The 57,671-nt window shown below is 54.6% G+C and carries 51 protein-coding genes, 2 tRNA genes and 1 riboswitch (1 of these 54 running past the window's edge); of the genes, 35 read left to right on the top strand and 18 right to left on the bottom strand.

Going from position 1 to position 57,671, the window contains the following annotated elements; all coding sequences use genetic code 11:
• From NI21_RS0112635 to NI21_RS0112620, 4 genes are all read left to right on the top strand, one after another.
• Positions 1-29, top strand: the 3' end of a protein-coding gene (locus tag NI21_RS0112635) for a (2Fe-2S)-binding protein (protein ID WP_033126559.1). Its footprint begins 448 nt before the window's first position; 29 of the gene's 477 nt are visible here — the last part of the coding sequence; its start codon lies off the left edge, out of view; its stop codon occupies positions 27-29.
• A complete protein-coding gene (locus NI21_RS0112630; protein ID WP_033126558.1) occupies positions 29-2,344 on the top strand; it encodes a xanthine dehydrogenase family protein molybdopterin-binding subunit in 2,316 nt (771 codons plus the stop codon). The genes NI21_RS0112635 and NI21_RS0112630 overlap by 1 nt, the downstream gene beginning before the upstream one ends.
• 534 nt (positions 2,345-2,878) lie before the next feature.
• Entirely contained in the window at positions 2,879-4,219 is a 1,341-nt protein-coding gene (locus NI21_RS0112625) for a MurT ligase domain-containing protein (RefSeq protein ID WP_033126557.1), read from the top strand.
• Between the two features lie 15 nt (positions 4,220-4,234).
• Positions 4,235-4,978, top strand: coding sequence for a type 1 glutamine amidotransferase (locus NI21_RS0112620; RefSeq protein WP_033126556.1), 744 nt, complete (start codon positions 4,235-4,237; stop codon positions 4,976-4,978).
• Between the two features lie 23 nt (positions 4,979-5,001).
• Here the strand turns inward: NI21_RS0112620 and NI21_RS0112615 are convergent, their stop codons facing one another.
• Positions 5,002-5,358: a helix-turn-helix domain-containing protein gene (locus tag NI21_RS0112615; RefSeq protein WP_033126555.1), complete on the bottom strand. Its 357-nt coding sequence runs from the start codon at positions 5,356-5,358 to the stop codon at positions 5,002-5,004.
• Between the two features lie 205 nt (positions 5,359-5,563).
• Between NI21_RS0112615 and NI21_RS0112610 the strand changes: the two genes are divergently transcribed.
• The 3 genes from NI21_RS0112610 to NI21_RS0112600 all read left to right on the top strand — a co-directional run bounded on the left by NI21_RS0112610 (position 5,564) and on the right by NI21_RS0112600 (position 11,888).
• Complete coding sequence (locus NI21_RS0112610; protein ID WP_033126554.1) at positions 5,564-6,025, top strand: hypothetical protein; 462 nt, start codon at positions 5,564-5,566, stop codon at positions 6,023-6,025.
• 174 nt (positions 6,026-6,199) lie between these two features.
• Complete coding sequence (ispG, locus tag NI21_RS0112605) at positions 6,200-7,255, top strand: flavodoxin-dependent (E)-4-hydroxy-3-methylbut-2-enyl-diphosphate synthase (protein WP_033126553.1); 1,056 nt, start codon at positions 6,200-6,202, stop codon at positions 7,253-7,255.
• Positions 7,248-11,888 (top strand): PolC-type DNA polymerase III, encoded by a 4,641-nt coding sequence (locus tag NI21_RS0112600; RefSeq protein ID WP_033126552.1) that lies wholly within the window; start codon positions 7,248-7,250, stop codon positions 11,886-11,888. Before ispG ends, NI21_RS0112600 begins: the two co-directional genes overlap by 8 nt.
• Before the next feature lie 91 nt (positions 11,889-11,979).
• On the opposite strand, the gene NI21_RS0112595 is transcribed toward NI21_RS0112600, so the two are convergent.
• Positions 11,980-12,297 carry a hypothetical protein gene (locus tag NI21_RS0112595; protein WP_147581196.1) on the bottom strand — a complete coding sequence of 106 codons (318 nt, stop codon included), beginning with the start codon at positions 12,295-12,297 and terminating at the stop codon, positions 11,980-11,982.
• A 133-nt stretch (positions 12,298-12,430) separates the two neighbouring features.
• Between NI21_RS0112595 and NI21_RS0112590 the strand changes: the two genes are divergently transcribed.
• Complete coding sequence (locus NI21_RS0112590) at positions 12,431-13,102, top strand: MBL fold metallo-hydrolase (RefSeq protein WP_033126550.1); 672 nt, start codon at positions 12,431-12,433, stop codon at positions 13,100-13,102.
• 26 nt (positions 13,103-13,128) lie between these two features.
• Positions 13,129-13,761: a Type 1 glutamine amidotransferase-like domain-containing protein gene (locus tag NI21_RS0112585; protein ID WP_033126549.1), complete on the top strand. Its 633-nt coding sequence runs from the start codon at positions 13,129-13,131 to the stop codon at positions 13,759-13,761.
• Between the two features lie 209 nt (positions 13,762-13,970).
• Here the strand turns inward: NI21_RS0112585 and NI21_RS0112580 are convergent, their stop codons facing one another.
• Positions 13,971-15,701, bottom strand: coding sequence for an ABC transporter ATP-binding protein (locus NI21_RS0112580; protein WP_033126548.1), 1,731 nt, complete (start codon positions 15,699-15,701; stop codon positions 13,971-13,973).
• Positions 15,702-15,790: 89 nt separating this feature from the next.
• Positions 15,791-16,441 (bottom strand): TetR/AcrR family transcriptional regulator, encoded by a 651-nt coding sequence (locus NI21_RS0112575; RefSeq protein ID WP_033126547.1) that lies wholly within the window; start codon positions 16,439-16,441, stop codon positions 15,791-15,793.
• Between the two features lie 112 nt (positions 16,442-16,553).
• Between NI21_RS0112575 and NI21_RS17185 the strand changes: the two genes are divergently transcribed.
• From NI21_RS17185 to thiC, 11 genes are all read left to right on the top strand, one after another.
• Positions 16,554-16,685, top strand: a complete 132-nt coding sequence (locus tag NI21_RS17185; RefSeq protein ID WP_255349850.1) for a hypothetical protein — start codon at positions 16,554-16,556, stop codon at positions 16,683-16,685.
• Positions 16,686-16,875: 190 nt separating this feature from the next.
• The gene (gene licT, locus NI21_RS0112565) at positions 16,876-17,715 is read left to right on the top strand and encodes a BglG family transcription antiterminator LicT (RefSeq protein ID WP_033126545.1); all 840 of its coding nucleotides are present in this window, start codon (positions 16,876-16,878) and stop codon (positions 17,713-17,715) included.
• A gap of 141 nt (positions 17,716-17,856) precedes the next feature.
• Entirely contained in the window at positions 17,857-19,758 is a 1,902-nt protein-coding gene (locus NI21_RS0112560) for a beta-glucoside-specific PTS transporter subunit IIABC (RefSeq protein WP_033126544.1), read from the top strand.
• A 24-nt stretch (positions 19,759-19,782) separates the two neighbouring features.
• Positions 19,783-21,243 carry a glycoside hydrolase family 1 protein gene (locus NI21_RS0112555; protein ID WP_033126543.1) on the top strand — a complete coding sequence of 487 codons (1,461 nt, stop codon included), beginning with the start codon at positions 19,783-19,785 and terminating at the stop codon, positions 21,241-21,243.
• A gap of 165 nt (positions 21,244-21,408) precedes the next feature.
• On the top strand, positions 21,409-21,975 hold the full coding sequence (locus NI21_RS0112550; RefSeq protein WP_033126542.1) for a CDP-alcohol phosphatidyltransferase family protein: 567 nt from the start codon (positions 21,409-21,411) through the stop codon (positions 21,973-21,975).
• Positions 21,976-22,167: 192 nt separating this feature from the next.
• Positions 22,168-22,920 carry a TetR/AcrR family transcriptional regulator gene (locus NI21_RS0112545; protein WP_242842864.1) on the top strand — a complete coding sequence of 251 codons (753 nt, stop codon included), beginning with the start codon at positions 22,168-22,170 and terminating at the stop codon, positions 22,918-22,920.
• A 98-nt stretch (positions 22,921-23,018) separates the two neighbouring features.
• Entirely contained in the window at positions 23,019-24,803 is a 1,785-nt protein-coding gene (locus tag NI21_RS0112540; protein ID WP_033126541.1) for an ATP-binding cassette domain-containing protein, read from the top strand.
• Complete coding sequence (locus NI21_RS0112535) at positions 24,796-26,529, top strand: ABC transporter ATP-binding protein (RefSeq protein WP_033126540.1); 1,734 nt, start codon at positions 24,796-24,798, stop codon at positions 26,527-26,529. The genes NI21_RS0112540 and NI21_RS0112535 overlap by 8 nt, the downstream gene beginning before the upstream one ends.
• A 161-nt stretch (positions 26,530-26,690) precedes the next feature.
• A complete protein-coding gene (locus NI21_RS0112530; protein WP_033126572.1) occupies positions 26,691-27,356 on the top strand; it encodes a trimeric intracellular cation channel family protein in 666 nt (221 codons plus the stop codon).
• Positions 27,357-27,424: 68 nt separating this feature from the next.
• Positions 27,425-27,534: riboswitch (TPP riboswitch) on the top strand.
• Between the two features lie 209 nt (positions 27,535-27,743).
• Positions 27,744-28,253, top strand: a complete 510-nt coding sequence (thiW, locus tag NI21_RS0112525; protein ID WP_033126539.1) for an energy coupling factor transporter S component ThiW — start codon at positions 27,744-27,746, stop codon at positions 28,251-28,253.
• 243 nt (positions 28,254-28,496) lie between these two features.
• On the top strand, positions 28,497-29,807 hold the full coding sequence (gene thiC, locus NI21_RS0112520) for a phosphomethylpyrimidine synthase ThiC (RefSeq protein WP_033126538.1): 1,311 nt from the start codon (positions 28,497-28,499) through the stop codon (positions 29,805-29,807).
• Between the two features lie 25 nt (positions 29,808-29,832).
• Here the strand turns inward: thiC and NI21_RS0112515 are convergent, their stop codons facing one another.
• The 6 genes from NI21_RS0112515 to NI21_RS0112490 form a co-directional block, all read right to left on the bottom strand.
• The gene (locus tag NI21_RS0112515) at positions 29,833-30,663 is read right to left on the bottom strand and encodes a polysaccharide deacetylase family protein (protein ID WP_033126537.1); all 831 of its coding nucleotides are present in this window, start codon (positions 30,661-30,663) and stop codon (positions 29,833-29,835) included.
• Between the two features lie 152 nt (positions 30,664-30,815).
• Positions 30,816-32,006, bottom strand: coding sequence for a sugar MFS transporter (locus NI21_RS0112510; protein WP_033126536.1), 1,191 nt, complete (start codon positions 32,004-32,006; stop codon positions 30,816-30,818).
• A 1-nt stretch (position 32,007) separates the two neighbouring features.
• On the bottom strand, positions 32,008-32,394 hold the full coding sequence (locus NI21_RS0112505) for a DUF1349 domain-containing protein (RefSeq protein ID WP_242842863.1): 387 nt from the start codon (positions 32,392-32,394) through the stop codon (positions 32,008-32,010).
• A 102-nt stretch (positions 32,395-32,496) separates the two neighbouring features.
• Complete coding sequence (locus NI21_RS0112500) at positions 32,497-33,399, bottom strand: helix-turn-helix domain-containing protein (protein WP_242842862.1); 903 nt, start codon at positions 33,397-33,399, stop codon at positions 32,497-32,499.
• Between the two features lie 118 nt (positions 33,400-33,517).
• Positions 33,518-33,588 (bottom strand) — tRNA-Trp (locus NI21_RS0112495).
• 120 nt (positions 33,589-33,708) lie between these two features.
• Entirely contained in the window at positions 33,709-34,920 is a 1,212-nt protein-coding gene (locus NI21_RS0112490) for an ion transporter (protein ID WP_033126534.1), read from the bottom strand.
• Positions 34,921-35,116: 196 nt separating this feature from the next.
• Here NI21_RS0112490 and NI21_RS0112485 point away from each other — a divergent pair, with 196 nt between their 5' ends.
• From NI21_RS0112485 to NI21_RS0112445, 9 genes are all read left to right on the top strand, one after another.
• Entirely contained in the window at positions 35,117-35,809 is a 693-nt protein-coding gene (locus NI21_RS0112485) for a response regulator transcription factor (RefSeq protein ID WP_033126533.1), read from the top strand.
• On the top strand, positions 35,810-36,832 hold the full coding sequence (locus NI21_RS0112480) for a HAMP domain-containing sensor histidine kinase (RefSeq protein WP_033126532.1): 1,023 nt from the start codon (positions 35,810-35,812) through the stop codon (positions 36,830-36,832).
• A 33-nt stretch (positions 36,833-36,865) separates the two neighbouring features.
• Complete coding sequence (locus NI21_RS0112475; protein ID WP_369792819.1) at positions 36,866-37,594, top strand: ABC transporter ATP-binding protein; 729 nt, start codon at positions 36,866-36,868, stop codon at positions 37,592-37,594.
• A complete protein-coding gene (locus NI21_RS0112470; RefSeq protein WP_197052626.1) occupies positions 37,554-40,136 on the top strand; it encodes an ABC transporter permease in 2,583 nt (860 codons plus the stop codon). The genes NI21_RS0112475 and NI21_RS0112470 overlap by 41 nt, the downstream gene beginning before the upstream one ends.
• 128 nt (positions 40,137-40,264) lie before the next feature.
• The gene (locus NI21_RS0112465) at positions 40,265-40,936 is read left to right on the top strand and encodes an ABC transporter ATP-binding protein (protein WP_033126530.1); all 672 of its coding nucleotides are present in this window, start codon (positions 40,265-40,267) and stop codon (positions 40,934-40,936) included.
• A gap of 15 nt (positions 40,937-40,951) precedes the next feature.
• Positions 40,952-43,516: an ABC transporter permease gene (locus NI21_RS0112460; RefSeq protein ID WP_033126529.1), complete on the top strand. Its 2,565-nt coding sequence runs from the start codon at positions 40,952-40,954 to the stop codon at positions 43,514-43,516.
• A gap of 208 nt (positions 43,517-43,724) precedes the next feature.
• Positions 43,725-45,140 (top strand): DNA repair protein, encoded by a 1,416-nt coding sequence (locus NI21_RS0112455; protein ID WP_052084098.1) that lies wholly within the window; start codon positions 43,725-43,727, stop codon positions 45,138-45,140.
• A complete protein-coding gene (locus NI21_RS0112450) occupies positions 45,055-45,399 on the top strand; it encodes a YolD-like family protein (protein ID WP_033126528.1) in 345 nt (114 codons plus the stop codon). The genes NI21_RS0112455 and NI21_RS0112450 overlap by 86 nt, the downstream gene beginning before the upstream one ends.
• A 117-nt stretch (positions 45,400-45,516) precedes the next feature.
• Positions 45,517-46,260 (top strand): DUF6198 family protein, encoded by a 744-nt coding sequence (locus NI21_RS0112445; protein WP_369792818.1) that lies wholly within the window; start codon positions 45,517-45,519, stop codon positions 46,258-46,260.
• Positions 46,261-46,375: 115 nt separating this feature from the next.
• Here NI21_RS0112445 and NI21_RS0112440 read toward each other — a convergent pair whose 3' ends face one another.
• Both NI21_RS0112440 and NI21_RS0112435 read right to left on the bottom strand, forming a co-directional pair.
• Complete coding sequence (locus NI21_RS0112440; protein ID WP_052084097.1) at positions 46,376-46,708, bottom strand: DUF6465 family protein; 333 nt, start codon at positions 46,706-46,708, stop codon at positions 46,376-46,378.
• A 124-nt stretch (positions 46,709-46,832) separates the two neighbouring features.
• The gene (locus NI21_RS0112435; RefSeq protein WP_081958076.1) at positions 46,833-48,239 is read right to left on the bottom strand and encodes an MATE family efflux transporter; all 1,407 of its coding nucleotides are present in this window, start codon (positions 48,237-48,239) and stop codon (positions 46,833-46,835) included.
• A gap of 82 nt (positions 48,240-48,321) precedes the next feature.
• On the opposite strand from NI21_RS0112435, the gene NI21_RS0112430 reads away from it, so the two are divergent.
• On the top strand, positions 48,322-49,164 hold the full coding sequence (locus tag NI21_RS0112430) for a MerR family transcriptional regulator (RefSeq protein ID WP_033126527.1): 843 nt from the start codon (positions 48,322-48,324) through the stop codon (positions 49,162-49,164).
• A gap of 74 nt (positions 49,165-49,238) precedes the next feature.
• Here the strand turns inward: NI21_RS0112430 and NI21_RS0112425 are convergent, their stop codons facing one another.
• From NI21_RS0112425 to NI21_RS0112405, 5 genes are all read right to left on the bottom strand, one after another.
• Positions 49,239-50,003, bottom strand: coding sequence for a pseudouridine-5'-phosphate glycosidase (locus NI21_RS0112425; RefSeq protein ID WP_033126526.1), 765 nt, complete (start codon positions 50,001-50,003; stop codon positions 49,239-49,241).
• Positions 50,004-50,006: 3 nt separating this feature from the next.
• Positions 50,007-51,089, bottom strand: a complete 1,083-nt coding sequence (locus NI21_RS0112420) for a substrate-binding domain-containing protein (protein ID WP_033126525.1) — start codon at positions 51,087-51,089, stop codon at positions 50,007-50,009.
• A gap of 3 nt (positions 51,090-51,092) precedes the next feature.
• Positions 51,093-52,058, bottom strand: coding sequence for an ABC transporter permease (locus NI21_RS0112415; protein WP_033126524.1), 966 nt, complete (start codon positions 52,056-52,058; stop codon positions 51,093-51,095).
• Positions 52,055-52,810 carry an ATP-binding cassette domain-containing protein gene (locus tag NI21_RS0112410; RefSeq protein WP_033126523.1) on the bottom strand — a complete coding sequence of 252 codons (756 nt, stop codon included), beginning with the start codon at positions 52,808-52,810 and terminating at the stop codon, positions 52,055-52,057. The genes NI21_RS0112415 and NI21_RS0112410 overlap by 4 nt, the downstream gene beginning before the upstream one ends.
• 95 nt (positions 52,811-52,905) lie before the next feature.
• Positions 52,906-53,559, bottom strand: a complete 654-nt coding sequence (locus NI21_RS0112405; protein ID WP_052084096.1) for a YwaF family protein — start codon at positions 53,557-53,559, stop codon at positions 52,906-52,908.
• Between the two features lie 169 nt (positions 53,560-53,728).
• Between NI21_RS0112405 and NI21_RS0112400 the strand changes: the two genes are divergently transcribed.
• The 3 genes from NI21_RS0112400 (at position 53,729) to dtd (ending at position 55,827) form a co-directional block, all read left to right on the top strand.
• Positions 53,729-54,628: a DMT family transporter gene (locus tag NI21_RS0112400; RefSeq protein WP_033126522.1), complete on the top strand. Its 900-nt coding sequence runs from the start codon at positions 53,729-53,731 to the stop codon at positions 54,626-54,628.
• A gap of 181 nt (positions 54,629-54,809) precedes the next feature.
• Entirely contained in the window at positions 54,810-55,316 is a 507-nt protein-coding gene (locus tag NI21_RS0112395) for a CarD family transcriptional regulator (protein ID WP_033126521.1), read from the top strand.
• A gap of 64 nt (positions 55,317-55,380) precedes the next feature.
• Positions 55,381-55,827 (top strand): D-aminoacyl-tRNA deacylase, encoded by a 447-nt coding sequence (dtd, locus tag NI21_RS0112390; RefSeq protein WP_033126520.1) that lies wholly within the window; start codon positions 55,381-55,383, stop codon positions 55,825-55,827.
• A gap of 83 nt (positions 55,828-55,910) precedes the next feature.
• Here the strand turns inward: dtd and dapB are convergent, their stop codons facing one another.
• On the bottom strand, positions 55,911-56,711 hold the full coding sequence (gene dapB / locus NI21_RS0112385; RefSeq protein WP_033126519.1) for a 4-hydroxy-tetrahydrodipicolinate reductase: 801 nt from the start codon (positions 56,709-56,711) through the stop codon (positions 55,911-55,913).
• A gap of 197 nt (positions 56,712-56,908) precedes the next feature.
• Here dapB and NI21_RS0112380 point away from each other — a divergent pair.
• Both NI21_RS0112380 and NI21_RS0112370 read left to right on the top strand, forming a co-directional pair.
• Positions 56,909-56,983: transfer RNA gene (locus tag NI21_RS0112380), tRNA-Pro, on the top strand.
• A gap of 323 nt (positions 56,984-57,306) precedes the next feature.
• On the top strand, positions 57,307-57,671 hold a 365-nt coding region (locus tag NI21_RS0112370), incomplete at its 3' end, for a hypothetical protein (protein WP_033126517.1).

Here is a 57,671-nt window from a genome sequence, read left to right as displayed (position 1 = left end):
AAAGCCAGTCGAAGGGAGGGGAAGCCTAATGCCGGATCAGATACCAGGAAGCAGCTACAGATATGTGAATCGTTCCGTGAGAAAGAAGGACGCCATGGCCCTTGTGACAGGGAAGCCGGTGTACATGGATGACATTACGCCCTCAGACTGTCTTGTGGTGAAGGTGCTCCACAGCCCTCACGCCCACGCCCTCGTGCAGGAGATCAACACGGATATTGCCATGAAGGTGCCCGGCATTGAGGCCATTTACACCTACAGGGATGTGCCTGACAAGCGCTTTACCATGGCTGGCCAGACCTACCCCGAGGCCAGCCCCTACGACAGGCTGATCCTGGACCAGAGACTCCGCTTTGTGGGGGACGCTGTGGCTATCGTGGCTGGGGAAAATGAGAAGGCCGTGGACAAGGCATTGAAGCTCATCAAGGTCAAGTACGAAGTGCTGGAGCCGGTGCTGGATATCCACACGGCCAAGGACAACAAGATCCTTGTTCATCCGGAGGAAAACTGGAGGGCTCTCTGCCCTGTGGGAGCGGACAACAAGAGGAACCTGTGCGCCTCCGCAAAGGACAGCAAGGGAGATGTGGACGCGGTCATGGAGGACTGCGACATTGTGCTGGAGCACACCTACCACACAAAGCCGGACAGCCAGGCTATGATGGAGACATTCCGGACCTACACCTGCATGGATCCTTACGGGAGGCTGCACATTATCAGCTCCACCCAGATCATCTTCCACGTCCGCAGGATCGTGGCCAATGCCCTGGATATCCCCAAGTCAAAGGTGCGGGTGACAAAGCCCCGTATCGGCGGCGGATTTGGGGCGAAGCAGACCTGCGTGACAGAAGTCTTTCCGGCCTTTGTCACATGGAAGACAGGAAAGGCGGCCAAGCTGATCTACACCAGGCAGGAGAGCCAGACTGCCGGTTCGCCCCGCCATGAGATGGAGGTCAGGGTGAAGGTGGGAGCCATGAAGGACGGCACCATCCGGGCCCTGGATGTGTACACCCTGTCTAACACAGGGGCCTACGGGGAGCACGGCCCTACAACAGTGGGACTGAGCGGACACAAGTCCATTCCCCTCTATAACGGCAATATGGAAGCCTACCGGTTCAACTATGACGTGGTGTATACCAATGTGCAGGCAGCCGGAGCCTACAGGGGCTACGGGGCCACACAGGGTATTTTTGCGGTGGAGAGCATTGTCAGCGAGCTGGCGGACAGGCTCCACATGGATCCGGTGGCGATCCGGGAGAAAAATATGGTACGCCAGGGACAGACAGCCATGGCTTACTACAATGAAAAGATGAACGCCTGCGCTCTGGACCGCTGTATGGCGAGGGCAAAGGAGATGTTCCGCTGGGACGAGAAGCCTCTGGCAAAGGACATGGGCAATGGAAAGATCCGGGCCAAGGGAGTGGCCATGGCCATGCAGGGCTCCGGCATTTCCGGTGTGGACGTGGGATCGGCCACACTGAAGCTGAATGACGAGGGCTTCTACATCCTTTCCATTGGAGCAGCGGACATGGGAACTGGGTGCGACACCACCCTGGCCCAGGTGGCGGCAGAGTGTCTGGAGTGCGACCTGGACAATATCATCGTCTACGGGGCGGACACGGACTCCTCGCCCTACGACTCCGGCTCCTACGCATCCAGCACCATGTACGTGACAGGAAAGGCGGTGGAGAAGGCGGCCGTGGAGCTGAAGGACCACATCTGCGCCATTGCCGCCGGCATGCTGGAGTGCGGGAAGGACGAGGTGGAGTTTGCCGCTGACCGGGTGCGCAGAGCCGACGGGACAAAGGAGGTGCTCCTTAAAGATATCGCCACCAAATCCATGTGCGGAAACCGGGAGCCCGTCCAGGTCACAGTGACCCACTCCTCACCCACATCTCCGCCGCCTCTCATGGTGGGCATGGCAGAGCTGGAGGTGGACAAGGAGACAGGGGCTGTGGAGCTTCTGGATTACGTGGCCGTGGTGGACTGCGGCACGCCCATGAATCCCAATCTGACAAGGATCCAGACCGAGGGCGGCCTGGCCCAGGGGATCGGCATGGCCCTCTACGAGGACATCACCTACAGCAAAAAGGGAAGGATCCTGGAGAATTCCTTTATGCAGTACAAAATTCCCAGCCGTCTGGATATCGGAAGGCTGCGGGTGGAATTTGAGAGCAGCTATGAGGAGACCGGCCCATTTGGCGCCAAGTCCATCGGAGAGGTCGTCATCAACACTCCCTCCCCGGCTATCGCCCACGCTATCTTCAACGCCACAGGCGTATGGCACAGGGAGCTGCCCATCACGCCGGAGAAGATCCTCATGGGAATGATGGAAAAGGACAGATCATGAGATCATAGGAAAACCATAGAAAATAGACAGAGCATATATAGAGCACAGAAAAACAGCCCCTGGCGCTTGGAAGCCCGGAGCTGTTTTTCCGTTTTAAAGGATTCTATTGTATGAAAAAAAGGTTTATTTGCTCTCCGGTTGTTCCTGGCAGTTCAACCAGAAAGCGTGCGTACCTGGGACGCCTATCGTTAAAAAAATATCTATCTGTTTATGTCTGTATCATAACACGGGAGGGCAGAATAGTAAATATAAATTAGACACAAAGTTTTGGGAAAAAACAGAAGAAATTTGTGAAAAACATAACAAATAAATGTGGGCTGGACATGGCAGGATCCGACATGGCGGTTGACTTGTGGCAGGCCAGAAGGTAAAATAGTACAAAGATGCCAGGGGCAAAAGGTCTAAGCCCACATGAGCTTGCTCATAGTGGGTAGGATTGTGAGAGTGCACAGCATGGAACAATCCGTAGGCATCGTAGTTGAGGTTTTTGCCTCAATATCATACAAAGAATAAATCAGAAAAAAGGATAAACATATGAAGCTACGAAGAATGGCAGCAGTCTGGGCGGCAAAGGCGGCGCAGGCGGCGAGCGTACACATTTTCCACAGGCAGGGCGTGACCTGGGCCGGAAAGATCGCCCTTCGCGTCTGCCCGGATATACTGAGAGAGCTGGCCTCCCAGGTGAGAGGGGATATCTTTATCGTCTGCGGCACCAATGGGAAGACGACTACCAACAACATGCTCTGCGCGGCTCTGGAGGCAGAGGGAAAGAAGGTGGTCTGCAATCACACCGGCTCAAACATGCTGAACGGCGTGGCAGCGGCTTTCGTGCTGGCGGCCGGATGGTCCGGCAGGCTGGATGCGGACTGCGCCTGCATTGAGATAGACGAGGCGTCCACAAGGAGAGTCTTTCCTTACTTTAAGCCTGACTACATGGTTCTGACCAATCTGTTCCGGGACCAGCTGGACCGGTACGGGGAGATCGACATCACCATGAACATTCTAAAGGAAGTGATGCAGAGCGCCCCGGAGATGAAGGTCATCGTGAACGGGGATGACGCTCTGAGCGCCTTCCTCGCCATGGACGCGGGAAATCCATATATCACTTACGGGATCAACGAGAAGGTGACGGATGACAGCGGTACCCACGAGATCAGGGAGGGACGCTTCTGCAAGAAGTGCGGCGCTCCTCTCCATTATGAGTTTTATCACTACAGCCAGCTTGGGGTCTACCAGTGTACACAGTGTGATTTCAGGCGGCCGGATATCCAGTACAACGCTTCTGATATTGAGGTGGGAGATCACCTCGCCTTCACTGTGGAGGGAAGAAGGATCACGGCCAATTACCGGGGATTCTACAATGTCTACAACATTCTGGCAGCCTACACGGCGGCCCGGGCGTCGGGACTGGAGCTTCCCCATTTCAATGACATGCTGGCGGCCTTTAATCCGGAGAACGGCAGGATGGAGCGGTTCCGGGTGAAGGGGACGGACATTACTCTGAACCTGGCAAAGAACCCGGCGGGCTTTAACCAGAATATTTCCGCGGTCATGCAGGATGAGACCCTAAAGGATGTCATTATTGTCATCAACGACAACGCCCAGGACGGCATCGATGTGTCCTGGCTGTGGGATGTGGATTTCGACAGGTTTAAGGAGGCGAATGTGAACTCCATCACAGTCAGCGGCATCCGGTGTCAGGATATGCGGCTGCGGCTCAAGTATGTGGACATCCCCTCCATGCTGGAGGCGGACGTGGAGAAGGCCATCTGCGAGCGTGTCGAGAAGGGCTGCGGCAACCTGTATGTGCTTGTGAACTACACCGCTCTTTTCAGCACCAGAAATGTGCTGAAAAGGCTTGAGGAACAGAAGTAAGGAGGGACGGGCAGTATGGAGAACAGGGAGACAAAAGAGACAAGAAAGATAACCATCGGCCACCTCTACCCGGATCTTCTCAATCTGTACGGAGACAGGGGAAACATTGCCTGCCTGATGCAGCGCTGTATCTGGAGAGGGATCGAGGCGGAGACGATCGAGTTCGAACTGAACGATGAGATTGATTTCTCAAAGCTGGATATCGTGCTCCTTGGCGGAGGCTCCGACAGGGAGCAGATGATCGTCTGCCGGAAGCTGAAGGACATCCAGCAGGATTTCAAGAGCTATGTGGAGGACAACGGAGTGGTCATCGCCGTGTGCGGCGGCTACCAGCTTCTTGGAAAATACTACCGCACCGAGGAGGGCATGATCGAGGGACTGGATCTGGTGGACCTGTACACGGAACAGGGAGAGGGGCGGCTTATCGGCAATATCGTCCTCAAAAGCGACCTCTTTGAGACACCGGTGGTGGGATTTGAAAATCACGGCGGCCGGACGTTTATCGGAGAGAACACCCCCTTCGGGAAGGTGCTCCACGGATATGGAAATGAGGAGAACAGCGGATGCGAGGGCGTGGTCTACAAAAACGTCATCGGCACCTATCTGCACGGCCCTCTTCTTCCGAAAAATCCCCAGGTCTGCGACTGGCTCATCGCCAGGGCCCTGGAGAGAAAATACGGTTCCGGAGAGCTTGTGCCCCTGGACGACAGCCAGGAGCTGGAGGCAAACAGGTATATTTATGAGCGTTTTGTGAAATAAATACAGGCGTCAGGAACTTTCCCCTATGGGCGTTCCTGCGCCTGCTTTTCATCTCTGAGCTTTAGAAGCTCGAGGTAGTCAAGAGCGCTTTCTTTTGATTTTACAGTGAGCTGGGAGTAGAGGCGGAAAAACTTCTCGTCTATGATGCGCTCATGCTGGGACAGGGAGACAGGAGTCAGTGTCTCGTCCCCGTCGATGAGATAGTCCACAGAGACGCCGAAGATGTCGGCTATGTCAGCCAGCTTCTCATGGGAGGGCTGACGGCTTTTGGTCTCATAGCCTGCGATGGTGGTGCGGGCAAGGTTCATGCGCCGGCCAAGCTCCTTCTGGGTCATATTGTGCTCTGCACGCAGTGTTTTCAGTCTCTGTGCAAATGACATGACTCTCTCCTCCTTTGTATTGATACCATATTTTACCAGTTTGCCGGCGCTGACGGTCGTGAAGTGCCGATACTCAACAAAATGTTGCGAAAAATGACGCGGTGTGACGCGGGGGATATGTCGTTGACACTGTCCCCAAAACCACCTATAATTTATTAAGAAGGAAAAAGTCTCCCTCTGGGAGACATATGAGAGGACGATATCTATGCTGATCGCAAAAAATAATGAAGCTGAAAGAAGTAAACTCTGGAGGATCGTGATCACGGTCAGTTCCATTCTGATCGTGGTCATCGCGGTATTCTTCCTTGTCCGCATGTTCACGTCCAATCCCCTGGAGGGCAACTGGGTGAGCGAGGGCAGTGAGCTTGCGCTGGATATAGAGAACAATGAGAGGATGACGGTCACGCTGCCGGATGTGGTGGAAGAACAGACAGTTGAGGTGGAGCTCCAGTACAGCCTTGACAGGGACGAAAAGACCATCACCTTTAAAGAAATCCCGGGCGCACTGGCCAGCCAGGCTGAGAGCTCCGGGGGGCAGTACACGGAAGAGAACCTGCGCACGGCCCTCACGAATCTCACCACCACCTTTTCCTACAGCGTGGATCAGGGTCAGCTGACCCTCACGGAGAGAGAGTACGGAGAGCAGATGGTATTTGTGCGGCAGTAGGCAGCACAGGCGCAGACAGACACAGGGTTCCTCTTTGACGGTCCGGGGCTGAGCCGGGGGCGAAGGAGAGGGCCCCTTTTTATTCTGCGGGTAAGCGGAGGCGGGAAGCCCCGCCCTGTTCTGATGAGAAGAGCTACATTTGAAAAGCAGTATTTGTAAAGAAGGAGAACGGTTATGACACGAAATGAGACAAAACAGATCAGAATAGGCGATGTGTGGATCGGCGGCGGCCACCCCATTGCCATCCAGTCCATGACCAACACGAAGACAGAGGATGTGGAGGCTACAGTGGCCCAGATCCTCCGCCTGGAGAAGGCGGGGTGCGAGATCATCCGCTGCGCCGTGCCCACTCAGGAGGCGGCCCTGGCGCTTGGGGAGATCAAGAAGCATATTCACATTCCCCTTGTGGCGGACATTCACTTTGACTACAGGCTGGCCATCGCAGCCATTGAAAATGGGGCAGATAAGATCCGCATCAACCCCGGCAATATCGGCTCAGAGGATCGGGTCCGGATGGTGGTGGAGAAGGCGAAGGAGAGAGAGATCCCCATCCGGGTGGGTGTCAACAGCGGCTCCCTGGAGAAGGAGCTGGTGGAAAAATACGGCGGCGTCACGGCTGAGGGCATTGTGGAGAGCGCCCTGGACAAGGTACATATGATCGAGGGGATGGGCTACGACAACCTGGTGGTCAGCATCAAGTCCTCGGATGTGCTGATGTGCGTGAAGGCCCATGAGCTGATCGCCAGGGAGTGTCCTTATCCGCTCCACGTGGGCATTACGGAGTCGGGCACTCTTATGTCCGGAAACATCAAGTCCTCCATCGGCCTTGCGCTCATCCTGAGTCAGGGTATCGGGGACACTATCCGGGTCTCCCTGACAGGGGATCCTGTGGAGGAGATTAAGAGCGCCAGGCTCATCCTCCGGACGCTTGGCCTCAGAAAGGGAGGCATTGAGGTTGTCTCCTGCCCCACCTGCGGAAGGACGAAGATCGACCTCATCGGCCTTGCCAATAAGGTGGAGCAGATGGTGGCTGACATTCCCCTCGACATCAAGGTGGCGGTCATGGGCTGCGTGGTCAACGGCCCAGGCGAGGCGAAGGAGGCCGATATCGGCATTGCCGGCGGCATCGGAGAAGGCCTGCTCATCAAAAAGGGTGAGATTGTCAAAAAGGTAAAGGAAGAAGAACTGCTGGACACACTGAGATGGGAGCTTGAACACTGGAATGAGTAAACTGTTTTTTGAAGTGTTTCCGACTTTAAAGGTAAATGAAGAAATGAAAATGCTCCTTGGGGAGGTGGAGGTGACAAAGGTGGCCTCCAACTCCGCAAGGGATTTTATACGCGTGCACATTTTCAGCCGGCATCTGATCAAGAAGAGGCGGATCTACGAGCTGGAGAGGATGATCAAGGAGCAGCTTTTCGGCAGAGTGCCCGTCCGCATCGAGGTGTGGGAGGACTATCAGCTCTCCGCCCAGTACACGCCGGAAAATCTGATGCGGGAGTACTACGACAGCCTTCTCCTGGAGGCGGAGCAAAAAAGCGTGGTGGAGCGGAACATGCTTCAGACATCCCGCTATTCATTTGAGGACGGCAACATTATGTGCCTGACTCTCCAGGATACGGTGGTAGCGCAGGGGAAAAAAGACTCTGTAGTGGAGCTTCTGACCTCTGTGTTCAACGACCGGTTCCACGTGCCTGTGGAGGTGCGGGTGGTCTACGAGAAGCCCAAAGAGAGCAGCCTGAAGTACAATGACCTGAAGCTGCGGCAGGAAGTGGACGCCATTGTGGAGAGAAACCAGGCCCTCAGGAAGGAGCGGCTTCTGCGGGAAAAATCCGCGGAGGAGGACGCCGCCTTTGGAGAGGAGACGGCGGGCGCTCCTGACTCCCTGAAAAAGACAGGAGAGGGATCCGGAGAGAGGGTTGCCTCCAAAGCCGGCTCAAAGGGCAGCGCAAAAGGCGGCTCAAACGGCGGTCTTAAGAGAGATGCAAAGGGCGGCTTCACGGGAGGTGGCTCCCGGGGCGGTTTCTCCAAGGGAAACGGCGGCTTCCGGAAACGGGAATTTTCTTCCTACCGCAAATCCGACGATCCCAATGTCATTTACGGCCGGGATTTTGACGATGCGGCTATTGAGCTGAAGGAAGTGGTCAGCGAGATGGGAGAGATCACCATCCGGGGCAAGGTCATCAGCTTTGACACGAGAGAGATCCGCAATGAGAAGACCATCATCATGTACGCGGTGACGGATTTCACGGACACCATCATGGTGAAGATGTTTGTCCGCAATGACCAGCTGGCGGACATACTCCAGGACATCAAGATGGGGGCGTTCCTGAAGATCAAGGGAGTCACCACCATCGATAAATTTGACGGTGAGCTGACCATCGGCTCTGTCACAGGCATCCGGAAAATCCCGGACTTTACGGTCACAAGGAAGGACACAGCCCCGGAGAAGCGGGTGGAGCTCCACTGCCACACAAAGATGAGCGACATGGACGGGGTCTCCGAGGTAAAGGATATTGTGAAGAGGGCCCACGACTGGGGACACAAGGCCATCGCCATCACGGATCACGGGGGGGTGCAGGCGTTTACAGACGCCAACCACTACATAGAGACGCTGGATAAGGACGACCCCTTCAAGGTCATCTACGGAGTGGAGGCCTATCTGGTGGACGACCTGTCCGACGTGGCGGTCAACGAGAAGGGACAGGATCTGCAGGGGACCTTTATCGTCTTTGACCTGGAGACGACGGGCTTCAGCCCCATCAAGGACAAGATTATTGAGATCGGGGCCGTGAAGGTGGAGAAGGGGAAAATAACGGAGAGGTTCAGCACCTTTGTAAATCCCCAGATCCCCATTCCCTTTAAGATCACCCAGCTCACCAGCATCACGGACGCCATGGTTTTAGACGCCCCTCCCATTGAGGAGGTGCTGCCCAGATTCCTGGAATTTGTGGGGGACGGCGTGCTGGTGGCCCACAACGCCTCCTTTGATGTCAGCTTTATCGAGCAGAACTGCCGCTATGAGGACATCCAGCCGGATTTTACCTCTGTGGACACAGTGGCCATGGCCAGAGTGCTCCTGCCTACCCTGTCCAGATTCAAGCTGAATATTGTGGCAAAGGCCCTGAACATTTCACTGGAAAATCATCACCGGGCGGTGGACGATGCGGGAGCTACGGCGGAAATCTTTGAAAAATTTGTGGAGATGCTGGCCGAGAGGGACATTTATACCTTGAAGGAGCTGAACCGGTTCGGCGTGAAGAACAATGCGGACGCAGTCCGGAAGATGCCCTCCTACCACGCCATCATCCTGGCCAGGAATGACATTGGAAGGACCAACCTCTACACCCTGATCTCCAAGTCCCACCTGGATTATTTTGCCCGGCATCCAAGGATTCCAAAGAGCGAATTTTCCAGGTACAGGGAGGGACTGATCCTGGGAAGCGCCTGCGAGGCCGGAGAGCTCTACCAGGCCATTCTGGACGACAAGTCCGAGGAGCGGATCGCCCGCATTGTAGACTACTATGATTACCTGGAGATCCAGCCTCTGGGGAACAACGCCTTTATGATCGACAGCGACAGAGTGTCCAAGGTTCACTCGGAGGAGGATTTAAAGGAGATCAACAGGCAGATCATCCGGCTTGGGGAGAAGTTCAACAAGCCCGTGGTGGCAACCTGTGACGTCCATTTCCTGGATCCGGAGGATGAGGTCTACCGCCGGATCATCATGGCCGGGAAGGGCTTTTCAGATGCTGACAACCAGGCTCCTCTCTATCTGCGGTCGACAGACGAGATGCTGGCTGAGTTTGAATACCTGGGATCTGCCAAGGCAAAAGAGGTGGTCATCGACAACCCAAACATGATCGCGGACTGGGTGGAGAAGATTGCTCCTGTCCGTCCGGACAAGTGTCCGCCGGTGATCCCCAACTCGGATCAGATGCTGAGGGACATCTGCTATAACAAGGCCCACGAGATGTACGGGGAGGATCTGCCGGAGGTGGTGACGGAGCGTCTGGAGAGAGAGCTGAACTCCATCATCTCCAACGGCTTTGCCGTGATGTACATTATCGCCCAGAAGCTGGTGTGGAAGTCCAACGAGGACGGCTACCTGGTAGGCTCCCGTGGATCGGTTGGCTCCTCCTTTGTGGCCACCATGGCGGGAATTACGGAGGTCAATCCCCTGAGTCCTCACTATTACTGCCCCAAGTGTCACTATAGCGATTTCACCTCCGATGAGGTGCGCAGGTACGCCGGGGGCTGCGGGATGGACATGCCGGACAAGAAGTGTCCGGTGTGCGGGGAGATGCTCATAAAAGACGGATTTGACATTCCCTTTGAGACTTTCCTCGGATTTAAGGGAAACAAGGAGCCGGATATCGACCTGAACTTCTCCGGAGACTATCAGAGCAATGCCCACAAATACACGGAGGTCATCTTCGGAGACGGTCAGACCTACCGGGCCGGCACCATCGGAACCCTGGCGGACAAGACGGCCTTCGGATTTGTGAAAAATTATTTTGAGGAGCGGGGACAGAGAAAGCGGACCTGCGAGATCGACAGGATCGTCCAGGGCTGTACCGGCATTCGCAGGAGCACCGGCCAGCACCCGGGAGGTATCATTGTCCTGCCCCTGGGGGAGGATATCAATTCCTTTACCCCGGTGCAGCACCCGGCCAATGATATGAGCACGGACATCGTGACCACTCACTTCGACTACCACTCCATTGACCACAACCTGCTGAAGCTGGATATTCTGGGACACGATGATCCCACCATGATCAAGACGCTGGAGGAGTACATCAGCTCTCCTGCTATGGATAATGAGTACAATGAGACGGACAATCGGTTTGATGCCACAAAAATTCCTCTGGACGACCCCGGTGTGATGAGCCTGTTCCAGAGTACCGAGGCTCTGGGTATCAAGCCCTCTGACATCGGGGGCTGCCCGGTGGGCTGTCTGGGTATCCCGGAGTTCGGAACGGACTTTGTTATCCAGATGGTGGTGGACACCAAACCCCAGACCCTCTCAGACCTGATCCGTATCTCCGGTCTGTCCCACGGGACGGACGTGTGGCTGAACAATGCCCAGGATCTGATCCTGAGCGGTCAGGCCACCATTTCCACAGCTATCTGTACCCGAGACGACATCATGACCTACCTCATCAACAAGGGGATGGACAGCGAGGAGTCATTTACCATCATGGAGCGCGTCAGAAAGGGAACCGTGGCAAAGGGGAAATGCAAGGAGTGGCCGGACTTTAAGAAGGATATGACAGAGCACGGTGTGCCGGACTGGTACATCGGCTCCTGCGAGAAGATCAAATACATGTTCCCCAAGGCTCACGCAGCTGCCTATGTCATGATGGCCTACCGGATCGCCTACTGCAAGATCAACTATCCGCTGGCCTACTATGCGGCCTACTTTGGGATCCGTGCGGACGCCTTCTCCTATGAGCTCATGTGCCAGGGAAAGGAGCAGCTGAATTTCTATATCAAGGATTACGAGAGACGGAAGGACTCTTTGAGCAAGAAGGAGCAGGATACCCTGAAGGACATGCGCATTGTACAGGAGATGTACGCCAGGGGCTTTGAGTTTGTCCCCATTGACATTTACAAGGCAAAGGCCTCCCGTTTCCAGATCGTGGACGGCAAGCTGATGCCGCCCCTTTCCAGTATCGAAGGAATGGGTGACAAGGCTGCCGAGGCCGTGGAGGCTGCCTCTGAGCAGGGCCCATACCTGAGCAGAGACGATTTCCGCCAGAGGACCAAGGTCAGCAAGACAGTCATTGACCTGATGAATGACCTGGGACTTTTCGGGGATCTGCCGGAGAGCAATCAGCTCTCTCTGTTTGATACATGGTAGAATAAATAAAAATATAAATAACAACACAGTAAATAAAACACAGGGTATTTGGAAGTACATTCCAGGTGCCCTGTGTTTTTTAGAACCTTTTTTAGAAATCGGGATTTTTATGGAGTATCCGCAGGCTTCTCACCGTATCCGTGTCCACCTCCAGTTCCCCGGCAATAGTCTCTACAGATTTGCCCTTTGCCAGCTTCTTCTGGATCACCTCCGCTTTTTGCTCCAGCAGAATATCCCTCAGCACATTGTTTTCAATGCATGTATCCACTGCCGCTGAAACTGCCTCCCTGAGGGGGAGCGGCCGCTTCAGGTTCTCCCGGACTGTGTTCACGAAGACAGCGTACTCCTTCAGACGGCGGCACTTCTCCATCAGGGCCCTGTTGTGCCCGTAGTTAATGTTCAGCATCACGGTCTCGCACTCCAGGGCAGGCCGCTGGAAAATAAAGCGGGCACATTGGTGAATTTGTGGACAGCTGTTTGAGCGGAATGTTACAATATAAGCAGGATTAGGTATAGAAAGAGCAGTAAAAGGAGGGTTGCCCATGACAAATGTAAAGCTGTTTATGGAAAATTTTTATATACTGGATGACGGACGGGTGCGGCAGTTCCTGATCACAGGGGAGGAGGCACTTCTGATCGACACAGGATTTGCGGACGGCCAGGTGCACCAGGCAGTCAGAAGGCTTACAAGCCTGCCGGTGAGAGTCGTCCTGACTCACGGGGATGTGGACCATGCAGGAGGGCTGAAGGATTTTGGAGAAGGATTTCTCCACAGGGCGGACTGGCATCTGGTAAAAGACAGGGTGTCCCTGAAGCCTCTGGAGGAGGGGGATGTCTTTCTGTGCGGCGGCTACTGCCTGGAGGTGGTCGAGATACCGGGCCATACATACGGGAGCGTGGCGCTTCTGGACCGGGAGAGAAAGCTGCTTCTGCCCGGCGACTCTGTACAGAAGGGCGGGCCGATTTTCATGTTTGGGGATCATCGCAGTCTGGACCTGTACATAGAGAGCCAGAAAAAGCTGTGCGCCCTGGCAGACCAGGTGGAGACGATTATCCCCTGCCATCACCCGTATCCGGTTGAACCCGAATATATCAGGAGAAACCTGGAGGACGCCGTGGAGCTGAAAAAGGGCACACTGAAGGGGACGAAGCATCCCTCCCTTCCCTGCCTGTCATATCGGGGAAAATGGACGGAGTTTTATTACGACAAATAGAAGAATGTAAGGAGCACAGGGAGAATATGAAGAAGATTTTACTGGTCTCCATGATGCATCGGGTCTTGGAGACTTTAAAGAGAGAGGAGCCTGACCTTGGGGGAAAAACGGTGTCGTACATCCCCACGGCGATTATAGGGGAAGCGGACGGCGATGCGGCCATCGTAAACGGAATGATAAAGGAAGAGACGGAAATGCTGGAAAGCCTGGGACTTAAGGTGGACGTGCTGGATGTCTCCGCTGCCTCCCGGGAAAAGATTTTCCACAGTCTGACAGAGAATGACCTGATCTTTGTGGGTGGGGGCAATACCTTTTTCCTGCTGCAGGAGCTGAAAAGGAGCGGAGCGGACAGACTGCTGATCCGGGAGGTGGAGCAGGGCAAGCTGTACATAGGCGAGTCGGCGGGTGCTGTCGTGGCCTGCCCGGACATCGGATACTGTGATCTTATGGACGCCCCGGAGAAGGCCCCGGAGCTTGAAACCTATTCCGCCCTCGGACTGGTGGATTTCTATGTGGTTCCCCACCTGGACAACGAAGAGATGGGGGAGGGGGCACGGAAGATCATTGAGACATATGGAGACAAGCTGGATTTGAAGGTCATTACGGATGAGCAGGCCATACTTGTGGAAGGGGATAAGGCTGAGATCTTAGATATGTAATCTTAAGCAGAAAGAAAAATCTGACGGAGGTCTGTATGAAGAGTGTGTTGTGTGAGAAATTAAAATTCTGACTTTATCCGGTTGCTATCCTGTTTACAGACGAGAAGCCGGCGGGGGCAGTGGACGGATGCAGGGCGACGGGAACAAAGTTCCAGGCGCCCTGTCCTGTCTTGCTGCGGCCCTGGGGTGAGATCCTGGGCCGCTTGTTTCTAAGCCGGCCTGCGGTTCCAGCCCTGGCTCTGCTCCCTGGCGCTTACAAGGTCCCGGTAGGGACCGCCTTCCTCCATGAGCAGGTCGTGGGTGCCCCGCTGGGCGATGCGGCCATCCCGGATGACCAGTATCTGGTCTGCGTCCCGGATGGTGTGGAGCCGGTGGGCGATGACCAGCAGGGTCTTGCCCCGGCACAGTTCACTGATGGCCTCCTGGATGTACTGTTCATTGTCCGCGTCCACGCTGGCTGTGGCCTCGTCCAGGACGATGACAGGGGCGTCCTTTAAGATGGCCCGGGCCAGGCAGATCCGCTGACGCTCCCCGCCGGAGAGCTGCTTTCCGCCGTCCCCAGCCATGGTGTGGATGCCCTCCGGCAGCCGGTCCAGGAATTCCATGCACTGGGCCTTCCTGGCGGCCTCCATGACCTCCTCGTCGGTGGCGGTCAGGCGGCCTGCGCGAATGTTTTCCAGAAGGCTGGTGTTAAAGAGGAACTGCTCCTGGGATACGTAGGAAATCTGGTCGTTCAGAGCCTGAAGGCTCATGTCCCGCAGGTCCTGGCCGCCCAAACGGATTGCCCCGCCGGTCACGTCGTAGTAGTGGACCAGGAGCTTTGCCAGGGTGGATTTCCCGGAGCCGGACTCCCCAACCAGGGCGGTCAGGCTTCCCTCCGGCACAGTCAGGGAGATGCCGTGGAGCACCTCCTCTCTGTAGGCGAAATGTACCCTGTCAAAGGTGACTGTGTGGTCCCTGCCGGAGAAGGGAGCCTCTGTCTGGGCGAGGGGCAGGGCGCTCATGAGCTGCTCCAGGGCATGGATCTTGTAGCTCACCTGGGGCATGGCGGCCAGGAAGGAGAGGGCCCTGAGAAGAGGGGCGCCTGTGCCGAAGGACATGCAGAGCACCAGGGCCAGGTCCGGCAGGGTGGAGTAGTCTTTCAGGACAAGGAAGGCACCCACAGGAAGGGTGAAGAGGGCCACGCAGGGAAGGATGCTGTTGTACAGCGCCATCCAGGGCCAGCACACCTTGTACCAGGCCAGGGTGAAATCCCGGTAGCCCCGGACATCCTGCTCAAAGCGCCGGTAGGAGTCCCCGTCCCGGTTGAAGACCTTCACCACCTCCATGCCGTTGATGTACTCCACAATGGTGTTGTTCATCTTCCGGGCTGAGGCGTAGTAGTCCCCCACCTTGCTGGTGCCCGCCTGGTACATGGCGCCCATGGCGGCCAGCCCCAGGGGGAGGGAGCAAAGGGACAGCAGGGCCAGCTTCCAGTCTACGAAGAACATGGCGATGAACACAAAGAACGGCACAGCCACATTGGCCAGCCCCTCGGGCAGGGCGTGGGCCAGCAGGAGCTCGATGGAGTCAATGTCGTCAGTGAACATTTTTTTCAGCGTGCCTGTGCCCTTCTCCTTTATGACTCCCAGGGGCTGCTTTTCCAGGCGGCCCTGCAGGGAGACCCGGAGATTGCGCAGCGTGCTGTAGGCAGCCCGGTGGGAGAGGGACAGGCCCTTCACGTAGAGCAGAGCGTAGAGCACCCCGCACAGGGCGATGGCCGCCGCCCACAGAAGGGACTGACCGGGATTTGCCAGCTCCCCGGTGAGAGGCGGGGCGATGAGCCGGTAGATGGAGAAATAGGGGAGTACGCTCATGAGCACGCCCAGCAGCATGACTGCTATGGACGCATAGGTGGTCCGGCGGTATTCCCCGGCATATTCCAGAACCTTTTTAAACATGTCTTAAACCTCCTTTTTTTGGTTAGGAAAAACTAACTTACGAGAGAAAAGAAAGCCCTCCCCGAAGAGAGGGGCTGTGAGGGGCGTGTCTAGGGGGAGAGGCTGCTTTCCTGTCCCGGCTCTGTCGTCCGGAAGCCAAGGGCCTGGTGCCAGTTGAACAGCCTGCACACGATGTGACAGTGCGCCTCGATCTGCTCCCATGTAAAATGGTGGATAAAGGGCTCATAGATGGTAGTCCAGAATGCGGACAGGAGGATGTGGAGCTCATCCGGATTCACATCCTTCCTGCAGAGCCCCCTCCTTTTCGCCTCCTCCAGGAAGGCGCTGGTGGCTTTTGTGAGGAGGGCCACCCAGTCGTGGGCAAAGCGGGAGTACCTGGTCCCCTCCGAGCAGGCAAGGAGCAGGTAGAAATCATCGTGCCTGTCGTAGAGGTATCGGAACCACCACATCATGTCGGAGTGGTCCATGTCCCACGCTTTGATCAGCTCTTCGTCGGACATGAGGGAAAGCTCTCTGTCCCCCCGCTGAGACGCCACAGAGTACAGCTCCTCCACGGTCTGCCGTACAGTGGCGCTGAACAGGTCCTCCTTGCCCTTGTAGCGCTTGTAGAGGGCACCGGTGGTGACACCTGCGCCCTCGCAGATGGATTTCAGGGACGCCTTCTCAAAACCCTTCTCCAGGAATTCTTTCCGGGCGCTCTCGATAATGCGCGGGTCAATGGAATGGTCGGGTACTGCCATGGTCGTGCCTCCTTACTTTGCATGGAAAGCAACTGATAATTTGATTACCGATAATCTGATTATCAATATAACAGAGAGAGAGGCAAATGTCAAGGAGAATGTGACGTACAATATGTTTGAGATAGAAATGCGAAGTCCGAAAAGGGAATGGCGGTCAGGGTTTCAGAAGGAGGCCGTTTCCGGCTCCGAGGCAGAGGGAATGATTTTGGAAATATTGCATAAAAAGAAGAGCGGGAAGTTGTGATATATGATGAAAAGAAAAATAGCTATAGACAAATGGACCGAGAGCTGTTAATATATACAGGTAAATTAAGTTTGTTATTACGTAATGGTAAGCAAGACTGTTTATAATACTGACTGGGATAAATAGTATTATAGGCAGTTTTTTTTATGGCAGAGCCGTTTTGGATGCTTGCCGGAGGGGGCAGGAACAGGTGAAGATCGTCAGAGTTCTGAATACAAATGCAGTTGTATCGCTGGACCTGTGCGGCCGGGAAATCATCATTACCGGCGCCGGCATCGGGTTTAAAAAGAAAAAGGGTGAAGAGCTGGACAAGTCCCGCGTGGAGAAGATTTATTGTCTGAAGAGTGCGGAGGATAATTACAGGCTCCAGCAGGTGGTGAGAGAAATCTCGGAGAAATATCTGGAGATTGCCGGCAAGGTAGTCAATGCTTCTAGAGAAGCAGGACTGAAGGTGAGAGATACCCTCTATGTGACATTGACTGATCACATCAATTCCGCTGTGGAGAGATACCAGAGCGGAATCAGCCTTAAGAATCTGATGCGACACGAAATTCGAAAATTTTATCCACAGGAATACAGGGTGGCCAAGGAGGCCATTGAGTGGATACGGAAGATGACAGATATTGATCTGGGAGAAGACGAGGCGGGATTTATCGCCATGCACATTATATCCTCAGAGCTTGAGAGCAGCGAGGTTTCAGATGTGCAGAAGATGACAGAGCTAATTAATGCCATTATCAAGATTGTAAAAATACATTTCAGGATTGAATTTGACGAGGATTCTGTGTCCTATCAGAGGTTTCTGACGCATTTAAAATTTTTCTCAGCCAGAGTCCTGGACGGTGAGGTCTATCAAGACAGCATGGGGGAGATATACCAGGCAATGGTGGCACAAAACGGGCATGCCTATACGGGGGTGGAAAAGGTGGCCCGGTTCATTGAAAAGCAGTACGGATACCGGATCAGCATAGATGAGGAGCTGTATCTGCTGATTCATATAAAGAGAATACTGGACGAACAGCATCGCTAGTTCGCAGGTTTGTTATTATTCAGTTAAGCAAGACCTGGCCCTGAAGGGTACATTTCCCGGGAAAATGTGCTCTTTAAGGCTAGGTCTTTCTTTTTCCGGATACTTCCGGGATACATATATTAATTCTAATGAGGTGAAGATATGGATTACGCAAATGTTGCAAAGAAAATCCTGCAGCGTGTAGGAGGAAAAGAAAATGTGATCAGCCTTGTACATTGTATGACCAGGCTAAGATTCACGCTGAAAGACGAGTCCATTGTGGACGACGAGGCAGTGAAAAAGACAAAAGGTGTTATGGGAGTGATGAAGAAGGCAGGACAGTACCAGATCATCATAGGAAATGACGTGGCCAATGTCTTTGCAGAGCTGAATAAGCTTGGCAACTTCTCAAACGAGGCTCCGAAGAAAGCACCACAGAAGCAGGAAAAGAAGGGAATCGTCTCTATGCTGATGGATACGATTTCCGGCATTATGGCGCCGGTCATTCCAGCAATCATCGGCGCAGCCATGATCAAGGTGCTTTTGACGCTACTGCCCATGATAGGTGTGCTTGATACAGAAGGGAATACCTATAACCTGTTAAGCGTTATGGGAGACGGAGCTTTTTTCTTTATGCCTGTTTTGATTGCCATTTCTGCATCAAAGAAATTCGGGACAAATATGTACTATGCGGCCAGCATTGCGCTTATCATGCTCCATCCCAATTTTATTTCTCTGATGAGCAATGCAAATGAGGCAGGGGAGGTGGTAAAATTCCTCGGCTTTATTCCGGTTACCTATGCTTCCTATTCCTACTCGGTCATCCCGATCATCCTGGCAGTATGGTCCCTAAAGTATGTGGAGAAGCTGGCAGATAAGATTACGCCCGTGGTGACCAAGAACTTCCTGCGCCCCATGCTGGTGGTGCTGATCGAGGCACCGATCGCCCTGATCGTACTGGGACCTCTGGGGGCAATCCTGGGCAATGTCCTGTCAGATATCGTATACTTTATCCATGACCAGCTCGGCTTTATCGCCATCGGATTGGTGGCCGGTATTTATCCGTTTGTTGTCATGGCCGGCATGCACCACGCATTTACCCCGATAAAGCTCGGTATGATCGCAACAACCGGATATGAGAACTTTATCTGTATCGGTGAGCTATGCTCCAACATGGCGCAGGGTGCTGCTTCTCTCGCCGTATCTGTAAAGAGCAAAAACAAAGACTTCAAACAGGTTGCCGGCTCCTCCGCGTTTTCCGCACTTGTGGCAGGTATTACAGAGCCCGCTCTCTACGGTGTGACACTGAGACTGAAAAGGCCAATGCTGGGGGCCTGCATCGGAGCTGTCGCAGGCGGACTCTTCGGCGGTTTTTTCCAGATGAAGTGCTTTGGCATCGCGACACCGGCAATCGTGACGATCGTCCAGTATGTGGAGGAGGACAGAGCAGCCAGCCTTCTGATAGCGGCCCTTACCATTGTCATAACAGTCATTGTGGCATTTATCGCCACTATGCTGATCGGCTTTGAAGATATTGTGGACGAGGATGACGAGGATGAGGCTATCCTGGCAGAAGAGGCCCAGCCTGCAGCCGCTCCCCTTCCAGAGGGAAAAGAAATCCGTATCCTGAGCCCTATCCAGGGAGAGTGCATTCCGCTGGAGCAGGTGAAGGACGCTACATTTTCACAGGGAATCCTGGGAAAAGGAGCCGCTGTCATCCCGGAGAAGGGCGAAGTGGCATCCCCCTTTGACGGGAAGATAGATATGATGTTTGAGACCGGACATGCGGTCGGGATGACCAGCAGTGACGGTGTGGAATTGCTGATACATGTAGGCATGGACACGGTAAATCTGGAGGGAAAATATTTCTATCCGAAAAAGGCTTCCGGAGATACAGTCAAGAAGGGAGAAGTTATCCTGGAGTTTGACAAGGATGAGATCGTGAAGGCGGGATATGACATCACGACTCCGGTCATCGTATCCAACACGGATGCATTTGCGGATGTGTCTGCCACCGCCTCCGGGCCGGTGAAGGAGCTTGATGAGATACTGGTAGTACGCTGATTGAAAAGAAAAGGAGGAAGAGACATGGAACAGATGAGAGCATCAGGATTTCCGGAGGGATTTCTCTGGGGGAGTGCTTCTGCCGCCTATCAGATAGAAGGCGGATGGAAGGAAGGCGGAAAAGGGATGACGAACTGGGATGCGTTTGTGCGCATCCCGGGCAAGACCTACAAAGCCACCACAGGAGATGTGGCAGTGGACCACTATCACAGGTACAAAGAAGATATTGCGCTGATGGCAGAGATGGGGCTGAAGACATACCGTTTCTCTGTCTCCTGGGCCAGGATCTTCCCTGAGGGGACCGGGGAAGTCAACGAGGAGGGAATGGCCTTTTACCAGGATATCATTGACGAGTGCCTGAAATACAGCATAGAGCCTATGGTGACCATTTACCACTGGGATCTGCCCCAGGCCCTTGTCGATGAGTATCGGGGGTGGGAGAGCCCCCGCATCATCGATGATTATGTACAGTATGCAAAAACGCTGTTTTCCAGGTTTGACGGAAAGGTGAAGTACTGGATCACTCTGAACGAGCAGAATATATTTACCTCGCTGGGATGGCTGACAGCCCAGCATCCGCCGGGCAAATTTGATGACCAGAAAATGTTCTATCAGGTCAACCATCATGCGTTTATGGCTCATGCAAAGGCAGTGCTGGCCTATCGGCAGATGGGCGGGAAGGGACAGATAGGGGCAAGCTTCGCCTACACACCCTCCTATGCCCTGGACTGCAGGCCTATCAACGCTATGGCAAAAGCCAACTACGATGACCTGAAAAACTACTGGTGGATGGATGTCTATGCATACGGGCGCTATCCTGTTGCGGCGATGACATATCTGAAGAAAAAGGGGATCGCGCCGGACATGGCTGATGGAGATGAGGAGATTCTCAGACAGGCGGCAGCGCAGATCACGTTTATGGGCGTGAACTATTACCAGAGCTGCGTCTGCGAGTACAATCCGATGGACGGGGCCACTCCCTACGGGACTATGAACACGACCGGCGTCAAGGGCTCCGCCCAGGAGCTGGGGATGCCGGGGATTTACAAAAATCCGGCCAACCCGTATCTGCTGACCACAGACTGGGACTGGAGTATCGATCCTTCGGGACTTCAGTTCTGCTGCAGAGAGATTACGAGCCGCTATGCGCTGCCCATAGTCATCTCTGAGAACGGGCTGGGAGCCTTTGACAAGAAGACTGAGGACGGTCAGATACATGACGAGTACAGGATCTGCTATCTGAAGGAGCATATCAAGGCGCTGGGAGAAGCTGTGGAGGAGGGCTGCCAGGTACTGGCCTACTGCACCTGGTCCTTTACCGACCTTCTGAGCTGGCTGAACGGATATCAGAAGCGGTACGGCTTTATCTATGTGGACCGGGAAGAGGAGGAGGGCGGCACGCTGGACCGCTTCAGGAAGGACAGCTTCTACTGGTACAAGAAAGTCATTGAGACAAACGGGAAGGTGCTCTTTGAAGAGGAGTAGAGTGCGGGAGCTTTATTAAGGAGCTGACCTGATTTTTCCGGGATGCCTTGCCTGAGGGCTGACTTTGGTATATACTTTTACACAGACAGACCTCAGGGCTTTTCTGTCGGGCGGCGGTGTCCGGCAGATGGACAATGAGGCCAAGATAAAAAGGAGCATCCCGCCATGAAGCATGAAGAGACAACCCGCAGGATACTGACCATTCCCAATCTCCTGTCCTTTTTCCGGCTCTGCCTGATACCGGTCTTTGCCTGGCTGTACTGCGTGCAGAAGGAGTATATATGGACCGGCATCGTGCTGGTGATATCAGGCCTGACGGACACGGCGGACGGGCTCATAGCCAGGCATTTTCATATGACCAGCGACCTGGGGAAGGTGCTGGACCCGGTGGCGGACAAGCTGACCCAGGCAGCCATGCTGGCCTGTCTCCTGACCAGATTTCCCCTCATGGCAGTCCCGCTTGCCATCATGGTGGTAAAAGAAATCTTCATGGCCATCACCGGACTTCTGGTGATACGGAAGACGGGCAGCGTGTTCGGGGCTGACTGGCACGGAAAGGTCACCACCTGGCTGATTTACGCCATGATGGTCCTGCACCTGTTCTGGTACAATATCCCTGAGGGGGTATCCCGGCTCCTGATCGGAATCTGTGCGGCCATGCTGCTTTTGTCCTTTGCCCTCTACGGCATCCATCACATCAGGACCCTGCGGGGAACACAGACAGAGAAATAACCGCAAAATCGCGTGAAAATGATCAGTCAACAGCCGGCAGGCTCCAGAGGACAGGAGCCTGCCTTTTCTTATACCTTTATCCCAGTTGAGAAAAAATCTCATATACAGCCCTTCCTCTTGTGCCCGGACACATTTTCTGCTACACTGATAACAGTGTTAGCACACACTGTTATCTCTGCCGGAAGGTCCGATGTGAAAGGGGCCGCAGCAGCGGAGGCTGTTTCCGGCGGGGAGAGGCAGGATACAAAGGGGAGGAAGGCCATGGAAGAAGAGAAGGGAACACAGGAGAGGATCCTTGAGGCGGCCCGGGAGGAATTCCTGGAAAAGGGCTTTGAGCGGGCTTCCCTTCGCAGGATCGTGAAGGAGGCGGGCGTCACCACCGGGGCATTTTACCGGTATTACCCCACAAAGGAGGCCCTCTTTGACGCTCTGGCAGGGCCCCACGCCAGGGCAGTGATGGGTTTTTTTGACCAGGGACTTGCCGCCATCCGGGAGATGCCCGCCAGTGAGCAGACCGGCGCCATGTCCCGGGTGACAGGCGACTGTATAGGGCAGATCCTGGACTATGTGTATGACCATTACACAGAGTGCAAGCTCCTCATCTGCTCCGCCGGGGGCACGTCCTATGAACAGTTTATCCATGAGATGACAGAGAAGGAGGTGGAGGCCACCTACCGCTACATCGAGGCCGTGGAGTCCACAGGACATCCCATGCCCGAGATAGACAGGGAGCTGTGTCACATGATCTCCAGCGGCCTGTTTACTGGCATGTTTGAGATGGTGGCCCACGATATGGAAAAGGAGGCGGCGTCCAGGCGGATACGGCAGCTGAGGGAGTTCCACACCGGCGGGTGGATGCGGATCATGGGCGTTGATTTTGACGGGGGCGAAGCCAGGGAGGCCGGTGAAGATGCGGATACACAGAGCGGCGGCGAAAGCCGCTGAGGAGAAAACAGGGAGCATTCCCTTTTTCTTTTGCCAGACGGTTAGAAATAACTAACGCACGGATGAGACGGAAGGTAAGAATAAAGGAGGGATTTCATTTGGAAGCAAAAAGAAAGAAGGAAAGGTCTACCCTGGGGTGGGTCATGACATTTGCGGGAACCCACAGGGGGCTCTACGCAGTCAGCGTGGCGGTGGCAGCCGTGGGCGTGGTGTGCGGAGTCATCCCCTATTTGATCATGGGGGATATGATCCACAGACTGGTGGAGGGGGACAGGAACTGGCAGGCCTATCTGGCGTCCGGCCTTGTCATGGCCGCGTTCTGGACGGCCAGGGTCATCCTTCACAGCATTTCCACAACCTGCTCCCACAAGGCCACCTTTCATGTGCTGGCCCAGCTGCGCAGGATGATGTGCGACAAGCTGTCCCGGGTTCCGTTAGGGTACGTGAAGGACAGACCGTCAGGGACGCTGAAGAACATCATGATGGAGAGGACGGACAGCATTGAGACCACGCTGGCCCACGTGCTGCCGGAGTTTACGGGAAATATACTGGCCCCGGTGCTGGTGTTCCTCTACATGCTGACCATCGACTGGAGGATGGCGCTCATCTCTCTTATCACCCTGCCCCTGGGACTTTTGTTCTACTCCATGATGATGATCGGGTACGAGGAGAACTACAAAAATGTACTGGCAAAGACAAAGACCTTAAATGACACAGCGGTGGAGTACATCAACGGCATCGAGGTCATCAAGGCCTTCGGGAAGGCGAAGACCTCCTACGACCGGTTTGTCACAGCGGCAAAGGAGGGGGCGGCCTGCTATGTGGAGTGGATGCGAAAGTGCAATATCCCCTTCTCCCTGGGCATGGTGGTGATCCCCTGCACGGCCCTGACGGTGCTGCCCTTTGGGGGACTCTTTGTCAGGAACGGCAGCCTGGCTCCGGTGGATTTCATCATGATCATCCTGCTGTCCGTGGGCCTCATCCAGCCCCTTATCACCTGCATGTCCTACACAGACGACCTGGGAAAGATGGGGACCATCATCGGGGAGGTGACAGAGATCCTTACACAGGAGGAGCTGGACCGGCCAAAGAAGGACAGGGCCAGACCTTCGGACCACTCTGTCACGCTGGAAAACGTTCATTTTGCCTACCACGACAGGGAGGTGCTCCACGGCGTCAGCATGGAGATCTCCTCGGGCAGCGTCGCCGCCCTTGTGGGGCCCTCCGGTTCCGGCAAGTCCACCATCGCCAAGCTGATCGCCTCCCTCTGGGATGTGAAGGAGGGGAGCATCCGGATCGGCGGCGTGGACATCCGGGATCTGTCCCTGGAGGAGTATAACCGGAGGATCGCCTACGTCTCCCAGGACAATTACCTCTTTGACGACACCATCCGGGAAAATATCCGTATGGGGCGCCCCGGCGCCACGGACGGGGAGGTGGAGGAGGTGGCCAGAAGGAGCGGCTGCCACGACTTCATCATGGGCCTGGAAAAAGGCTACGACACAGTGGCAGGGGGCAGCGGCGGCCATCTGTCCGGCGGCGAGCGGCAGCGCATCGCCATTGCCCGGGCTATGCTGAAGGACGCGCCCATCGTGATACTGGATGAGGCCTCTGCCTACATGGACCCGGAGAACGAGGCGGTGATCCAGGCCTCCGTGGCCAGGCTGGTGCAGGGAAAGACGCTTATCGTCATCGCCCACCGCCTGTCCACCGTCAGCGATGCGGATCGGATCTTTGTGATCCGGGATGGCAGGGTGGACGCCGCGGGAACCCACGGGGAGCTGCTGGCCCAGGGCGGTCTCTACAGCCAGATGTGGGCGGCCCACATGTCCGTGAAGGACCAGGCTGCCAAAAAAGAGGAAGGAGGGGAGCTTCATGCTTAAAATTCTGAGAAAATTTTTTGATTTCTGCGGGGGAGAGAACCGGCGCAAATTTTACCTGTCCATCTTCTTCGGCGTGCTGATGGCCCTCTTTGAGGCCCTGAAAATCCCGGCTATCGTGCTCATGCTGGACGCGGTCATCGGGGGAAATGTGACTACAGCGGTGATCTGGCAGTGCCTGGGCATCTGTCTTGTCAGCATCATCGGCGGCTTCATCGTGAAGTATTACAACACCATCATCCAGTGTGAGGCGGGCTACGGCACCGCGGCGGGGAAGCGGATCGAGATCGCAGAGCACCTGCGGTATCTGCCCATGGGCTATTTTAACAGCAACAGCATGGGATACATTACCTCCGTCACCACCAACACCATGGAGAACCTGGGGGACGTGGCCACCAGAGTGGTCATGCTCACCACCCAAGGCGTGCTCACCACCCTCATCATCGCAGCCATGCTGCTCTTTTACGACTGGCGGATCGGCCTGGTGGTGCTGGCGGGCCTTCTCCTTTTCTTCCTTGTCAACAGCCGGATGCAGAGGAAATCCGAGAAGGTCTCCCCGAGAAAGATCGCTGCCGACTCCGGCCTTGTGGAAAAGCTGCTGGAGTACATCCAGGGCATCATGGAGGTGCGGGCCTACAATATGACGAGTGCCCAGAGCCGGAAGCTGGATGCGGCTATCAGCGAAAATGAGGACTGCAACTTTACGCTGGAGAAGACATTTATTCCCTACATGTGCGTCCAGAATTTTGTCACCAAGATGACCGGCGTGGCCATGACCCTCCTGTCCATCTGGTTTTATCTGGCGGGTACAATGGATCTGATCGTGTGCATCTCCATGATGATCTGCTCCTTTATCGTCTATTCCAGCCTGGACTCGGCGGGAAACTACTCAGCTCTGCTGCGGACTGTGGACGTGAGCGTGGATAAGGCACAGGAAATCCTGGATCTGCAGCCCATGGACACAGAGGGCAGGGACCTGACGCCCAAAAGTCACGACATCGATGTGGAGGACATTGCGTTCTCCTACGATAAGAGGCCCATCATCGACGGGATCACGGTTCACATCCCGGAGCGGACCACCACAGCTATTGTGGGGCCCAGCGGAGGAGGAAAGACCACCCTGTGCCATCTCATCTCCCGGTTCTGGGATGTGGATCAGGGCTGCGTGCGGCTGGGAGGCGTGGATGTGCGGGATTACAGCATGGACAGCCTGATGAAAAATTTCAGCTTTGTGTTCCAGAACGTGTACCTGTTCCAGGACACGGTCGCCAACAACATCCGCTTCGGTCAGGAGGAGGCGCCCATGGAGAAGGTGGTGGAGGCCGCCAAAAAGGCCTGCTGTCACGAATTTATCATGGCTTTGCCTGAGGGCTATGACACGGTTATCGGCGAGGGCGGGGCTTCCCTGTCCGGGGGAGAGAAGCAGCGTCTGTCCGTCGCCCGGGCCATGATGAAGGACGCCCCGGTCATCATCCTGGATGAGGCCACGGCAAATGTGGACCCGGAGAATGAGAAGGAGCTGGTGGAGGCCATCGACGCTCTGACAAAGGAGAAGACCATCCTCATGATCGCCCACCGGCTGAAGACAGTCCGCCATGCAGACCAGATCCTTGTGGTGGATAAAGGGAAAATTGTCCAGAGAGGGCGTCATGAGGAGCTGATGCAGGAGGAGGGCATTTATCGGAGGTTTGTGAACGCCAGGGAGACGGCGGCGGGCTGGAAGCTGTGACGCCGGGACACTGGGGAGAGAGCGGCCGGCGCAAGGACAGCTGCTTATAGGTCTGCTTATCGGAGTTTTCTTTTTAGACTTGTCATGGTATGGAATTGTGCTATAATGACCTGGGCTGTTATGCCCTGTATGAGAATGATGAGTATGAGAGGAAAAGAAAAATGAGTGTGCAGGATAACATTGTCTTTATACTGGAGATCATCGGCACGGTGGCCTTTGCGGTCTCCGGCGCGCTGGTGGGCATCCGCAAATCTATGGATATATTTGGCGTGTGCGTGCTGGGAGTGGTCACCGCCGTGGGCGGAGGAGCTATTCGGGACGTGGTGGTAGGGATCATTCCTCCCAATGTGTTTCGGGATCCGGTCTACGCGACGGTGGCGGTCCTTGTGTCCTGCCTTGTATTCGGGGTGGCGTATTTTCGCAGCTTTCGCTCCAGCGGCAGGCTGGGAAAGCTGTACGACGGAGCCATGCTCCTGATGGACGCGGTGGGGCTGGGAATTTTTACTGTGGTGGGTGTCAACGCAGGCATCCAGCAGGGGCACGGGGACAATACATTCCTTCTGATCTTCACCGGCACAGTGACCGGCGTGGGAGGGGGACTTCTCCGGGACATCATGGCAGGGGTCCCGCCCTACATATTTGTCCGCCACATCTATGCCTGCGCTTCCATAGCCGGAGCCGTGGCCTGCACGCTTCTCTACAGGACGACCGGGATCACGACGGCCATGTTCGCCGGAGTGCTGCTTGTCCTGGGGATCCGGTGTCTGGCCTCCCACTACCGGTGGAACCTTCCCAGGGTCAGGATGGAGGAGCAGGTAACAAAATAGAGAACCGAAAATCCTTGCAAATGACCTCCGGCAGGTCTATAATGACAAGTGATCAGATACAGTTGAATAAGCGTGTCACGGGGAGCTGGCCGTTAGCCGGCTGAGAGGAGGCTGTTATCGTCTCGACCCGCAACCTGATTTGGATAATGCCAACGTAGGGATGTGTATTCGTGTGTGAAATGGAGATGCCCTCGTGCATCTCTTTTTGTTTGATAGAAAACCTTGTTTCTGTCAAACAAAACACTCCGTGGGATGCGCACTCGCGCAAAGCAGAAAATAGTCGCTAAAGCGACTGCGCTCGGCGCGAAAGTTCCGCAAGCGGAACTCTTATTTCACAGCAAAGCTTTCCACTGGATCTGAGGACATAGAGAAAGGAGCTGTGTATTGATGAAACAAAATACAGCAACGAAAAAGCTGGTGCTGGCGGGAGTTCTCACAGCCCTGGCCGTGGTGGGGAGTCTGATCAGTTTTCCCATAGCGGGCAGCAAATGCGCTCCGGTACAGCACATGGTCAACATTCTGGCCGCGGTTACGCTGGGACCCGGCTGGGGCGTGGGGATTGCGTTTACGGCAAGCCTTCTGCGCAATATCCTGGGGATCGGAAGCCTTCTGGCATTTCCCGGCAGCATGGTGGGAGCCCTCTGCTGCGGACTGGTCTATGCGGCCTGTAAGAAGCTGGCCCCGACCTGCGTGGCAGAGGCCCTTGGGACAGGCATCCTGGGCGGACTTTGCGCCTACCCGGCAGCCAAACTTCTGATGGGGATGGAGCCTGCGGGACTTTTCGTGTACGTTGTACCGTTCCTCGTGTCTACAGTGGCGGGGAGCATACTGGCCTTTATCCTGATCACAGTGCTGGAGAGAGGCGGAGTCATGAGCCAGCTGCGGGCAGCAGGGTAAATGTGTTTATCGGAGGGCGTGCCCTCTGAAAAAGCGGCAGATTGGGGACACCACCTTCTGCCGCTATAGAAAAATCTGGTTGTACTGCAAAGGAGGAAATACAGCCATGATGATCACCGCGTTATACAGAGGTGAAGGCGTCGGCATCCGGACGGGGAGAAGGGAATTTTGCGTTCCTTTGTCCTGCGTTTTCCATGGCCGGCGTCGGAGAAAACAGGACAAATACAAATGGAGGTAGGACAAATGGAAGCTTACACAACACAGATGGATGCGGCCCGCAAGGGCATTGTGACACCCCAGATCAAAAGGGTGGCAGAGAAGGAGAAGATGCCGGTAGAAAAGCTCATGCAGCTGGTGGCGGAAGGGAAGGTTGCGATCTGCGCCAACAAGCGCCACACCTGCCTGGATCCGGAGGGCGTGGGCAGCATGCTCCGCACAAAGATTAATGTAAACCTGGGGGTGTCCAGGGACTGCAAGGACTATGACATCGAGATGCAGAAGGTGATGAGCGCTGTCAATCTGGGGGCGGAGGCCATCATGGATCTCTCCAGCCACGGAAACACCCAGCCCTTCCGGCAGAAGCTGACAAGCGAGTGCCCGGTTATGATCGGGACGGTGCCGGTATATGACAGTGTGATCCATTATCAGAGGGATCTGGCCACTCTGACGGCTAAGGATTTTATTGATGTGATCCGTCTCCACGCGGAGGACGGAGTGGATTTTGTGACGCTCCACTGTGGCATTACCCGCAAGACCATTGAGCAGATCCGGAAGCACAAGAGAAAAATGAACATTGTGAGCCGGGGAGGAAGCCTGGTGTTTGCCTGGATGAGCATGACCGGGGAGGAGAACCCCTTTTACGAGTATTTTGACGAGATCCTGGACATCTGCGAGGAGTATGATGTGACCATCTCCCTGGGAGACGCCTGCCGTCCCGGCTGTCTGGCCGACGCCACAGACGTGTGCCAGATCGAGGAGCTGGTCCGCTTAGGCGAGCTGACCAAGCGGGCCTGGGACCACAATGTGCAGGTCATGGTAGAGGGACCGGGACATGTGCCCCTTGACCAGGTGGCTGCCAACATGGAAGTGCAGAAGAGCATCTGCATGGGCGCCCCCTTCTATGTACTTGGACCTCTCGTCACAGATATCGCGCCGGGCTACGATCACATCACAGCAGCCATCGGCGGCGCGGTGGCAGCCATGAGCGGCGCTGCCTTCCTGTGCTATGTGACGCCGGCAGAGCATCTGGCCCTTCCCAATGTGGATGACGTGAAGCAGGGCATCATCGCCTCCAAGATCGCGGCTCACGCGGCGGACATCGCCAAGGGTATCCCGGGTGCGAGAGATATAGACGACCGTATGGCCGAGGCGAGACAGAAGCTGGACTGGGATGCCCAGTTTGCATGTGCCCTTGATCCGGAGACAGCAAAAGCGATCCGGGACAGCAGGAGCCCGGAGGACGACCACAGCGATACATGCAGCATGTGCGGTAAATTCTGTGCGGTGCGCAGCATGAACAAAGCTCTGGCAGGGGAGTACATTGATATCCTCTAGAAAAGAGGGGCCGCCTCTTTTTACGCTATCTGTCTGACTGGACCAGCTCTTCCAGGGAGCCGAAGGAGTAGCCCATGTCCTCCCATTTCCCCAGAAGCTCATCCATGATCTCCCCGTTGGTGGAGGAGGTGCTGTGGAGGAGGACGATGGCGCCCGGGTGGATGCGGCCAAGCAGCTTGTCAAAGGCCGCCTCCTTTGAGGGCTGGTCGTCCTGGTACCAGTCTACGTAGGCGAGGCTCCAGAAGAAGGTGTGGTAGCCCAGCTCTTTGGCCATCTTCAGATTTTCCACATTGTACTTCCCCTGGGGCGGGCGGTAAAGCTTTGTCATCTCCTTTCCTGTGATCTCTTTATAGGAAGCTTCCACACCCTCCAGCTCTTCCCGGAAGGTCTCCAGAGTGGAGATCCGGGACATATCGGGGTGGGTGGAGGTGTGGTTGCCTACAATGTGTCCTTCCTCCTCCATCCGGCGGATCAGGTCCGGGTTCTCAGAGATAAAATTGCCCACCACAAAAAAGGCGGCGGGGGCCTCGTGCTTTTTCAGTGCATCCAGGATGGGCTCCGTGTTGCCGTTCTCATAGCCTGCGTCAAAGGTCAGGTAGATCCGCTTTTTATCTGTGTCGCCCAGATAGTAGGCGTCGTACTGCGCCAGCTCCTGGGAGGTGGCGTTTCCCACAGGGGGCTGGCCCTCCTCCTGGAAGCCAAGGCCCCAGTTCCCCTCCGCGGAGGACTGGATCCGGTCAGAGTGGGAGGAGGAGACAAAGGAGGTCACCTGGGCGGCGGTGCGGCCGAGGAGAAAGGCGGCGGCCAGGAGAAGTGTGACCCGGAGGCAGGGGAGTGGTTTTATTTTGCGGTACATAGGGACGTATCCTTGCTCTTACAGTTGTCTCTTCATTATATGAGAGAGGCGGGCTGCGTATGACGGAGGAGATTTTATATCTTTCAGCGGGAAAAAGGCCGGAAGCGCTGTGAATGAGCGCTTCCGGCTTTCTCTGTACCATCCGGTTGCCTTCAAATGGAACCCTTCATCCTTCGGTTCACGGTAAGCAAGCCAATCACTAGAAGAATCGGAAAGATTGTAGCGGCCAGCAGTCCCGCTTTCAGATTGCCGTCAGCCAGTTCCGAGAGACTCCCTACCATTGCCGGGCTTATTGTTCCGCCAAAATCTCCTGCTAATGCCAAAAAAGCGAACATAGCGGTGCCGCCTTGCGGACACTTTTGGGAAGAAAGGCTGATCGTGCCTGGCCACATAATGCCTACGCTGAAACCGCAAAGAGCGCACCCTGTCAGGCCAAGAAGCGGCACGGGGGAAAGAGAGGCCAGCAGATAGCAAGACACGCACAGCAAGCCGCTCAGCAGCATGGTTTTTGTCAGGTTCAGGTTCCCGCTCATTTTTCCATACAGCATACGGGAGATACCCATGAAAACAGCAAATAGACAGGGGCCAGCCAAATCCCCAACTGTTTTAGAGACGCCGAGCCCTGCCTCTGTAAAGGCGGATGCCCACTGCGCCATGGCCGCCTCGGATGCGCCGGAACAGATCATCAGTAAAATCATCATCCACAATAGCGGCAGTCGGAGCAGCCTGCGAAGAGGCAAACTCTCGCCTTCTTCGACCAGACGCTCCATGGGACATGCGAGGAACTGAAAGACATTTACCAGCGGTACAAGTGCCCAGATCAGCGTGAGTATCCTCCAGTTCTCAGTGCCAAACACTGCAAAAAAGAGAGTGGAACCCAGGATTACGGCCACCGCACCCCAACAGTAAAAAGAGTGCAGTAAACTCATCCTGCCGTCCTTGTTTTCGAAGGGGCAGGCCTCTACGATAGGGCTTACCAGTACCTCCACAAGACCGCTGCCGATGGCGTAAAACATCACTGCGATGAGGATCCCCGGAAATGGCACAGGGAGTACTTCAGGGAGAACCGCCAGCAGCACAAGCCCCGCTGCTGAAACTGCCTGGGATGTCACCACACAGATGCGATAACCAATTTTGTCCGCAAACCTGCTCGCTCCAAGGTCAACCAGCAGCTGGGTGAGATAAAATACAACGGGGATCAGGGAAATCTTTTTCAACGAGATCCCATAGGTATTTTGGAAAGTAAGAAACAGAAGGGGGGCGAAATTGGCGGCTATGGCCTGGGTGACAAATCCCAGATAGCAGGCTGTCAGTGTTTTTTGATACTTTCTGGTTTCAGCCATATTACTTACCTGCCCGAATGTTTTTTACTGTTTTTTTCTCAATGCTGAGATTTTCATACACCCGGACGCCGCCGTCGCCTATCGGAGCCTGTGCCAGGAGTCCCACTTTGATGGCGGGATCCGCAGGGAGATGAAAATATCGTATCATATAAAAATTGACACCATCTACAGAGTAGTGAAACGCGAAATTGTTGCCCACCCGACAAACTCGCAGCCAGGCAGTGTTGCCTTCCAGATTGCATCCGTTGGCATCATCGGAATTCCCCTTTGTCACTACACTTGCCACAGCATGCGTACTAAAATCGGTAAGTTCAAAACAACATTTTGCCCAACAGTTCCGGCCCTTCCTCTGTTCGATCCGGCTTTTGTTTAACCACTTAAATTTCATAGTGGATCTCCTTTCACACTCGAATTTAAGCGTATTATATAATCAAAATCTTCAAAGTCAAAGGCACTATAGCGTCAAATAGAAGCATTATTTACCCAAGCTTCATTTCCGCTGGCGTTTTTTACCGGGTGAATATCCGTATCTTTTGCGGAATTGACGACTGAAGTAATTGACAGAATGAAATCCGCAGGCAAAACTGATCTCCTGCAGAGTCAGTGTGGTTTCCCGCAGCAAACGCTGCGCTGTTTGAAGGCGGTACTGAATGAGCGCCTCCACCGGAGAACACCCCAGAAAGGACTGGAAACAACGTCCCGCTTCGCTGCGGCTGATATTGGCGGCGTCGGCAATGTCTGTCAGAGTGACCGTTTGGTCGTAATTTTTGTAAATATATGACAGCATTTTCTGCAGCCGTATCTGGGCGTTCATCTGTATCCGTGACGCTTCGGATTTTGGCAGAGAGTCAAAATTGCGAAAGACTGCCTCCAATATGCATGAGATATTGCGCTGAACCTCCAGCTCGTAACAATCGGAATGTTCCCGTATGGCGTGATACGTAGCGCGGATCCACCTGTGGACCTCTTTCCACAGACTGCTGTCGTGTCGGAACACAACAAAGGGCAGAGAGTTACACGCAAGAATCGGCTGGATATATTTCTGGTAGACAGAGCTGTTCTCCGGGGCAACCACTGTGGCGGAAAAAACAATGATCGGAAGGTGATCCGGCTCTGCGCCGGACAGCTGTCGGATTCCGTGGAGCACATTTTGGTTGACGAAGATGCTGTCCCCCGGCTCCAGAATCGTATGGGTTTGTCCCACTTGATAGTCAAGGACACCACTTTGCGCTGTGGCAATCTCAAAGTAGGGATGCCAGTGAATAGGTCCCGCACGGTCTGGCAGGGCGGCAAGCTCATCGCAATAAAATGCAATGGGAAAAGCTGAGATATCATGCGGTATCTGTTCCTGCAATTGATGATCAAGTAATATGGGCATTTTTGTTTTCTCCATCAGGATTTCTGTACATGTTGATAAAGACTAAGAATTAATAGTTGTATCGTGAATTTTTGGTAAAGATAAAAGCCCTGAGAAACAACGCTTTTACGCCGTTCCCAAGGCTTTTCAAAAGCAGGGGATGAGAGAATCGAACTCCCGCTAAGAGTTTTGGAGACTCCTGTCATACCATTTGACCAATCCCCTGTACCTGCTTCCGACTTAAATCGGTCACTAGATATTTATATCATATTTGCACACGTTTTGTCAATTATAAATTAAAAAAATCTATCAATATCTTTTGCCTGCTGTTTCCCTGCGGGAGAGCTACACCTCTATCTGCGTAGCGCTGGCCATGTGTATCTGGGAGTAGAAGATGACCATGTCCTGCTCCCGGAGGATCATGTTCCCGTTGGGAATCAGGGTGCGGCCCTTTCTCTTGACGAGGACGATGATAGATTTCCTCGAGATGTCCAGCTCCTGGATGCGCTGGCCGATCCAGGGATGGTTTTTCTGGAGTACCATTTCCTTGAGCTGGATGCGCTCACCCTGGTTGTTGTGGAAGGACTCGGCGCCGAGAACCATGTCGTCTCCGGCCTTCAGCATCATGCTGCCCCGGGGGACGATGATCCGGTGATCCCGCTGTATGGCGGCTACGATGACCCGGGCCGGCAGGTGGAGCTGGGAGATGGTCTTTCCGGCCCACTTGTCCTGCTCTGTCAGGTGGATCTGTATGAAATGGATAGCTGCCGCCTGGCCGTACTCGCTCATCCTCTTGATGCGGGAGTACTGATCCACGAATCCGGCGGAGATGATACCTGTGGGGATGGCCACAATACCCACGCCCAGAAAGGCGATAAAGATGCCGAACATCTTCCCCAGCACTGTAATGGGGTAAATGTCCCCGTAGCCCACGGTGAGAAGCGTGGACGCGGCCCACCAGATGCCGGAGAAGGCGTTGGAAAACACCTCCGGCTGGGCTTCATGCTCCAGACTGTACATGCACAGGCTGGAGGCCAGCATCAGCATGAGGATGATGAAGACTGAGGAGAAAAGCTGCTGCTTTTTGCTCACAATGACCTCCGTGATCACGTTCAGGGAGTCGTAGTAGGCGTTGATGCGGAACAGACGGAAAATGCGGATGATCCGGAACATGCGGAAGGCGATAGCCCCTGCCGGGAAAAAGAAGGGAAGATACTGGGGCAGGAAGGACAAAAGATCCACGATCCCGGTGAAGGAGGTCATGTATTTGGAGACAGCCCTGGGCTGTGTACTGCCCGGATACAGATATTTTGCCGTCCAGATCCGCAGGAGGTAGTCCAGCAGGAACATGGCCACAGTGGCCTGCTCTATGACCATCAGGATGCCGCCGTAGGCAGCCCGGTACTCGTCAAAGGTGTAGACCATACTGGCCACCAGATTGAGAATGATGCAGAAGGCGTTGAAAAAATCATAGATGCGGCTGACATAGTCGTACTCTGTCCCCACCTCTATGATCTCAAAAATCCTTTTTCTCCTCTTTTCCCATGTGTCCTGCATATCGAAGGCCCTCCCCGCATTAAGCTTTCACAGATATTGTACAATATATTCCCGGGATTGCAAATGAAAAAGTTCCCGGCAGCGAGAGCTTTCTCTTGTCCTTTGGGGCCTGCTGAAATATAATGGTGATGTCGGCGCCGAAAGGGCCGGCTGCGCGATTTTATGTATGATTTTATGGACAAGGAGAATGTAAGACATGAGCGCGGGAAGGATCATGGTAGTGGAGGACGACCTGACGCTGAGCGCAGGCCTTTGCTTTGAACTGGATATGAACGGCTATCTCACCGTGGCCGCCTACAATATAAAGAAAGCCCGGCAGCTTGCCGGGGAGGACGATTTTGACCTGGTTATCCTGGACGTCAACCTGCCCGACGGCAGCGGGTTTGACCTTTGCCGGGAGCTGAAGGAGAGGGATCCCGGCCTGCCCGTCATCTTCCTCACGGCCAATGACCTGGAGGAGGACGTGGTGGCAGGCTTTGACCTGGGAGCGGACGACTATGTGACAAAGCCCTTCAGTATGAAAATCCTCCTCAAGAGAGTGGAGGCGGCACTGCGGCACGCCGGGGGGCGGGAGACTGCCCTGAAGGACCGGTGGGAGGACGGCTTTCTGTGTCTGGATTTTGCCGCTCTGACAGCCAGGAGGGGACAGGAGCAGATCGCCATCACCCCCAACGAGTACAAGCTGCTGCGGACGCTGACGGAGAACGGGGGAAATGTGCTCACCAGGCAGACCCTTCTGGGCAAGCTGTGGGACAGCGAGGGAAATTATATTGATGATCACACGCTGACCGTCACCATGAACCGTCTGCGGGCCAAGATCGAGGACGGGGAGCACACTTACATCAAGACGGTCCGGGGCATGGGCTATATCTGGACAGGGGGGAGATAGATGAGAGAGAAGAGGAGAAGGCTTCGGGAGGCGCTGCCATTTCTTGGAGCCATTGTTTTGGTCGGAGCTATGGCATGGCTTTTGTGGGAGTATGTCCCCCGCCGGGAGGTGCGGTATGGGCTCCTTGGGATCTGCGCCGGCCTCTTTCTCCTGGCCGCCTGGTGGCGTGCCTGGGTACGGCGGCAGGTGGCGGATTTTGCCGACTCTCTCTGCGACATCCTGGACAGTCTCATCGCCGGGGAGCCGGACAGATGGCCTCAGATCTATGAGGACAGCCTGACAGCAAAGGTGCAGGGAAAGATCCTGCAGTTTTACGACATTGCCAGGGAAGCCAGAAGGGAGAGCCAGAGGGATAAGCAGACGATTCAGGAGCTGGTCAGTGATATCTCCCATCAGGTCAAAACGCCTATGGCGAATATCCGGATGTTCGCGGGTATTTTAAAGGAGCACGACCTGCCGGAGGAGAAGCGGCAGCAGTTTCTGGAAACTATGGAGGGGCAGATCGGGAAGCTGGATTTCCTCATGCAGTCCCTGATCAAGATGTCCCGTCTGGAGACAGGAACCTTTGTGCTGAAGCCGGAGGAGGCCTCTCTTGCGGACACCATTGCCCGGGCCATCAGCCTTGTATGGGCCGGGGCGGAGAAGAAGGAGATCGCGCTGGAGACAGAGTGCGGCAGCGATGTGGCGGTCAGACACGATCCCAGATGGACAGCGGAAGCCATTGGAAATATACTGGACAATGCGGTGAAATACACGCCACGGGGAGGAAGCATTACCGTGCGGGTGCGGCCCTGGCAGATCTACACGAGGATCGACATTGAGGACACGGGAATGGGCATTGACCCGGACCATTACCACGATATTTTTAAGCGGTTTTACCGGGCTCAGGAGGCCTCCGGGCAGGACGGAGTGGGTCTTGGACTCTACCTGGCCCAGGAGATCATCCGGCAGGAGATGGGCTACATTACGGTGAAGTCAGAGCAGGGGAAGGGCTCCGTCTTCTCCGTGTTCCTGCCAAGCTGACAAAGGCTCCGGCATCGACAGGTACAGGAGAGAGTGAAGGGAAAGGATTTTACTATAAAGGAAATGGAAGTAATCGCGAAGACAGAGGGACTGAAAAAATATTATGGGCAGGGAGCGGGACTTGTGAAGGCGCTGGACGGCATTGACCTGGAGATCGAGAAGGGGAAATTTACCATGATCGTGGGCACCTCCGGCAGCGGCAAGACCACGTTCCTCAATCTGCTGGGAGGGCAGGACAGGCCCACAGAAGGGCGCATCTGGGTGGAAGGGACGAGGATTGACACCCTGAAGGAATCGCGGCTTGCTGTGTACCGCAGGAACAAGGTGGGATTTGTGTACCAGAATTTTAACCTGATCCCCATGCTGACGGTGGAGGAAAATATCCTGTTTCCCCTGGAGATGGGAAACGAGAGGCCGGACCGGGCCTTTTTTGAGGAGCTGGTGGAGACGCTGGGGCTTGGGGACCGGCTGTCGGCCCTGCCCGGGGAGCTGTCCGGAGGACAGCGGCAGCAGACAGCCATCGCCAGGGCTCTCATTGCCAGGCCGGCCCTTGTGCTGGCAGACGAGCCCACAGGCAACCTGGACACAAAGTCCGGCCAGAACGTATTGGGACTTTTGAAGATGATGAACCGGAAATACCGCCAGACCATCGTCATGATCACCCATGACCTGGACATTGCCCAGACGGCGGACCGGATCGTCCGCATTGAGGACGGCAGGTTTGCGGAGGGGAGGGGTGGCTATGGCGCTCCTGGCCAATGACAACCGAAAGGTCTGCCTGCGCCTGGCCCGGCGCATGATCCGGGCAGACAGGGTGCGGGCCGCTCTTTTGTCCCTGTCCATCCTGCTGGTGACCCTCCTTTACACCCTGGTCTTTTTCACGGCGGACAGTGTCCACAGCTCTTATCTTCTCAGTGATCAGCTGGAGTACGGATCCACAAGCCACATTGTGTTTACCGGGCTGACAGAGCACCAGGCGGAGCGGATCAGCGGACACGACAGTGTGGAGAGCAGCGTGGAGCTCCGCAGCCTGGGCACCCTGGGGGACGAGCTTCTGGAATACAGGAATATCTGTCTGGCCGCCGCGGATAAGGACTATGCCGAGACGGTGAGCGCCGTCCCCGAGGAGGGGCGTATGCCGGAGAGGATGGGAGAGATCGCCCTGGACACCATGACCCTGGACTCCTTAGGGCTGCCCCACGAGACGGGAAAGGTGATCCAGCTGAAATGGAGGGACGGGGAAGGCACAGAGTACACAGGCCGGTTCACCCTCTGCGGCTTCTGGTCCGGGGAAAATGTCCACTCCGAGTCCTGCGCCTGGATCTCTGAAGAGGAGGCGTCCCGCCTTCGGGAGGAGACCGGGGCGAAGGAGAGCGTCACCCTGGGCGTCATGCTCTGGCAGCCGAAGGATCTGGATGACCAGGCAGAGGAGATCCTGGCAGATCTGGGGCTTGGGGATGTGTCCTTTACCACGAATCTCTCCTACAATTCCGCCAGGATGGACACCGCAAACGCAAGGGCAGTCAGCTATCTTCTGACGGGCTTTTTTGTGGTGGCAGGGGGCTTCCTTCTCATCTACAATATTATGACTGTATCCCTGCATGAGCGTCTGTCCCTTCTGGCGGCTATGAAGGCCCTGGGCATGACGCCGGGGCAGACGGGACTGTTTACCAGCGCTTATGCGCTGCTCCTTTGCATCCCTGCCGTTCCGGCCGGGCTGGTGCTTGGATTTGGCGTGTTTCTCTGGCTGGCCCGGGGGATTGTGGAGGGATACACGGGTATACGGCTGGAGCTGAGCCTTCTCCATCTGTGGCCGGCCCTGGCGGCAGTGCTTCTCTCCTTTTTCACTGCCTGGGCGGGCTGCTACTTTTCCACCTTCCGGATGAAGGGCTGGACGCCGGCCATGATCCAGGCCTTTCTGAACCGGGAGTACCGTGGAAAGAAGAAGAGAAGGAGAGGGCGGGTCACCGCCTGGCGGCTGGCGCTGGCCTCGCTGGGGACAGGCTGGCGGAGCTTTGCGGCAGCGATCCTGTCCCTTTTGATGGCCTCCCTCGTGCTGGGGAGCGCCTACATCCGCTATATCAGCTACGATGAGGACTACTATGCGGATGAGATGTATCTGAGCGATTACTCCTTTATCGATGCCTCCTGCGGCGGGGAGTACCAGAGATACAACGAGCAGGCCGGCAATATCACGGAAGAAATGGCGCAGAAGCTGCGCTCCTGCCCGGAGGTTACGGAGTACGGGGAATTTCTCACCCACGAGGTGGACCTGACTGCCGACGAGACGCTGCGCCGGACGGTGGTGGATTTTTACAATGGCATCGACAGCTATTACGGAGATGTGACAAGGAAAGAGTCTATGTCCGGACAGCCCGGCTGGGTGGCCGGCCTTGACGCGCTTGAGGAGACGGGGGAGTACCGGAGCGTCCTCATTGGCGCCGAGGGCCTTGTGATGGACTATGTCCTGTTCTACGATATTCTGGACGGAGAATTTGATCCGGAGAAATTTGCCACAGGGGACTATGTGCTCTCTGTGGGGGCTACCTCCCAGGAGGGCTTATCCTCTGCGCCGGCGGGCTCCCAGGTGGAGATCGGAGGCAGAACCTTTACGGTCATGGCTGCCGTGGCGGACTGGGGCAGCATCCCGGCGGGAAGGAACAGCAGGGCTGCAGAGTTCTCGCTGAACTATGTGATGCCGGCGGACACGCTGCAGGAGCTGTACCCGGGGATCCATATCCGGCAGATCATGGTCAACATCGATGACAGCAAAGCAGACCGGTTTGAGGAGAGGACAGCCGACATCCGCCGGGACGAGGGAGTGACTGTGGAGCGAAAAAGCGATGAGCTTGGAGAGTTCCGGCAGTCCGTGGCATCGGCGGTGTCGGTGGGGGTGTTCGCGGGAGCGCTCCTCTTTGGCATCAGCATCCTGGGATTTGTGAATGTGATCATGACAAAGGTGTTGACCAGGAGGAGGGAATTTGCCCTGTACCAGAGCCTTGGCATGGAGAAGAGGCAGATCCGGCGGATGGTGCTGTACGAAGGACTCATAGAGGGGGCGGTGAGTCTTGTCTTCACGCTTCCTGCGGCGGCTCTTGTGCTCTGGTACGGGATGGCCCTCTACTACGACAGCAATTTTGCCTACATCGGCAACAACGACTGGGCGGTCATCTACGAATACTCGCCCCTGCCGCTTCTTGGCATCGGCCTGGCCATTCTCCTTCTGTTTGTCCTGCTGCCCCAGATCTTCCTCGGTATGACAGAGAGGGAGAGCGTGGTGTCCAGGATGAGGTACAGAGAGTAAAGTTACAAAACTGTACCTTTGGAGTACCTTTATTTTGACATCCGTCTGCTATCCTTGTTCTTACAAAAGGAGGAGCGGTCTTTCTCACGCCGCGGCTTCCTTAAGCAAGACAGCAGGAGGTAGAAAAAATGGATGCGATCTTAAAGGCAGCAGGGCTGAAGAAATATTACGGAAAGGGGGAGGCCCTCGTCAAAGCACTGGACGGCGTGGACCTGGAGATCGAGCGGGGAAAATTCACCGCCATCATCGGCACGTCCGGCTCCGGCAAGTCCACCCTTTTAAATATGCTGGGCGGTCTGGATACGCCCACGGAGGGGAGTATCCGCATCGGCGATACGGAGTTGGCAGAGCTTGACAGCGAGGCGGCCACCATTTTCAGGAGGAAGCAGATCGGCTTCATTTTCCAGAACTACAATCTGGTTCCCGTGCTGAGCGTGTGGGAGAATATCATCCTCCCCATCTCCCTGGACGGGCGCAGGCCGGACAAGAAATTTATCATGGAGATCGTAAAGCTTCTGGGCCTTGCGAAGAAGCTGGACAATCTGCCGAACAACCTGTCCGGCGGCCAGCAGCAGCGGGTAGCCATTGCCAGAGCTCTGGCCAGCAAGCCCTCCATCATCCTGGCAGATGAGCCGACAGGCAACCTGGACACGAGGACAAGCGACGATGTGATCGGTCTTCTTAAGACCACCAGCCAGGAGTTTCACCAGACCATCGTCATGATCACCCACAACCCGGAAATTGCCCGCATGGCGGACCGTGTCATCCGTATTGAAGACGGCCGCATCGTGTCACAGTAAAGGGGGTGCTTTGCTGTGAGAGGAAGATTTCAACCCATCAAGACGCTAAGTAGCCGTCTTTTCAGAAAAAATAGGGGCCGTAATGTGGTGGCTGTGCTGGCCATCCTCATGACCACGCTCATGTTCACCACTCTGTTCACGCTGGCCCAGAGCATGAGCAAAAATATGGTGGAGATGACCTTCCGCCAGACAGGCTACGATGCCCAGGCCTCCTTTAAGAGCATTACGGGCGAGGAGGCGGCCCTGATCGGCGCCCACCCGGACGTGAGGGAGGTGGGAGAGAGCATTGTGCTGGGAGTGGCGGAAAACAGAGAGCTTAAGGGATATCAGACCGAGATCCGCTGGGGGGACGATTCTTACGCCGCCCACTCCTTTGCCTGGCCCACTGCCGGCCGGATGCCGGAGGCAGAAGACGAGCTGGCGGTGGACACCACCGTGCTGGATTACCTGGGAATTCCCCATGAGCTGGGGCAGCAGGTGACTCTTGAGTGGCGGACAGATCTGAACAGCCAGGAGACGACAGCCTCCACTTTCACCCTCTGCGGCTACTGGGAGGGAAATGCCTCCAGCTACGCCAGCATGGCATGGGTATCCAGGGCCTTTGCGGATCAGATGACGGGAGGCGCCGACGGGCCGGTGTCAGAGGGACAGATTCTCGGTACCCACATGGCGCAGGTGAGCCTTTACAGTGACAGGAACATTGAGGAGACCTTGGATGGTATCCTGGCAGACACAGGCCTGACCGGGCTGGAGTACGGGGTAAACCTGGCCTACTCGCCGGAGATGGGGGCTGCGGCCTTTTCAGAGAGCCTTCCCATGTACCTGGGGATGATCCTTGTCTTTGTGGCGGGCTATCTCATCATCTACAACATTTTCCAGATCAGCGTCACCGCGGATGTGCAGTTCTACGGCAAGCTGAAGACCCTGGGTATGACGAAAAAGCAGCTCCGCAGGCTGATCTACGGACAGGCAAACAGGCTTTGCCTTATCGGCATCCCCATCGGCCTGGTCCTGGGCTGGGGACTCGGTTTTCTCCTTGTCCCCACCCTCCTTGGCATGCTGGAGGGGGAGAGCGTGGTCTCGGTAAGCCCGGTGATCTTCCTTGGATCTGCCCTCTTTGCCTGGGTCACAGTCCTGATCTCCTGCCTGCGCCCGGCCCGCCTTGCGGGGAAGGTGTCTCCTGTGGAGGCGCTGCGGGCCTGTGACGCGCCGGATAAGACGAAGAGGACGGCAAAGAAGCGGGGCAGCGCCTCCCTCCGCGAGATGGCCTGGGCCAACCTGGGGCGGAACAAGAAGCGGACGGCCCTGGTGGTTTGCTCCCTGTCCCTGGGACTTGTGCTGCTGAGCTGCTTTTACGCCAAGAACGCGGCCTTTGATATGGAGAAATATCTCTCCGGCCTGACTATCGCTGATTTTGAGCTCTCCGACGCCTCCAGCGAGGACTACACAGGAGGCTACGATCCCCAGGGCTCCACGCTGAACCAGGAGCTTGTAAGCCAGGTGGAGCAGGCGGACGGAGTGGAGGAGACCGGCCACGCCTGGTCCCACCAGTTTATCTGGCAGATGGACGATGGGACAGCCGCCAATCTGGCTGCCTACTACAATGAGGACATTCTGGCTGACTGGGCCAGCTACGATGCCCAGGGGGCCCAGGATGCGGAGAACTCTATCAAAGAAAAGCAGGCCATAGTCACCCTGTTCGGACTGGATGGGATTCCACTGGAGGCGATCACAGACGAGGATCACATCCTGGCAGGATCCTTTGACCCGGAGGCCTTTGCCACAGGAGAGTATGCCCTGGCCGTGTCCACTGCGTCCATCTCCAAAGAGGAGGCAAAAGGAGGGAAGACTCTGCCCGCTGCCTCTGTCGGCCAGACGGTGGAGCTGGAGGGGAGGACCTACCAGGTGATGGCAGTGGTGCTGCCGGATAGCTCCGTCGTGGACGGGGCTCTGGAGGCGGGAGAGAACACAGGTCTTGAGCTGGAGTATGTGATCCCTTCCGACTCCTTCCGGGAGCTGTATCCGGATAACACGATGCGCAGGCTCTACGTCAATGTGAAGGAGGGCCAGGTGGATGCCATGCAGGAGCTGCTGGACGGGTACACTGCCTCTGTGGACAGGACGCTTCCCGTCACCTCCCGCCAGACTATGGCGCAGCAGTACGAGGAGGAGACCAGATCCTCCGCGGTCATGGGAAACGCCATCAGCGTCATCATCGCCCTGGTGGGCGTGCTGAACTTTGCCAACTCCATGATCACGGCCATCGTCTCCAGGAAGAGGGAGTTTGCCGTGATCCAGAGCGTGGGCATGACGAAGCGGCAGCTCCGCCGGATGCTTGTGTATGAGGGACTGTACTATGCAGGGCTGACCCTTCTTACCTCCTGGATTGTCAGCGCCCTGGCAGTGGGCATTGGCGTGCGGGCTGTGACGGCGGCGGACGACTTTTCCACCTTCCGCTTTACGCTGCTTCCCCTGGGCGTGTGCACCCCGCTGATCCTCATCCTGGCGGTTCTCATCCCCTGCCTGTGCTTCCTGAACCTGGAGAAGCAGAGCGTGGTGGAGAGACTGCGGATGGAATAGGAAACACTGCGCCGAAGGACGAGGCCGTTTCGACGAAATGGCCTCGTCCTTTTTTGCATGTACAAATTTTGGGGGAGATTGGAAAGCCGAGTACAGATTTCCATGACCCAAATCTTCCTGTCAAAAATCCCCAGTTGAAAATCCTCCCCGCTCCTGCTATAATCAAGAAAAGAACATATGTTCGAAAAAGTAAAAAGGAGGATTTCATATGGAGAACACTGTTCAAAATGTTACCAGCAGAAAGCAGAAGACATATGTGTGCATAGATCTGAAGTCCTTCTACGCTTCCGTGGAGTGCCGGGAGAGGGGACTGGATCCCATGACCACCAACCTGGTGGTGGCTGATCCTGAGAGGACCGACAAGACCATCTGTCTGGCTGTGTCCCCGGCCATGAAAGCGCTGGGAGTGCCGGGCAGGTGCAGAGTGTTTGAGATCCCCAAGGGGATCAGCTATATCATGGCGCCGCCCCGGATGCAGCTCTATATTGACCGCTCGGCAGAGATATACGGCATTTATCTGAAATATATTGCGAAAGAGGACATCCATGTCTACAGCATCGACGAGGTGTTCATGGATGTGACCCGGTATCTGCACATGTATGGGATGAGCGGACGGGAGCTGGGCGTTAGGATTATGGAGGATGTGTATGACACCACAGGCATCACCGCCTCTGTGGGGATAGGAACCAACCTCTATCTGGCCAAGATCGCCATGGACATCACGGCAAAGCACTCCGAGGGGCATGTGGGGGAGCTGAACGAGGAGAGCTACAAAAGACAGCTCTGGCGACACAGGCCGCTGACGGACTTCTGGAGAATCGGGAGCGGGATACAGCGGCGCCTGGCCCAGTCCGGCCTGACGACTATGGAGGAGGTGGCCCATGCGGACGAGGGGCTGCTCTACCGCCTGTTCGGCGTTGACGCGGAGCTCCTCATCGATCACGCCTGGGGCAGGGAGACCACTACGATGGAGGATATCAAGGCCTACAGGCCCAGATCCAGCTCTGTCTCCAACGGGCAGGTGCTGCCCCGGGACTACAGCTTTGAGGAGGGCAGACTGGCGGCCAGAGAGATGGCGGATCTTCTCAGCCTGGAGCTGGTGGAGAAGGGGCTTGTAACAGACTCTGTGACCCTTCATGTGGGGTACAGCGGAAGGATAGAAAGAAAGGCTGCTCACGGCACAGAGCCCATGACCTTGACGACCAGCTCTTCCCGCCAGCTCATGGCCTGCACGGCCCGGCTTTACGACAGGATCGTGGACCGCCGCACGCCGGTGAGAAGGATCAGTGTCACGTACAATCATGTGGTGGACGAAGCCTGGAGGCAGTACGACCTGTTTACGGATCCGGAAGAGCTGGACCGGGAGCTGCGGATGCAGAGGGCACTTCTGGAGATCAAGGGAAAATATGGGAAAAATGCAGTTGTCAGAGGCATGGATCTGCAGGAGGGGGCGACGACTATGGAGAGAAACCGCCAGATCGGAGGACACAGGAGCGGAGGAGAAACGTGGAGCCGATTACAGAAGGGGGAAAGCGAAAATGGCGTACAGAAACGGGCGGGGCGGGATGAGCCGCCAGGACAGAGCAAAGCAGTTTATGCCCTTCGCAGCCCTGAAGGGCTATGAGGAGGCGCTCAGAAAAAAGGAAAAGATCACAGTGCCCAAGGCAGAGCTCTCTGAGGAGCGGGGAGAGGAACTGGACCGCGCGCTCAGGCAGATCAGGAAAAATGACATGGTGACAGTCATCTACTTTTGCGAGGGGGAATATCTGAAGGTGACGGGGATGGTGTCGAGGATAGACGGCACAGCCCGGCTGCTGAAGGTTGTGGACACAAAAATCCCCTTTGAGGATCTGTATGAGGTGAGCGTCCAAAGCTATGTGTGAAAATGTGGAAATTCTTCCGGAAAAAGAGTTTTTCGGGAAGTTCCGGGAAATGGATTTGACAGATTTTTCAAAAATCCTTAGAATAATATAACGGAGCAGAAAGTGGGAGGGATTTACTTGAGAAAAATCAACAGAAGCACCTTGTTCCGTGTGTTTTTCTATCTTCTTGGACTTCTTGTCCTGGCGCTGGGACTTACGCTGAATACGAAGACCGGCCTGGGCGTATCGCCTATCATATCTGTGGCTTACAGTATTTCTGTCATCTCCGGACACAATTTTGGAAATATGACGCTTGCCCTGTACAGCATTTTTGTTGTCATCCAGATCTGCCTGCACCTGATCCGCAGCAAGAGAGCGGCCGGTGAGGAGGGGGCTGTCCTTGCCCATGCAAACAGGATGGACAGAAAGCTGACGGTGCTCATGGATCTGCTGCAGATACCGCTGAGCCTTGTGTTTACCAGGTTCCTGAATGTGTTCTCGGCGGTGATTCCCAACCTGTATGGAGAGGGGAAGGACACACCGGGACAGATGGTCCTGCGGATCCTGTTTCTTGTGGTCGCCATTGTGCTGACCGGGATCGGGGCGGCCATGTCGCTGAACATGCGCATTATTCCCAATCCGGGCGATGGCATTGTACAGGCTATAGCGGACTGTATCCGCAAAAGCGTGGGCTTTACAAAAAATTGCTTTGATCTGACCAATATTGCCATCACTACCACGGTGAGCCTTGTCTTTGCGGGACATCTGGTGGGGATTGGAATAGGGACGATTCTGGCTATGATCGGAGTGGGAAGGATCATCGCTGTGTTCAATCATTTTACATACGACAGGATGATACGGCTTTCCGGTGTGGAGGTGTAAAGCGTTTCCATTCCGGGGAAGAAGGCCTGTGAAGCGAAGAATAGGTCTGCAAAAACACTCCCGGCAGATGCCGCCTTTTGCGCATCTGTCGGGAGTGTTCTTTTTCATAAGGAATTTACAGAGCAATTTTTCCTGTTGTTTCGTCGTTGATCACATAGTAGGCTGCCATTTCCTCCGGCTTCAGATACACGTTGATAGTCTTCATATCCTCTGCCTTTTTTCCCATGTCCTTTGTCCAGATATCTTTGACCTTTGCAAGAATATCGTCAGTGCTGCACTCTGTTCCGAGATACTGGAGAAATATCTGTGTCTTCAGCTCGGCCTTTGGCGCCTCGGGTGCGTCCTTTAAGACGCCGGCCCTTGTCTCGATAGCCTTGGTGGTGTCCTTTGTTGTGACAATCGATTTGGTTGCCTGAGCTGTATGTGATGTTCTGTTATTCTTTTTCATGACTGATTACCTCCTTAGATCACATATCGCATGTAAGCAGGGTGGATTTCTCTCTGCTACGAAATGTATTATAACGCTTTTTTTTGAAAAGGTCAAAATCGCAGCAGCCTCTGTGCGCAAGCCTCTATGCCCGCTGTCTTTGCCCGGAGGACAGGCGCCGGCTGGTGTCAAGGAGAAACAGGATGCACATCAGAAAGGAGGCGGCCCCGGCCAGCACCGGGGACAGCCAGATACCGTCCAGGCCCAGAAGCCTGGGCAGGACACAGAGAAAGAGGACAGGGAACAGGAGGGTCTGTCCCGCGGCAGTCACAAGGGAGAAGACAGGCCGGTTCAGAGCAGTGAAAAAGGAGCCGGACAAAATGGCGCACCATGTAAAGAGGTAGGACAGGGAGAAGATCCGCATGCCCCTGACGCTCATGCTGAGCAGTTCCCTGTCACCCTTTGCGAAGAGGCCGATCAGCGCTTCTCCGCCGATCTGCATGAAAGTGAGCACCAACAGTGCCAGCAGCAGCCCGGCAGCCTGGACCCGCCTCTCTATGGCCCAGATCCTTGCAGGGCTTCCTGCCCCGTAATTGTAGCTGATGGCCGGCTGCAGGGCATCGCCCATACCAAAAAGCAATGCCTTTACTACGCTGTCCACGTACATGATAATGCTGAAGGCCGCCACTGCCATGTATCCCCCGACAGACAGGAGGGCGGCGTTGAAGATGATCATGCACACAGAGCCGGAGATATTGTTGAAGAACTCTGAGCTTCCGTTGGCCACGATATTTCCCACCAGCCTGAGCCCGATCCATTCCCGCGTGAAGCAAAGTGGCAGCTTTCCCGCGAAAAACGGGAGAAAGCAGATGATGTTTCCGCACATCAGGCTGAGGCAGGAGGCCAGGGCGGCAGCTTCGATCCCCCAGCCGAAGACGCCGATGAAGAGCCAGTCCAGCACAATATTTGCCAGCGACATGCCTACGTTCATAGCCATGCTGTAGTGGACCCTCCCACAGATCCGCAGGTAATTGTCCACGGCGAAAAAGTGCATGATAAGGACGGAGAAGGCCGCATAGACACGCATGTACTTCACTGCCAGGTCAGCCACTTCCCCGGTGGCCCCCAGCAGCTGCACAAGCGGGTAGGAAAACAGCCAGGCCAGTGTCCCCATTATAAGAGCAGAGATGAGGATCAGAAGGCAGGCAGTGGAAAAGATGCGCCCTGCCATTTTTCCGTCCTTTTTTCCAAGCCAGATGGCAATCTGGACAGAAGAACCAACGGCTACCATGTCCGAGAAGGCAAAGCTCATCATGATCAGAGGCATAACCAGATTGATGGCAGCCAGCGCCTCAGCGCCGATATAGTAGCCCACAAAGATCCCGTCAGCGATGGTGTACAGCGATACCACAGCCATACTGATCATGTTGGGGATGGCGCACCGGAAGAAGAGTCTGGTGGGAGACATCCCGTCAAACATCCGGTTATGGCTGTCCTGTACGCCGGCAGTATGAGTATCTGTCTTCAATGTAGTATGCGTATCTGTTTTCATAGATGGTTGTTCTCCTCAACAAGGAATGGTAAACTATAGGGTAACACAATAGTCAAGAGAAAACGGAGAGGAGTATCTGAGGATGAATACAGAACAGCTTCTGACAACGGGACAGTTTGCGTCTCTGTGCGGCACTACAAAAGAGACGCTTTTCCATTACGACAGGATTGGTATATTGAAGCCCGACCGTGTGGGGAACAATGGCTACCGGTACTATACGGCCGTTCAGTTCTATGACTTTGATCTGATCCAGACTATGAAATACACCGGCAGTTCCCTGGAGGATATACGGAAATGTATTCGCAATTTTGACACGGGATATTTCCTGGAGATGTTCAGGGAAAAGCAGCGCAGGATCAAAGAAGAGCAAAAGAAGCTGGAGGAGCTCTCAGGCTTTATGCAGGAGCTGGTGCAGATCACGGAGGAGGCGCTGGATGCCCGGTACGGTGTACCCCGGACAGAGCGGGACGGGGAAGAGCATCTGCTGGTTACTGATTTTGGGTACAGGGAGTGGGACAGCAGCAACGCTCCGGCCAGACTTTTGGGCGAGCATATCCGGAAATGCGAGGCTTGCGGCATCCGAAATCACGCCTTTGTGGGATCCATCATTTTGCGGGAAACGCTGGCGAAGAAGGAGATGAAAGAAAGCTTTCTCTTTACAAAGATACCGGAAAATATATGGGCAGATGAATGGTGCAAAAGAGAGGATGTGAGGAGAAAGCCTGCAGGGACTTTCGCATCCGTCATGCATAAAGGACCCTACAATTCATTTGGAAAAAGTATTGAGGAGCTGATGAAATTCATAGAGAGAGAAAGTCTGGAAATCGCGGGGGACTGTTATGTGTACGATATGATCAGCTACATTGCGGGAGCCGGGGAGGAGGACTATGTAGTGAAGATCAAGGTGCCGGTGAAAACAGTGTGATAACAGAAGAGGGCCATACCGCTGTAAGGTCTGAAGAGCGGTATGGCCCTGTGTCAGTTTTGCCTTTTTACGTTTTAAGGAAGCTTTTTGGCAGCACGGGCATTTTCAATCAGAGAAGACAGCTGAATTATGGAAGAATACCCATTTGTAAGTTCATCGATGCGCCTGTTGGCAGCAGGGTGATAGGCTCTTCCTTCTGCGGCTGCCTGGTGTCCTGCCTGGATGGCCTTCGTCAGTATTTCTCGGTCAGTGATCCTGTCAGATACAGGGATCTCATTGATGAGAAGAAGCGGGGCTGCAACGGGAAGACTCAGGTCAAATGACTCAAGAGGAAGAGGGCTGCCTTTAAAAACGTAACCGGTACAGGAGCTTGTGTTGATTCCTTTTACGGAAACGCCATGCTTCCGGAGCCAGGAAAAAGTGGCCGCCCTGTCCAGCATGTCCTTTGGGCCTGTTGAAATCAGGATGACGGGTATCGTCTCGAGTGCCGGGAGATCCGGACAGAGTTCTTCCCCTTCCACATCGCCAATGCCGCCCATACCGGCAGTGACTGCCATAGGTATATCCAGTTCACGGCACACAGCCATGGTGGCAGAAGCCGTGAAAGCTCCGGACAATCCCTGTGATTTTGCACTCTCCAGAGAAGTACAGTCAATGCGTGCCATCCGCTCAGGATGTTCCCGCAGCTTCAGATAATCTTCTATAGTGCCTGTCTTTACTGTGCCATTTTCAAGATAAGCAAGATTTGCCTCCTTAAACGGCCATTGCTTTTTTATGTATTCATTGGACAGTGATGACAGGCCGTGAGTCAAAAGGGCAGTTTCGATCAGATGTTTCATGGTTTATTTCCATCCGTCCATGTCTGCCACATTGTCCTGTGTCACCAGTGTCAGAGGAAGATACAGGGGCTTGTCATAGCTGCCGCCCTGTGCCAGGTTCATAGCCATGGAGATAGCAGCTTTCGTGTAGATGGCGCTTGAATAGGTCATGGAGCCCATCATAGTGCCATCCTCGATAGCGGCTTTCGCGTCTGAGGTGTAGTCCACGCCGTATACCAGTACATCGCTGTTGCCCAGCTCTGTCAGAGCCTGTACAGCTGCCAGAGCAAGATTGTCATTGCAGGCAAAGATTGCCTTTACATCCGGATTGGCTGTCATAATGTCGCGGGTTGCCTCGTAGGCTGTATCTGTATCCCAGTTGCAATCCTGGCTCGCTACTACCTCGATGCCGTCGTTCTGTGCAAATACATCCTCAGCGCCTTTGACACGTCCCTCACTCTGTGCAGCGCCTGCCATGCCTTCCAGAATGGCTACCTGGCCTTTGCCGTCAAGCCTTTTCACGATATCTTCCGCTACCATTTTTCCCTGATCCTCAAAATTGACAGTGATCTTGGCATCCAGATGCCCGCCGGCCTCCTCCAGAGCCGCCTCATCTACGCCGGGACCAAGGTTGATGACTTTGATACCCTTCTCATTGGCGGCCACGATGCCGGGGATCAGATTAGTGCCGTTGATGGGGGAGAGGATGATCACGTCGAAATCCATGGACACCATAGTATTTAGTGCGTCCAGCTGACCCTCGGCGTCATCTTCGGCAGAAGCCTCGTATACTTCTATGTCAAGATCTGCGTCTGCGGCAGCTTCTTCGTAGCGTGTCTTCATAGTGGCCCAGAATTCATTGGAAGTAGAGCTGATCAGAATACCAACTTTTTCACCGGCGCTTTTTTCCGGAACTTCTCCGAGCTGACTGTCCATCTCGGCCTCTACATCGGCCAGTATCTGATCCACGACGCTGGAGGAGGTTTCTTCTGTCTCGGTGGTCTGCGCCTTATCTGTGTCCTCTGTGCTGCTGTCTGTGCCGGAGCATCCGACAAGCAGAGACATGGCCAGCACTGCTGCCAATAAGATACTAAGTAGTTTTTTCATTAGTCATTCTCCTTTTCTTGTGTATTTTTGTTTTGTATTTTTAATCCTGATCCCTGATACGAGGACAGAGACCAGCAATAAAAATCCGGTGATCCACTGCTGGTAATCTGAGGAAATGCTCATAAGTGTAAGACCGTTTCGAATGATGCCCAGAATGATAACGGCCAGCATAGTGCCGCTGATGCGGGATTTCCCTCCTGTGATAGGCGTGCCGCCCATCGCAACAGCAGTGATGGCGTCCAGCTCCATATCCATACCTGCATTGGGCTCGGCAGAATTAAGTCTGGCCGTGATGATGACAGCTGTAATAGCCGCTGCCAGTCCCATGACAGCCTGTACGGAAATGCGGTATCCAGCTATGCCTATACCGCATTTTTGAAGAGCCTCCGGATTACTCCCGAGCGTTCTGATATAGCTGCCCCATCTTGTGCAGTTCAGGACAACAGCGGCTGCCAGTGTCAGGATGACTGCGATCCACACAGAGATCTGAATTCCTGCCAGTCTGCCTGTTCCGATTGTCATAAAAGCCGCTCCAAACCGTGTGATAGGACGGCCGCCTGTAATAATCAGTGAAATGCCGCGAAGCATACCGCTCATAGCCAGTGTGATGATAAAGAAACTGATTTTTGTGTAGTGGATGAGCAGCCCGTTTAGAACGCCTGCAGCTATTCCGGTCAGCAGTCCGGCCGCTACAGACAGGGGAATTCCTGCCCCTGCATGGAGCATCCAAGCGGTGATGACACCTGCAAGTGAGACAGTGGAGCCAGCTGACAGATCCATGACGCCGGACGCCATGATAAAGGTCATCCCTACGGCCATGATGAGACGGTAGCCACAGGAGTCTGCAATATTGATCAGATTTGAAGGAGTTAGAAAGTATTCGCTTTTTATGGTCAGAAACCCACCTATTACAACAATTACGATCAAAAGAAATAGCTGCTGACTGTTTTTCTCAATATATTTTGTCATTGCTCAAGCTCCATTTCTTCCTTTACAATCCGATCATGCAGCTTTTGGGGGCTGCTTTCGGCTGTGGAAAATGTGTCTACAAAACATCCTTTATCCAGAACTGCGATGCGGTCCGCAATATCAAATACCTGAAACAGATTATGGCTGATGAGAAGAATGGTTCTCCCCTCATCCTTTAATCTTTGAAAGAGATCCATGGTATGCTGAGTCTCCTTCATACCCATAGCAGAAGTAGGCTCATCAAAAATCAAAATCTGCCTGTCCATGTCAATGGCTCTTGCGATGGCGATAGCCTGCCGCTGTCCACCGGACATACTGCCCACAGGGAGCTCCATGTCCGGAATGTCAATTGCCAGAGCCTGGAAAAGTGCGGCAGCTTTTTCCCTCATTTTTTTTCTGTTGAGAAAAACGCCAAAATGAATATCCTCTCTTCCGAGAAAAATGTTTTCATAGGCATTCTTCAGATTGTCCAGTGCCAGATCCTGATAGACAGTCGCGATATTTCCTTCACATATAGCCTGATGGTTCGTGAGAGAAGTATAGGTTCTGCCATTGATGGTAATCTCCCCGGAGTCGGGCTTCAGGCAGCCGGAAATGATTTTGGCAAGGGTACTCTTGCCAGAGCCATTATCCCCCACAATAGCAGTCACCTTGCCCCTGGGGGCAGAAAAGGAGGCTCCTCTCAAGGCCTGCACATGCCCAAAGGATTTATAGATGTTGTTTATGATTAAAAGGGGAGTTTCAGTTTCCATAGCAAGTCTCCTGATTTGATTTCGGTCTAAATCTATTGTACGTCTAGGTGGTTTTGTGGTCAAATTGATGACATCTATAATTATATTTATAATATCTATAAGACAGAATGATTGGGATTTTCTATAGATTTTAGAACAAAGCTTCGCCAGCCCAGATGAAAGACAGCTGCGCCTGCGACAGTGGCGCCGATATAGATGAAGATACCCGCAGTGTCTCCCAGGACGGCGGCGATCTCCGAGAACACCTTCTGGGTCATGGGATAGTCCGGGTTGATGTAGAACATATTGATGGTGCCATATTGGTCGCAAAGCAGATTGATCCCTGTGGCGACCAGGCAGCAGGCGAGATAGAGGCAGGCGCTCCCGGCATAATTTTTCCACCCGACGGCCAGGCGGTCTGAGAGAGCAGCGGCAATGCCCAGCAGGATGAGAAAGATATGCCAGGCAAAGGAGTGGATGGTGAGGGGAAGATACCCATAGTGCATGCCGCTGGTGTCAAAGAAGGCAAAGACGCCGCCCAGCATGCCGAAATCCACGAGAAAGGCGGTGAGGATCTGACGGAGGCGCCGGCTACGGACCCAGGGCAGGAGCAGGCAGACGTACATGGGGATGCTACAGAGCTGGAAGGGAAAATACCACCAGTTGTAGCTGACGCCGCCGATCAGGAAGGTCAGGGTGTACTGCTTCCACAGCTCCGACGCCAGCATCAGGATACCCGATATTAAGAAAAAACGTCTGAACTTCCACATAGGCTCCTCCTGATTCTCTGCCGCTGCAAGGGATCTTGCGTTTTAGGCCCCGCATTTTCTTTAGTATACACCATTTCAAAAAAATCATGAATATGTTATACTGAACAAGTTGTTGTATACAGAAAAATCAGACAGAAGAAAACTCAGACAGAGGAATGAAGGAGAATATATGAGGAGAAAAAACGCGTGTATGCTGTTTCTGACAGCGTTTATCTGGGGAACCGCCTTTGTCGCCCAGAGCGTGGGAATGGACTACCTGGGCCCCTTCGGGTTTAACGGCATCCGATCCCTCATCGGCGGCGTGGCGCTTCTCCCCTGCATCTATATCCTGGGGAAGATCAACAAAAGGACAGCCGGGGAAGAGGGGAGCACAAAGACCCTGATTGCGGGAGGACTCTGCTGCGGATTGGCCCTGTTCGCGGCCAGCAGTATGCAGCAGATCGGCATCCAGTACACCACGGCGGGGAAGGCAGGGTTTGTGACCGCCTTCTACATCGTCCTGGTGCCGGTGCTCGGCATGTTTCTGGGGAAGAAGACCGGATGGAAGGTGTGGCTGGCGGTGGCAATGGCCCTTGCGGGACTTTACTTTCTGTGTATCACAGAGTCCTTCAGTGTGGGGAGGGGCGACATCTATGTGTTCATAGGCTCCCTGCTGTTCGCTGTTCATATCCTGATTATCGACTATTTCGCGCCCAGAACAGATGGAGTGAAAATGTCCTGCATCCAGTTCTTTGTGGCAGGCATCCTGTCCATGTTTCCCATGGCTGCCTTTGAGACCACTACAGTGGAGGGAGCCCTGCGCAGCTGGGGCCCGCTCCTGTATGCGGGTGTTCTGTCCTGCGGTGTGGCCTATACCCTGCAGATCATTGGACAGAAGAATATGAATCCCACTGTGGCCTCGCTGATCCTGAGCCTGGAGTCCTGCATTTCTGTGCTGGCCGGCTGGGTGATCCTGGGAGAGCGTCTGTCCGTGAGGGAGGGGCTGGGATGTGTCCTGATGTTTGCGGCGATCATACTGGCGCAGCTTCCGGAAAAAATGGGTAAAAATAGACAACCATCGACGCTGTAATGCTCGCAAAAATGCTGAAAATAAAATATTTTCTGGAAAAGCCTTACGCAAAAATGATTTGTCTGATAAAATAGAATAAAGACAGAGATGAAAATCCGTCTACCACATCTGTGGATAGGCGGATTTTTATGTAACGGTATTTTTGGGAATACTATTTAATATGAAAGAAAGGAGAATGGGAATGTTTGAGACAGGAGCGTATATTGTCTGCGGGCAGCACGGCGTGTGCAGAGTGGAGAGTATAGGTCCGATCCGCCTGGAGGAAGCGTCCGCCGGAAAGGATTACTATACACTGTCACCTCTGTACTCAAAAGGAGGCGTGATCTACGTGCCGGCAGACAGTGAGAAGATCATTATGCGGTATGTGATCTCCAGGCAGGAAGCGGAGCAGCTCATTGGCGAGATTGACGGGATGGATATGATCCCTATCGATAATGAACGGCAGAGAGAAGAAACCTTAAAAAAGGCGCTGAGAACCTGCGACACGAGGCAGTGGGTGCGGGTGATCAAGACGATCAATGTCCGCAGGGAAAAGAGACTGGCCCAGGGGAAAAAAGTGACCGCAGGTGATGAACGCTGCCTGCACGCGGCCCAGGAAAACCTTTTCGGTGAGCTCGCTGTTTCGCTGGGGATTGAAAAAAACGAGGTTGAGTCCTATATACGAAAGAAGAGAGAGAAACACAAATAAAGAGAGTATTGACATTTCCCTCCTCTTCGTGGATGATAGAAGATAGCGAAAAGGAGGAAACAGTATGCGTTTTGTAATACAGCGGGTCACAAATGCGGACGTAAAGGTAGACGGTCAGACGATCGGAGAAATCGGCAGAGGCTTTATGGTGCTGATCGGCGTGTCTGACAGCGATACAGAGGAGATCGCGGATAAGATGGTAAAGAAAATGCTCGGCCTTCGCATTTTTGAGGATGAGAACGGAAAGACCAATCTGTCACTGGACACGGTAGGCGGGAGCCTTCTTCTCATCTCCCAGTTTACCCTGTATGCCAACTGCAAAAAGGGAAACCGCCCCAGCTTTATCGAGGCGGGCGATCCGTCCATGGCGGAGGAGATGTACGAGTACATTATTGAAAAATGCCAGGAGACAGTGCCCACAGTAGAGCGGGGACAGTTCGGGGCGGATATGAAGGTGAGCCTCACAAATGACGGCCCCTTCACTATTATCCTGGACTCTGACACACTGTAGCGGTAAATGAGCGATAAGAAGCACAAAGAAGGAGCGGCCGCAGTCATCCGAAAAGGATTGACGCGGCCGCTCCCTTTTCCTGGTCAGGACAGGTGGAGCACATCCTTGATGGTGTACCAGCCGGGCTCCTTGTCCGTCAGGTACAGTCCGCAGTCCACAGCTCCCCTGGCGAAGCACTCCCAGTTGTAGGAGTGGTGGGTGATCTCCAGCCTCTCCCCCATGAAGCCGAAGTACACGGTGTGGCTGCTGGGAATGTTGCCGGCCCGGAGCGAATGGTAGCCAATGGTACCCTTTTCGCGGGGAGATACGCCGTGGCGGCCGTAGACGGCGATGTCGTCCAGCTCCTTACCCATGGCGTGGGCCATGATCTCGCCCATCTCTTTGGATGTGCCGCTGGGGGCGTCTTTCTTCCACTGGTCATGCATCTCCAGGATCTCTATGTCCGCCTCGTCCCCCACCGCTGTGGTCACGATCTCCAGAAGCTTGTTCATGATATTTACCAGCTTGGAGGTGTTGGCTGCGTAGAGCATGGGAATGGAGGAAGAGGCCTCCCTGAATTTGGCCATCTCCTCCGGTGAAAATCCGGTAGTGCCGCACACGAGCGCTTTCTTGTGCTTCACAGCGCTTTCCAGCACCTCCAGCCCGGTCTCCTTTGTGGAAAAATCGATGATCACATCGCAGTCATCTATGACAGCCTCCAGGTCATCCACTACGGGCACCCCGAGCCGGCGTCCTGTCATGGCCACATCGCCCAGATCCTTTCCGATGTAATCTCTTCCCGCCGGCCCCACTCCGGCGATCAGCTGGATGTCAGAACGCTCCGCGGCGACCTGCGTGATGAGCCGGCCCATTTTTCCCCTGGGGCCTGTTACAATTAATTTCATAATCAGGGACTCCTTTCGCATAAGATTTTATAGGTATTTTAGCATATTTGTCTGAAAACGGGAAATAATAATTGTAGAATACAGGCAGATTTGTTGGCGCAATAAGGGCGAAAATAAAAAAATAATATGAATTTTACGATTTATTAAAAAAACACTTGCAATATACGACAGACTTCGAGTATAATACTATCTGTGACCGGGGTATGGCTCAGTTTGGTTAGAGCGCGCGGCTGGGGGCCGCGAGGTCGCAGGTTCGAATCCTGTTACCCCGACTTGAAAGACCAGTGGATTTCCACTGGTCTTTTTGTTGCTGTTTTTTCTTGGTTTCACAAAATATGGAGCCTACTGGATACTCTATACATTGTTCTCACTGAAATAAAATTGAATATGGAAAAATATAGAAATAAGTATTTGGAAAGTATTGACAAAAATAAACGGGGGGGGGGTAAAATAATACTGTTTAAATATGGGAGCTGTGACAAAAAATGGTATGTGCTTCTCGTTGGTGCTGTTCTGATTGCTGTGGTTTTTGGCAGTTTCAGTATTTAGACAGAAGTATCATTCCTGTAGGGGAAGAAAGTAGGAGGAGAGAACAATGTATAGAAAAAAGTTGGCAAAAGCATGTCTTGTGACTGCGCTGGCCGTGACTTTGGCTGCTACCAGCATGTCAACTGTGCTTCCGGGTCGGGCGTCGGTTGTGCAGGCTGAGGAGAGTGTAACCATGAACATCCAGTTCAAAGACGGAGCTGAAGCGGTAGCAGGCGGTGATTATACTGTGCCGGCAGGCGTGCAGAACTATTCCGTGCTTACACAGTATGTGCCGGCAGGCTATCGGATGACAACGAGCGGCGACTTCTATGCGGAAGAAGGTGGAAAACTGGTTGTCAATATTGAGAAGATCGCTACAGATGTGACTATGAATATCCAGTTCAAGGATGGAGACGAAGTAGTAGCGGGTGG

The sequence above is a fragment of the Eubacterium sp. ER2 genome (assembly GCF_000765215.1).
GTDB classification, from domain to species: domain Bacteria; phylum Bacillota; class Clostridia; order Lachnospirales; family Lachnospiraceae; genus Claveliimonas; species Claveliimonas intestinigallinarum.
The sequence above is the reverse complement of the archived record's forward strand: the minus strand, read 5'-3'. Positions and strand labels throughout refer to the sequence as shown.

What these genes read in the sequence shown, in the direction of transcription:
- NI21_RS0112500 (WP_242842862.1), bottom strand. Translation starts at nt 33,399, where the DNA reads ATGGAGAAAACAAAAATGCCCATATTACTTGATCATCAATTGCAGGAA.
- NI21_RS0112625 (WP_033126557.1), top strand. Translation starts at nt 2,879, where the DNA reads ATGAAGCTACGAAGAATGGCAGCAGTCTGGGCGGCAAAGGCGGCGCAG.
- NI21_RS0112585 (WP_033126549.1), top strand. Translation starts at nt 13,129, where the DNA reads ATGAAGAAGATTTTACTGGTCTCCATGATGCATCGGGTCTTGGAGACT.
- NI21_RS0112515 (WP_033126537.1), bottom strand. Translation starts at nt 30,663, where the DNA reads ATGTACCGCAAAATAAAACCACTCCCCTGCCTCCGGGTCACACTTCTC.
- NI21_RS0112505 (WP_242842863.1), bottom strand. Translation starts at nt 32,394, where the DNA reads ATGAAATTTAAGTGGTTAAACAAAAGCCGGATCGAACAGAGGAAGGGC.
- NI21_RS0112510 (WP_033126536.1), bottom strand. Translation starts at nt 32,006, where the DNA reads ATGGCTGAAACCAGAAAGTATCAAAAAACACTGACAGCCTGCTATCTG.
- NI21_RS0112455 (WP_052084098.1), top strand. Translation starts at nt 43,725, where the DNA reads ATGGAGAACACTGTTCAAAATGTTACCAGCAGAAAGCAGAAGACATAT.
- NI21_RS0112600 (WP_033126552.1), top strand. Translation starts at nt 7,248, where the DNA reads ATGAGTAAACTGTTTTTTGAAGTGTTTCCGACTTTAAAGGTAAATGAA.
- NI21_RS0112590 (WP_033126550.1), top strand. Translation starts at nt 12,431, where the DNA reads ATGACAAATGTAAAGCTGTTTATGGAAAATTTTTATATACTGGATGAC.
- thiW (WP_033126539.1), top strand. Translation starts at nt 27,744, where the DNA reads ATGAAACAAAATACAGCAACGAAAAAGCTGGTGCTGGCGGGAGTTCTC.
- NI21_RS17185 (WP_255349850.1), top strand. Translation starts at nt 16,554, where the DNA reads ATGTTTGAGATAGAAATGCGAAGTCCGAAAAGGGAATGGCGGTCAGGG.
- NI21_RS0112535 (WP_033126540.1), top strand. Translation starts at nt 24,796, where the DNA reads ATGCTTAAAATTCTGAGAAAATTTTTTGATTTCTGCGGGGGAGAGAAC.
- NI21_RS0112550 (WP_033126542.1), top strand. Translation starts at nt 21,409, where the DNA reads ATGAAGCATGAAGAGACAACCCGCAGGATACTGACCATTCCCAATCTC.
- NI21_RS0112435 (WP_081958076.1), bottom strand. Translation starts at nt 48,239, where the DNA reads ATGAAAACAGATACGCATACTACATTGAAGACAGATACTCATACTGCC.
- NI21_RS0112630 (WP_033126558.1), top strand. Translation starts at nt 29, where the DNA reads ATGCCGGATCAGATACCAGGAAGCAGCTACAGATATGTGAATCGTTCC.
- NI21_RS0112485 (WP_033126533.1), top strand. Translation starts at nt 35,117, where the DNA reads ATGAGCGCGGGAAGGATCATGGTAGTGGAGGACGACCTGACGCTGAGC.
- NI21_RS0112405 (WP_052084096.1), bottom strand. Translation starts at nt 53,559, where the DNA reads ATGTGGAAGTTCAGACGTTTTTTCTTAATATCGGGTATCCTGATGCTG.
- NI21_RS0112400 (WP_033126522.1), top strand. Translation starts at nt 53,729, where the DNA reads ATGAGGAGAAAAAACGCGTGTATGCTGTTTCTGACAGCGTTTATCTGG.
- NI21_RS0112560 (WP_033126544.1), top strand. Translation starts at nt 17,857, where the DNA reads ATGGATTACGCAAATGTTGCAAAGAAAATCCTGCAGCGTGTAGGAGGA.
- NI21_RS0112580 (WP_033126548.1), bottom strand. Translation starts at nt 15,701, where the DNA reads ATGTTTAAAAAGGTTCTGGAATATGCCGGGGAATACCGCCGGACCACC.
- NI21_RS0112480 (WP_033126532.1), top strand. Translation starts at nt 35,810, where the DNA reads ATGAGAGAGAAGAGGAGAAGGCTTCGGGAGGCGCTGCCATTTCTTGGA.
- ispG (WP_033126553.1), top strand. Translation starts at nt 6,200, where the DNA reads ATGACACGAAATGAGACAAAACAGATCAGAATAGGCGATGTGTGGATC.
- NI21_RS0112490 (WP_033126534.1), bottom strand. Translation starts at nt 34,920, where the DNA reads ATGCAGGACACATGGGAAAAGAGGAGAAAAAGGATTTTTGAGATCATA.
- NI21_RS0112440 (WP_052084097.1), bottom strand. Translation starts at nt 46,708, where the DNA reads ATGAAAAAGAATAACAGAACATCACATACAGCTCAGGCAACCAAATCG.
- NI21_RS0112395 (WP_033126521.1), top strand. Translation starts at nt 54,810, where the DNA reads ATGTTTGAGACAGGAGCGTATATTGTCTGCGGGCAGCACGGCGTGTGC.
- NI21_RS0112615 (WP_033126555.1), bottom strand. Translation starts at nt 5,358, where the DNA reads ATGTCATTTGCACAGAGACTGAAAACACTGCGTGCAGAGCACAATATG.
- NI21_RS0112465 (WP_033126530.1), top strand. Translation starts at nt 40,265, where the DNA reads ATGGATGCGATCTTAAAGGCAGCAGGGCTGAAGAAATATTACGGAAAG.
- NI21_RS0112610 (WP_033126554.1), top strand. Translation starts at nt 5,564, where the DNA reads ATGCTGATCGCAAAAAATAATGAAGCTGAAAGAAGTAAACTCTGGAGG.
- NI21_RS0112555 (WP_033126543.1), top strand. Translation starts at nt 19,783, where the DNA reads ATGGAACAGATGAGAGCATCAGGATTTCCGGAGGGATTTCTCTGGGGG.
- NI21_RS0112410 (WP_033126523.1), bottom strand. Translation starts at nt 52,810, where the DNA reads ATGGAAACTGAAACTCCCCTTTTAATCATAAACAACATCTATAAATCC.
- NI21_RS0112430 (WP_033126527.1), top strand. Translation starts at nt 48,322, where the DNA reads ATGAATACAGAACAGCTTCTGACAACGGGACAGTTTGCGTCTCTGTGC.
- NI21_RS0112415 (WP_033126524.1), bottom strand. Translation starts at nt 52,058, where the DNA reads ATGACAAAATATATTGAGAAAAACAGTCAGCAGCTATTTCTTTTGATC.
- thiC (WP_033126538.1), top strand. Translation starts at nt 28,497, where the DNA reads ATGGAAGCTTACACAACACAGATGGATGCGGCCCGCAAGGGCATTGTG.
- NI21_RS0112530 (WP_033126572.1), top strand. Translation starts at nt 26,691, where the DNA reads ATGAGTGTGCAGGATAACATTGTCTTTATACTGGAGATCATCGGCACG.
- dtd (WP_033126520.1), top strand. Translation starts at nt 55,381, where the DNA reads ATGCGTTTTGTAATACAGCGGGTCACAAATGCGGACGTAAAGGTAGAC.
- NI21_RS0112450 (WP_033126528.1), top strand. Translation starts at nt 45,055, where the DNA reads ATGGCGTACAGAAACGGGCGGGGCGGGATGAGCCGCCAGGACAGAGCA.
- NI21_RS0112425 (WP_033126526.1), bottom strand. Translation starts at nt 50,003, where the DNA reads ATGAAACATCTGATCGAAACTGCCCTTTTGACTCACGGCCTGTCATCA.
- NI21_RS0112620 (WP_033126556.1), top strand. Translation starts at nt 4,235, where the DNA reads ATGGAGAACAGGGAGACAAAAGAGACAAGAAAGATAACCATCGGCCAC.
- NI21_RS0112575 (WP_033126547.1), bottom strand. Translation starts at nt 16,441, where the DNA reads ATGGCAGTACCCGACCATTCCATTGACCCGCGCATTATCGAGAGCGCC.
- NI21_RS0112420 (WP_033126525.1), bottom strand. Translation starts at nt 51,089, where the DNA reads ATGAAAAAACTACTTAGTATCTTATTGGCAGCAGTGCTGGCCATGTCT.
- dapB (WP_033126519.1), bottom strand. Translation starts at nt 56,711, where the DNA reads ATGAAATTAATTGTAACAGGCCCCAGGGGAAAAATGGGCCGGCTCATC.